This is a genomic window from Methylobacterium ajmalii, from assembly GCF_016613415.1.
Taxonomy (GTDB): domain Bacteria; phylum Pseudomonadota; class Alphaproteobacteria; order Rhizobiales; family Beijerinckiaceae; genus Methylobacterium; species Methylobacterium ajmalii.
The window spans coordinates 56,080-112,481 of sequence record NZ_JACWCT010000061.1 but is presented as its reverse complement, the minus strand read 5'-3'; the positions used below and the strand labels follow the sequence as shown (position 1 = coordinate 112,481).

The window sequence follows — 56,402 nt, the reverse complement described above, 5'->3', positions numbered from 1 at the left end:
CCTCCAGCGTCGCGAATAGGGAAACCCGTGTCGCGTATGTGGCGCACGGCCCCGTCGTCCGGCCGCACGATGCGGTACTCGACGGTGTGGGTCTCGCCGGAGAGCAGGCGCGGCATAGCCGCGTAGGCACGCTCCCGGTCTTCCGGGTGGACGAGCGAGGCCCAGCGCGCGAGGTCGCCCATCACCAGTTCGCGCCGGTCACCCCCGACGCGCTCGTAGGCCGGGCTCAGGTACTCAAGCCGGCCCCCATCCGGGTTCGCGATCCAGAGCACGTCGGCCGAGTTCTCCGCGAAGCTGCGGAACCGTTCCTCGCTCTCGACCAAGCCGGAGGCGGCGCGCACGCGCCCAGTCGTCTCCTGCGCGACGTTCAGGATGCCGGCGACCCGACCCTCCGCGTCGAGAATCGGATTAAGGCTGTAGGTAAACCAGGTGTCCTCGGGCATGCCGTTCCGGTCGAGGACGAGCCGCTGGTCCTGCACCTCCACGGCTTCGCCGCCGTCGAGAACTCGGGCGAACATCGGCCCGAGTTCGTGCCACGCCTCGGGAAAGACGTCCCGCGCCGGTCGACCCAGGGCGCCGGGATGCTTGCCGCCGACAAGCGCTCCCCATGAGAGGTTGTAGAGGATGAGGAGCTCCGGACCCCAGTAGACCGCCATCGGAGTGGCGGCCCGGAGCATCGTGCGAACCGTGACGGTCAGCTCCGCCGGCCACGCGGTGGCAGGACCAAGTGCGCTCGCGTCCCAGTCGTGCTCCCGCATCCGGACGGCCATCGCGCCGCCGCCGGGAAATGGGTTCGGAGAGGTTGCGGGCGGGCCTTGCATCCGGCGGGCGGGTCCGTGCGGGATCGGAATCGCTTATGTGCTCGAAACAGCGCGTCCGGTACAAGCCCGTCACCGAAACCGGTGCTGGCATGCCAGAGCGGATCCCCAGGAGCCTCGTCAGGAACGCTCGACGGCGGCGAGGCGCTCGACCTCGCGCACATAGCCGTCGGCGTCGAACTTCTTGAGGGTCGCCGCGCCAAGCGAGCGAACGTTGCCATAGACGGGGCGCGAACCCCAAGGCCGGTCGTGCAGGCCGAAGAGCCACGTCACGTTCGTGAAGGAGTTCGCGTCGCGTCCGTCGATGAAGAACTTGTTGTTCAGCCGCAGCGCCGTCTCGAACGCCTCCTCGGGCGAGGCCGACCACTCCAGGATCTTCTTGCCCCAGTACATGCGCATGTGGTTGTGCATGTACCCGGTCTCGCGCATCTCCATCATCGCCGCGTTCCAGTAGCGGTCGTGCGTCAAACCCTGCTCGAACTGCTCGGGCGTGTAGAGGTAGGGGCGCTCGTCGCCCCGGTGCGCATCGAGCGTCTTGCGGGCCCAGGCAGGGACGGCCTCGTAGCTATCGTAGTTCGGCTCGTAGAAGATGTGGTTCATCGCGAGCTCGCGCCGGACGACGAGCTCCTCCAGGTAAGCCGTCTTGTCGTCCTCGCCGCCAGTCGCGGCTGCCAGCACCTTGAGCGCGATGGCGACCGGCGAGATCTGGCCGTAGTGCAGGTAGGGGCTCATGTGCGAGGCCGCCCCCGCCTCGGATCGTCCGCGCACCTGGGCGTAGCGGTTGAAGCGGGCGTCCAGGTAGTGGCCCAGCGTCGCCTCAGCCCGCGCCGTGCCGCCCTTGAACCGCCGCACCGGCCGCACGCTCTGGTCGGCATTCAGGCCGGCCACCAGCTTCGGCACGTCAGAGAGGTCGAGCGTGCTCTCGAAGCGGAGGTGGTCCGCCCGGTGGGCGACCGGCCGCTCGTCCAGAGGCACGAGGTACTCGGGCAGGAGCCGGCGGAGCTTGGGCCGCAGGGTGCGGGCGGCGACCTCGTGCTTGGGAGAGGCAGTCTCGACGGGCACGACGACCTCGCCCTCGACCTGCATCACGCGGCACGGCGCCCGCTCTGCGAAGTCGGCGTAGAAGCGGCGCACCGGCTTCTGGTAGTTGCGGTCGCAGACGACCAGGGCGGCGTCCGCCGCGTAGAGCAAGGCCGTCTCGACCGGCGTCTGCCGTCGGGCGACAAAGGCGATGCCGCGCTTGGCCAGCTCCGGCCCGACCTCTGCCATCCCCTCTAGCAGGAAGGCCCAGTGGCGGGCGTTCGCTTCCGGGACGCCCTCGGCAAGCCCGTAGCAGACCAGCGCCGGAAGCCCGAGCCTGTTGGCTTCCTCGACGGCGTATTCCAGGGCCGGGTTGAAGTGGACGCGTTGGGACAGCCCCATCCAGTACAGGACGTAAGCGGCTCGCTCCCGCAAGGGCATGTCGTTGAGGGGCTTGATGCGGGTCGGCTGGATCATGCGCGGCAAGGTTCCGGGAGCGTGGTGCGGGGGGCGTCGGCCCGAGCCACATAGGGCGTTTCTCCCCGCAGTCCCCGCACGGACAAGCCGGTCCGGTAATCCACGGAGGAGACGAAACGACGCGCGTTGCCCACATGTTCTCGTGCGTTGATGGGCGCGGCAAGGGAGTAGGGCCGCGCAACGTGCGTGAGACGACAAGATGCCCAAAGCCGGAAGCCATGGTCCCGAGGAACGTGCGGCGGTGCTGGAGCGGCAGCGCCGGCTGAAAATGGCGAGGTCCGCCCACGCCTACGTCCGGGGCAACACCGTACGGTTCTACGAGTGGTTGGACGGTTTGGCACGTGGCACCCTGCCGGAGGGTCCGCCGGTCTGGATCTGCGGTGACTGCCACCTCGGCAACCTGGGCCCGCTCGCCGACGCCGACGGGCACGTCGACATACAGGTCCGCGACCTCGACCAGACGGTCGTCGGCAACCCGACGCACGACCTCGTCCGCCTCGGGCTGCCGCTGGCGAGCGCCGCGCGGGGCTCAGACCTGCCAGGCGTAGTCACGGCGCGAATGCTGGAAGAGATGGTCCGAGGTTACGCAAATGGGCTCGCTGGACCCGGCGGGGACGGGGTACCGCCGGAGCCTGACGTGGTGCGCACGGTGCGGCGTCAGGCGCTCGGTCGTCGCTGGAAGCACCTCGCCCGCGAACGCCTGAAGGACGTCGAGCCCTCCATCCCGCTCGGGCGCAAGTTCTGGGCGCTCGATGAGACGGAACGGGATGCCTTGGGCGACCTGTTCGAGGAGGAGCAGGTACGCGGACTGCTGCTGGCTCTGAATGGCCGCGGCGAGAACGCCGACATCCGCCTGATCGACGCGGCCTACTGGATGAAGGGCTGCTCCTCGCTCGGTTTCCTGCGCTACGCCGCCCTCGTGCGCATCGAGGACGGCGGCAAGCGCCGCCTGGCGCTCGTCGACCTCAAGGAGGCCGTCGAGCCCGCGGCGCCGGCGGCAACGGGCGCGAGGATGCCCGCCGACCCGGCCGAGCGGGTGGTCACCGGTGCCCGGGCGCTCTCGCCGAACCTGGGCGAGCGCATGCTGCCGGTCAGCCTGATCGGCAAGCCGGTAGTGATGCGCGAACTCGCCCCGCAGGACCTGAAGCTCGACGTCGACCAGTTCAGCCGCGAGGAGGCGGTTCGGGCGGCGCACTACCTCGCCCACGTCGTCGGCAAGGCACACGGGCGGCAGATGGACGAGGCCACCCGCGCGGGCTGGCGGGACGAGGTCATGCGAGGCACGGACGGCGGGGAGCAGGCGCCCTCGTGGCTCTGGTCGAGCGTGGTCGAGCTCGCCGGTCGCCACGAGGTCGGCTACCTGCAGCATTGCCGGCGCTACGCCACCGCGGAGGCCGCCTGAGGCGCGGCGGTCTTCGGGGCGTCGGGGCAATCGGGAAGGCTGAGATACCGGAATCGTCCCTTCTCGCTCTTGCCGGACTTCAACACTCCAAGCCCTTGCGCCGCGTCGCGTACACCCGCCGTCCAGCGGTCGCTAATGGACGAAGGCGAGAAGTCGAAGCTCTTGGCCGCGAGCTCCTCCGCACCCGCCTGGTAGACGAGGTGCAGCAGCGTCACCGCCGGCCCCGCGGGATCGAGCCGTTCCCGCAACGCGTACTCGCGCCTCAGCCCCGCTATCGCCCGGCGCGGCGGGCTGGCGAAGATGAGGTCGTTGGCCCGCTCCAGCACCGCGTCGAGGGATGCGGGACGCGGCGCCCTCAGGGAGAACAGGTCGGAGGCGATGCAGAGGAGGTCCCGCCCCGGCTCGGTCTCGAAGAGCGGGTTTAGGGGGAGGTTGTTGGTGTAGCCCGCGTCGCATAGGACGCGCCCGCCGATCTCGACCGGCGGGAAGGCCGGCAGGATGGCCGTGCTGGCGAGGATGTGCTCCGGCCGGACCTCCTGGCGGGCAGTGTCGAAGTAGACCTCCTCGCCGGTCTCGATGTCGACGCACCCGACCGTCAGGCGCGTACCGCCTCGGTTCAGCCGCTCGAAGTCGACGAGGCGTTCCAGCGTTCGCAGCAGGGGCTTGTTGTCGAACAGGGCCACGTCGTTCGGCACCCACGGCAGGGCCGACCATAGGCCCGGGAAACGGTGGCCGAAGATGGTCGGCCGCCCACCGGCCAGCGCCAGGATCGCATGCAACCCGTTGTAGACCTGGCGCGGCTTGAGCAACCCGGTCGGGCTCGGCCCCGTGGCCTGGGTCGCCTCGTCCCAGAACGTCCGGAGCTTGGCGGCCCGGTCCTCTGGAGCGTTGCCGGCGATAATGGCGGCCGTCACCGCGCCGATGGAGGCGCCCACGACCCATCCGGGCCTGAGCCCGTGGCCGTGCAGCGCCTCGTAGGTCCCGGCATGGTAGGCGCCGACGGCATTGCCGCCGGCGAAGACCAGGGCGAGGTCGCGTGTGTCGTCCACCATCCGTTCCTTCGCGCGTTGAGGCCGTACCCGGCCGTGACCCGGTTGGCGTCAGCCGTGCGGCTTGAAGACGACCTTGGTGCAGTTGTCCTTCTTGTCCCGGAACATATCGTACAGGGCCGGGCCGTCCTCCAGGTTGGTGGAGCGATGGCTGATGATGAAGGACGGGTCGATGTCGCCGTTCTGGATGCGCTCCATCAGCGGCTTCATGTAACGCACCATGTGGGTCTGCCCGGTCTTCAGGGTCAGGCCCTTGTTCATCAGGATGCCGAGGGCGACGGGACCGACCGGGCCCGCGAACACGCCCGGCATCGAGACGTTGCCGCCTGGCCTGCAGGCGAGGATGGCTTGGTTGAGCGCATAGGGCCGCTCAAGGCTGACGGTGTGCTCCATGATGGCCGAGGTGACCTTCTGGAGCATCGTGTCGGCTCCGTGGGACTCCATGCCGACCGCCTCGATGACCGAGTCCGGGCCGAGCCCCTTGGTCATCTCCATCAGCGTCTCCTGCACGTTCTCCTTGGACAGGTCGATGGTTTCCGCTCCGGCCTCACGGGCGAGCGCCAGGCGCTCGGGCACGCTGTCGATGGCGATGACGCGCTTGGCGCCCAGCAGGTAGCAGCACTTGACCGCGAGCACGCCGACCGGGCCGCAGCCCCAGATGGCGACCGTGTCCTCGGGACCGATGTCGCAGTGCTCGGCGGCCTGGTAGGCGGTCGGGAAGATGTCGCTCAGGAACAGCACCTGCTCGTCGGTGAGACCCTCGGGCACGACGATGGGCCCGACGTCGGCGTAGGGCACGCGCAGGTACTCGGCCTGGCCTCCCGCGTAGCCGCCAGTGATGTGCGAGAACCCGAAAAGGCCGGCCAGAGGATAGCCGTAGGTCTCGGCCTGCAGCTTGCCGTTCGGGTTGGTGCGCTCGCAGCAGCTCCAGTTGCCCCACTTGCACTGTCGGCACTCGCCGCAGCAGATGGTGAAGGGGACCACGATGCGGTCGCCGACCTTAAGCTTGTGGTTGTCCTTACCGACCTCGATGACCTCGCCCATGGTCTCGTGGCCGAGGACGTCGCCGCACTCCATCGTCGGCATGAACCCGCCCATCAGGTGCAGGTCGGAGCCACAGATCGCGCAGGCGGTCACCTTGATGATGACGTCGCGCCCGTGCTCGATCTTCGGGTCGGGCACGGTCTCACAGGTGATCTTGCCCCGGCTCTGCCACGTGAGTGCTTTCATGGACGGTCATCTCCGGTCGTCGGGTATCGGGTGGGAAAGAAGGTCGGCCGCGACCAGGTTCCGGGCGCGGCGAGGCGTTGGAGGTCAGCGGCGGCGCGGTCTTGACCGCGTGCCGAGGATCACGGCGGCCGTGGCGGCCAAGCCGGCGGCGAGCACGCTGGCCGTCGCGAGGGGATGCAGAGTCGCCCGGGTGTAGGCGCTGGTGCGCATGACGTAGACTGGCGGGTCGCCGCGGACTGCTCCGGCATGCCGTGGCGCATGAAGGGCGCCCTGGGGGTCCCTTGGTTCCTCGGCCCGCTTCTGAAGGGCGATGATGGCCGGGGCGAGCTCGTCGTAGGCGCCAGGCGCGAACTCCTTGCCCATCACGAACAGCTTGCCGCCGCCACCCACGAAGATGTCCCGCTGCGGATGCACGGCGGCGTGCAGGATGGCGTTGGCGACCTCCTCGGGCGGGTAGATCGGCGGCGGCAGGGTGGGCTGGCGGTCCATGTAGTTGCGCGCCCTATTCGGCAGCGGCGTGTCGATGGAGGCGGGCTTCACGAGGGTGACCGAGACCGGCGCCCTGTCTGCGATCATCTCCATGCGCAAGGTGTCGGTGAAGCCCTTCACCGCGTGCTTGGAGGCCGCGTAGAGGCCCTGGAACGGGAAGGCGAGGTCGGAGGCGATGCTGCCGACGTTGATCAGCGCGCCGCCTCGTCGGCGGAGGTGCTCCACGGCGACGAGCGAGCCGTTCACCGTGCCCCACAGGTTGGTCTGGATCAGGCGCTGATGGTCCTCGTAGGCGATCTCGCGCAAGGGGCCGTAGACGGTCAGGCCGGCGACGTTGACCCAGGTGTCGAATCCACCGAACGTCGCCACCGCCTTCTCGGCGATGGCCTGGACGTCCTCGCGCCGGCCGACATCGGCCACGACGTAGGCGGCCTTCGGTCCGAGCTCGGCGGCGATCCGGACGAGCACGTCCCTGCTGCGGGCGGCTAGCACCACGCGGGCGCCGCGCTCGGTGGCCATGCGGGCGGTCGCCAAGCCGATGCCGCTCGACGCGCCGGTGACGACGATGACCTGCTCGCGCAGCGGCTTGTGCGCCATGTTCAATCTGCTCCGTGCCAAGTCCCCGGTTCGGGGCACGGCATGGCTACGCGCCAGACGCGGAAGCGTTGCGACCGGCGTCGCTTTCGCCAAGGTCGCCGCCGTCGCGCCCGCCTTGGCGGCACCGCTCGATGCGGTAGTGGATCGGCTTGAAGCTGCCGTTGTTCGACTGGAGCGCCGAGCAGGCGGTGAGGCCGATGACGAGGTCGGCCTCGGCCTCGAAGGTGATGCGGTCGCCGGCCCGGCTGAGCGGCGGCTCGACCGTGATGACGCCCGTCCTGCCGTCGACGGGCACGTTCATGAAGCAGTTGAACGCCACCGGGATGCGGTCGGGCGCGACGCCGTATGGAGCGAGCGCCGCCGCGAGGTTGCCGAAACAGCCGCGGTGCGGGTCCGCGTCCCCGTAGATGATGCGGAAGGTATCGGCCGAGCACGGCGTCAGCAGGAAGTCGTGGCGGCCCACCGTGTCCTCGACGATGCGCAGCAGCACGTTCGAGCGGTTCGAGTAGAGCGGATCGCCGGTCGTCAGGTAGATCCGGCTCGCGTAGTCGAGGGTGCGGCCGGACGAGATCACCTCTTCGAGGTCGTGGCGGTTGAAGGCCAGGAGATCCGCCACCTGCTCGCCGTGCGGATCGATGACGGTCAGGCGGTCGCCCTTGTCGAGGGTGAAGGCCACGCCCGAGCGCGGCGCGATCTCGTGGGTGGCGGCGTCAACGCACATCGGCGCCTCCCGCATTCGTGCCACGTGGGCGGAAGGGGCAGCGCCATTCCTCGCCGACGACCCGGCCGCTGTATTGGCGCGCCTCCGACGTCTCGCCGTGCCGTGCCAGCATCGGGTTGACCGAACCGGCGAGCGCCTCGTCCCGCTGCAGGATGGAAGAGCGCAGCTTCTCATACCGGCCCGCCTCTCGGAGATGCTCAAACTGCGCATGCAGGTTGAACACCAGCACCGGCGAGGAGAACCGACGCGCCGGCCGGCTGGCGTTCGGGTGCAGGCCGACGACGAAGAACGCCTCGCCGGCGAAGCTCAGCGAGAAGTGCGGGTTGTCAGGCTCCCGCGCCACGCGGTCATCCCAGGGATGGCCGAGCCAGGCGTCCTTGTCGGCGAGCGACTGCACACGATCCCAGAGGTGCCGTTCGAAGCCCTCCTCGTCGAGGTCGCCCGGACCCTCGAAGATGACGGCGAAGCTCTGGAACAGGTCAGGTCGCTGCCGGTAGCGCGCGGCGAAGGCGATCAGCGCGGGGTAGATGCGCATGTCGTCCCACGCCGAGGTGATGTCGCGGGCGACCAGGACACGCATCTGGCCCTTGGACAAGGCCGATTTGGCGCCGACGCAGGGAAAGCCGGCATCGCGGATGAAGGCGCGGAAAGCCTCGGCCCTCGGGTGATTGGTATCGTCTCGGGGTAGTTGCATGGGAACTCGGCACGCAAGTCACGAAGGTGCACACGGAATCCGCACGGGGTGCCGCGGCTCCAGGCAACGACGTCAGTGCGGCCTCGTTCCACGCCGTGTTCGGGCAGGGTCACTTACCCACAACCACGAGCACTTCCCTTCTGAACCGGGCAAGCGCCTCGATGAAGTTACGCAATTCGGCAAGCCTCAGCCGCTCGTCCGTGACCTGCTCGTCCAGGCCGAGCCGCCAAGCAAGGTCCCGCCGCCCGGGCTCACGGTGCAGGGCATCGATTTGCGTGGCGAATGCCTCGACGTCCTCATCGCCTCGGGCGAGGCCCGCCTCCACTAGGCTCTCCGCCTGTCGGCGCAGGGCCCCAGCCACCTCGTCGAGGCCGATCTCGGGATGGTACTGCACACCCCAGAACACGCCGCCCTCGAAGCGGATCTCGGCGGCTTGCACGGCCGTGACCCGGTTGCCGGCCAGCAGCGTCGCCCCGGGCGGCAACGCCTCCACCTCGTCGGTGTGGATGGCCGGCGCGTCGTAGGAAGCGGGCCGGCCTGCCAGGAGCGGATGCGTACGTCCCGCCTCGGTCGGGGTGATCCGCCGAGCGAACCCGGCCTCCGGGCTGCGCGCGTTCGGGCGTACGCTGCCGCCGGCGGCGACCGTCGCGACCTGCAGCCCGGCGCAGGAGCCGAAGGCCGGGGTGCCGGCGGCGAACACCGCCCGCATGAAGTCGACCGTGCGCCGTGTCTCGGGCGTCTCCTCGTAGAGATGCAGCGGCGAGCCGGTGAGGAACACCGCGTCGTACTCGGTCAGGCTGGCTCCGGGCGGCAGCGCCGCGTCGGCGTCGGCCGGCTGGATGCGGTCGCAGGTGGCGCCTGGCGCGAGCCTGCGCAGGATGTCGAGGTAGGTCTCACCCGACGAATGGCCTACGCTGTCGCGTCTCGCCTTGCGCGCCTCCGGGGTCTCGCTTTCGGCCACCAGGAAGCGGAATACCGGTTGTGCTGAACTCACGAGGTCAATCTCCCTTCAGTGTCCGCGCGGCATCGGGAACCAAGGGCGCAGCGTGGCGACCCCTGCGGTGAAGCGGGCGTTCGAGATAGCGTTGAGGGTATTGGCCGGGGCCCCCGCGCCCTTCGCTTCCGCCTCGAAGGCAATCAGCCGGTCCAGCAGTGCGTCCGCCAAGGCCGGGGTAACCGACAAGGGTCCGTCGGTTAGCATCTCGTGCAGCTGCCGCATGTAAGGGCAACCCTGATCGTGCACGACCATCGTGACGCCTCCGCCTTCGATTGTCCCTCAGCCGCCTCCGGCCCGAAGAACGCCGGCGACAACCGCTGGCATGTGGAAGTGTTTGCACGAGCGCCTGCGGCATCCTGATCCGGACGACGTACCCACCGGGATGACCCAAGTAGGGTTGCCCTTCCCTCTCCGAGGCTCCCGCATGTGGTATCTGTACGGCTTCGCCATGCTCGCCGGGCTCGCGAACGCGATCCAGCCCGGCCCGAACTCGACCTTGGCGAAGTCCTCCACGCAGCCGTTCTTCGCCGGCCTCGTCGTTGTCGTCGTCAGCGGGTCCGCCTTGTTGGTCGCAGGCCTGGTCACCGGCCGGTTGAGCTTGCCGAGCCACGAGCAGGCGGCACAGGTCCCGTGGTGGGCCTGGTGCGGTGGCGTGCTCGGGGCCGTGATGACGCTGTCCCAGCTCTTCATCGCCCCGAAGCTCGGCGCGGCCCCGTTCCTGGGCACCCTGGTGACGGTTGGCGTCCTCGCCTCCATCGCGCTCGACCACTACGGCTTGTTCGGCTTCGAGGTGCACCACGCCAGCATCTGGCGTGTCCTGGGTGGCGTTCTGATGGTGGCAGGAGTGGCCTTGGTCGCCCTCTTCTGAGGCGGTGGCGCCGGTTCCATGTGCTGTCTCCCCTAGCCCAGTTGGCGCTCACGCTCGCTGGTCCCCCGGATCGCTGGATGCGACGACGACGCAGGGCGGCAACCTGGAAGGCAAGACAAAGTTAACCCGGCAGCCTCTTAGGTCGGGGCCGGGTTGGGAGGGGGCGTTGGGAGGCCAGGACACCGCGAGGAGGAAGCCGGATCCCCGGCTTCTGCAGGCCGCCGTCGAAGCCTCGGGCGAGGCCATCGTCATTACCTCTGCGGACCTTGACGAACCGGGACCATGCATCGAGTACGTGAATCCCGCCTTCACGCGCATGACCGGGTACGAAGCCGAGGAAGTCCTCGGCCTGTCACCGCGCATCTTGCAGGGCTCTGGGACCGAACGCGCGGTCCTCGACCGCATGCGGGCGGCCCTGATCGAGGGGAGCTCTTTCCAGGGCGAGGCGGTGAACTATCGCAAGGACGGTTCCCCATACGTCGTGGAGTGGTTGATCACCCCGGTTCGCGAACGGGACGGCCGTATCTCGCACTGGGTCTCGGTTCAGCGGGACGTCACCGAGCGGCGCCATGGCGAGGACCGCCAGGCGCTGATGGTGCGCGAGTTGCACCATCGGGTGAAGAACACGCTGGCCACCGTCCAGGCCGTGGTGAATGCAACGGCGCGTTCCTCGCTGACTGTCAACGAGTTCACCCAGGCGTTCACGGGCCGGATCGGCTCGCTGGCGCGAACGCACGCGCTGATCACCGAGGACCTCGCCCAGGCCGCCTCGTTCGAGGGTCTGCTGCGGGCCGAGCTCAACCCCTACGACGAAAGGGGGCGTCTGACCCTGGACGGACCGAAGATCGTGATGCCGTCGGAGCTCGCCGTGCCGGTCGGCATGGCCCTGCACGAGTTGACCACGAACGCCCTGAAGCACGGGTCGCTCGCCGACCCGAACGGCCGGGTGCAGGTCACCTGGTGGATCGAAGACGGACGTGCCGGCCGAGCGCTGCGCTGGGACTGGGCCGAGCACGACGGCCCCCCCGCCGCGCATCCCACCCGCGAGGGCTTCGGCCACCGCCTTCTCAATAAGGTACTGGCTACCCAGACCGGCGCCGAGGTGGACGTCGCCTTCGCGCCGGACGGGCTTCGGGTCTCCGTGCGAATGCCGCTTCCGAGCTCCGGCGCCTAGTCGCACCGCGACTTCCAAGCCTTGGCCTAAGCCGCTTTCGCTGGCGCGTCGACGATGAGGTCGAGGCGCGTCACCAACGCCCCGCCCTCGTCTCTCACTTCCAGGTGCCAGCTGGAGCCGAGCGCAATGACGGGCGCGTGTTCGTCGATGATCGCACCGGCAAGCCTGATGCCCTCGCGTCGCGCGTCGTCCGGCCCGCCGAGCACCGAGCCGACGTCGTCAGGCGAACTGCGCCCGTCGAACACGTTGAAGAAGTAGCGCGGCACGTCGGCCCCTTTGCGTATCACCGTTTCCCGGGGGCTTAACCTCTCGTCGCGCCGGACGCACGAACATGAGTGAACCTGCAGGGCGTCTCAGGCGTCGCGCCAGGGTCGCAGCGGGACGACATTGCCGCCCTCGGCGGCGGGACCGGCTGCCGTGCCGAGCACCTCGGCGACCTTACGGGCGAGCTGCTCCCGCTTGAACGGCTTGCCGATGAGGTGCACCCCGTCGTCGAGGCGTCCGTGGTGGACGATGCTGTTCTCGGTGTAGCCGGACATGAACAACACCCGCACGTCCGGCCGCACGGATCGCACGCGCTCGGCCACCTCGCGGCCCCGTACCTTGCCGGGCAGCACCACGTCGGTCAGCAGCAAGTCGACGGACGCGGCGTTGGTACCGAATACCCGCAACGCCTCCTCGCCGTCCGCGGCCTCCAGCACCCGGTACCCGAGGTCGGCGAGGATCGCGCAGGCGATCTCGCGCACCGTCGCCTCGTCCTCCACCACCAGCACCGTCCCCGAACCGCGCGGCAGGTCGACGGGTGCGGCGGTGCGTTGCACGGCGGACGCGGTCCCGACGGCGCGAGGCAGGTAGAGCTTCACCGCCGTGCCCTCGCCAGGCTCCGAGTAGACCTTCACGTGTCCGCCCGACTGCTTCACGAAGCCGAACACCATCGCGAGGCCGAGCCCGGTGCCCTTGCCGTCCGGCTTGGTCGTGAAGAACGGCTCGAACACGCGCTTGACCACCTCGGGCGTCATGCCGTGCCCGGTGTCCGACACCGCGACCATCGTGTAGTCCCCGGGCGTCACCTCGGCATGGTCCCGGGCATACGCCGCGTCCAGCACCACGTTTCCGAGCTCGATGGTGAGGCGCCCGCCGCCCGGCATGGCATCGCGCGCGTTCAGGGCGAGGTTCAGGACCGCGCTCTCAAGCTGCGCCGGGTCGGCCATCGCCGGCCACAGGCCCGCGGTCTCGACGTAGCGCACCTCGATGTGCTCGCCGAGCGTGCGCCGGAGAAGGGGTACCAGGTCCGGCATGGTCGCGGCGAGGTCGATGGCCGCGGGCGCCAGCGGCTGCTTGCGCGCGAATGCGAGGAGTTGGCCGGTGAGCGTCGCCCCGCGCTGGGCCGCCCAGGAAGCCCGCTCGATGCGCTGCTGCAGCTTGGCGTCGCCGTCGAGCTTGGCACGGACGAATTCCAGGTTCCCGAGGATGACCTGCAGCAGGTTGTTGAAATCATGCGCGATGCCGCCGGTCAGCTGACCGATGGCCTGCATCTTCTGGGCCTCGCGCAGCACGCCCTCGGCCTGGGCACGCTTGGTCATGTCCGAGATTGTGAGCACGAAGCCGCCATCCGGCATCGGGGTACGGCGGATCTCCAGGTAGTGCCCGTCCGCGTTCTCGCGCTCGTAGGTGACCGCCTCGCGGGGATTCCGGCTGCCGTGACAGACCTGGTCCTCGGTCTCCAGGGCGGGACGGCCCGGCTCGGCCGTGTGCTCGGCGAAGGCGCCGTAGGCGGTGCCGGGGCGGACCATGGCCTTGGGCAGGTCGAGCAGGACCTGGAAGCACTCGTTCGAGTTCCTGAGCTTGCGGTCGGGCCCGAACACCGCGACGCCCTGGCTCAGGCTGTCGATGGTGGTGCGCAGGCGCAAGGCTAGGTCGCGCTGCTCCGCCTCGATCCGTTGGGAACGCGACCACGCCTGGTTCAGGAGCCTCGCCGCCCAGAGCAGGATCAGGGCCGCGAACGCCGCCCCGGCGATCACCAACGAGCGCACCCATGCCGCCCGGCTCTCGTTCTGGGCGAGACGTTCGTCGAGAAGCCGCTGCTCGTCGGCGAGCACGCCTGACAGGATGCCCTCCGCCTCGCGCATGTGGCCGCGGCCCTCGTCGGTGTTGACGATGCGCAGCGCCGTCCCGAACCCGCCGTCGCGGCGCGCCTGCACCGTCTGGGCGAGCTCTTCCAGCTTGTGCTGGACGGCCGGCGCGAGCGCGCGCACGCGCTCCTGCTGGGCAGGGTTGTCGGCGGTAAGCTTCTGGAGCTCGCCCTGGAGCAGTCCGAGGCGGTCGCGCGCGGCGTTGTAGGGGCCGAGGTAATCGTCGCGCCCGGTGAGCAGGTATCCCCGCTGACCGCGTTCGGCGTCCCTGAGCGCGATGGCGAGGTCCTTGGCGACGGCGAGCACCCGGTAGCTATGCTGCGACCACTCCCGGGCATCGCGCGAAGCGTTCAGGCGCTCCCAGGTCACTCCGCCGACCAGGGCGAGGATGGCCACGAGCACGCCGAAGACCAGCATGTTGGCGCGCGCGACGAGGTAGCGTGTCATAGTGGCGGTTCGGGGACGGCGGTGGGCGGAGGCGAAGGCTTCCGTCCGGCCTGCCCTCGCATGCGATTACGGGATTGTTGGGGCCGCGTCCCGGTGTCAAGCCGCCTCGCCGAGGGGGTGGGGCGCGCAGGCGCGACCGGCGACGCAGGTCCTGTTCCGGCCCGCGGCCTTCGCCCGGTAGAGCGCCGCGTCCGCGGCCTCGTACTGCGCCCCGGCGCGCTCGAACGCCCTGCCCGTCTCCGTCGCGAGGCCGATGCTGACCGTCACCGTGCCGGCCTCGATGCGGGCGGCCTCGACCGACAGGCCCGCAACGGTCTCGTGCACCTTGTCCGCGATGCGCAAGGCTCCGGCCTCGTCGGTGTCGGGCAGGAGCACCACGAACTCCTCGCCGCCGACCCGCGCGACGAGGTCGTCCGGCCGGTGAACGCTCGCCGACAGGCAGCGCGCCAGCCCCTTCAGCACCGCGTCGCCCACGGCATGGCCGTGGCGGTCGTTATAGCGCTTGAAGTGGTCGGCATCGACGACGAGGACGGACAACGGCTTGCCCGTGCGGTTGGCGCTCTTCCAGGCGTGCTCGAACGTCCCTTCGAACCGCCGCCGGTTAGGCAGCCCGGTCAGGGCGTCCGTGAGCGACAGCCGCGCGAGCTCGGCCTGCATTTCGGCGCGGCGGCGGAGCTCCCGCCCGAACAGGAGCGACAGGCAAGCGGTCAGGCCGCAGAGGACCAGGACCACCGCGCTGATGACGGCGGCCTTGGCGCGCCAGCCGGCCTCGATGTCGGCGGTCGCCAGCGCGACGTTGAGTACCAGCGGCAGGTCGCCGACCCGGGTGAAGGCGTAGTGCCGCTCGACCCCGTCGCGAACGGATGCGGCGACGAAGCTGCCGCGCACTTCGCGCACGAAGCGCTCCAAGATGGCCGTGCCCGCGATGCTGACACCGATGTCGGCCTCATCGTACGGGTGGCGCATCAGCCGCGTACCGTCGCGCAGGAAGAGGTTTATCGCGCCTTCGGGCCCGAGGCCGATCCGGTCGAAGAGGCGGCTGAAATAGGCGAGCTGCAGGGTGCCGAGCACGATGCCGCCGAACGATCCGTCCGGCTTGGTCAGGCGACGGCTGAGGACGATCATGCGGGCACCGGTCAGCCGCGAGACCAGGGGCTTGCTGATGTGCAAGCCGAGGTCGGCGAGTGCCTTGTGGCCCTGGAAGTAGTCGCGGTCGGCGTAGTTCGCCTTACGCGCCGGCACCGCGTTCGCGTCGATGACGCTGTCGCCGTTCTCGTCGGTGACGAGCATCACGCCGATGTCCCGGGCGGTGGCCGCGCGGTCGAACAGGACGAGCTGGCGCATCTCCGGGCTCAGCGCGTCCACGCCCGGGACCCGCAGGTTATCGACCACCGCCTGAAGGGAGAGGTCGATGAGCTCGACGTTGCGGGCGATGTCGCGCTCGATGACCTGCAGCAGGTTCTGCGAGGTCTGCTCGGCCTTGTCCCAGGCGTCCCGCCTGAGGTCGAGCAGCATCAGCGCGGAGACCAGGAGCATGCCCAGGGGCGCGAGCACGCCCAAGGCGATCCAGGTGCGGGTGGAGCCGAGCCAGCGCGCGAGGCGGGGCGGCAGGACCATCGTCGGACACTCCCAGGCAAACTTGTCTTTGCCTGGTTTATGTCACGCCAAACCTTACCGCACCTTTCGAAGAAAGTCGTCCCTGGCCTCTTAACCGTATGGTGGCAAACTTGCGGTTAAAGCGATTCCGACAATCAGAGGGGTCTCGAAAAGCGGGATCGGGCGACCGGCTAAGGCACAAACCTTCGAAGCGAACGTCATTCCCGCCGGGCGATGCGCCGTTTGCAGCGGTGTCGGCGTTGTCGTGGTCTTAGGATGCGCGACCGCAATCGGGACGCAGTCATCACGAGAGCACGTTTGGGACTTCGTAGCCGTATGCCGGCAACACAATGCCGCTCCTCGCGTTATTGCACGCATCGACCCTCATGGAAGCCTCCATGTCGAACCCGTTCTATGCCGCGTTCCTGCTTGCCCTGGAGGCTCAGAAGGTCGTCGAGCTGCGCCTGGTGCGCATTGCCTGGGGCGGTGCCGAGGCACAGGCCGAGATGGTCTCGATGGTCGGTGAGAAGGTGGTGGCCGCGATGGAGGCCGCCAACACCCTGATGACCGGTGGATCCCACGATGACGTCATCACCCGCTACCGGGATCTGGTCGCCGCCAACGTCCGACGCCTGACGGCCTGAACCTGCTGGCGCGCAAGAGCTTCCGCGGCACGGGCTTGCCAATGTCCGTGGCGCTGCCGCATTCCCTTTGAGTTGCACCAGCTCCGGACGCAGGCTCAAGAGCGCGAGCCGGTGGCATGGTGCAGGCTGCCGGCGCGAAATGTCGTCGCATCCGTAAGGCCACTTCGTGCCCTCGTCGTCCCGACGCACGGCCTCAGGCCGGCGTCCGTTTCCGCTGACGGGCCAGCACGCCGCGCAGCGCCCGCGCGACCTGCTCGGCCGAGTAGGGCTTCCGCACGAGCTCGAAACCGTGCGCGTCGTCACGCGCCAGCACATCGCTGTAACCGGTGGTCAGGATCACCGGCAGGTCCGGATGGCTGGCCCGCAGCCGCCGCGCGAGCTCGACACCCCCGATGCCGGGCATCACCACGTCCGAGAACACGGCGTCGAACCGCGACGGCACCCTTCCCAACTCGTCGAGCGCCGCTTCCGCGTTGTGCGCCCAGACCGTCGTGTGGCCGAGATCCTCCAGGAGTTGCGTGCAGAAGCGCCCGACGTCGAGGTTGTCCTCCACCACCAGCACGGGCAGGGCGCGTCCCGCGTCCTGCTCGCTGGCTTCCTCGTCACCGTCCTCCTCGCTTTCCGCGGGTGGGCCGACATGGGGCAGGTACAGCGTGAAGGTCGTCCCGCGTCCCACCTCGCTCGCCACGTCGACGTCGCCGCCCGACTGCTTGGCGAAGCCGATGACCTGGCTCAGGCCCAACCCGGTGCCCTTGCCGACTTCCTTGGTCGTGAAGAACGGCTCGAAGATGCGGGCCAGGAACTCCGACGCGATCCCTGCACCCTCGTCCGAGACCCGTACGACGGCGAAGGGCCCGGGCGCACCGGCATGGCCCCGGATGGAAGGCAGTCCCTCGCCGCAGGTGAGCCGGAGCGTCAGCGTGCCCTCGCCGTCCATGGCGTCGCGGGCGTTCACGGCGAGGTTCACCAACGCGGTCTCGAACTGGCTCGTATCCGCCCGCTCGTGGCAGGGTCCGTTGGGCACCTCCGTCAGGATGCGGATGCGCGCGCCGGTCACCGCGTTCAGCATCTCGGCGGTGGCCCGCACGCGCTCGCCGAGTTCGAACACCTCCGGCTTGAGAGCCTGCCGGCGAGCGAAGGCAAGGAGCTGGCTCGTCAGCTTGGCGGCGCGGTCGACCGTGTCGGCCACCGCCTCCAGGTAGCGGGCACGACGCTCCTCCGGCAGGGTCGGCCGACGCAGGAACTCGACCGAGGAGCGGATGATGGTCAGCAGGTTGTTGAAATCATGCGCGACGCCACCTGTGAGTTGACCCACCGCCTCCATCTTCTGAGCATGGCGCAACGCCTCCTCGGCCCGCGCGAGTTGCTCCTGCCCGCGCACCCGTTCGGTGGCGTCGACGGCGTACTGGAAGGCACCAATCCGCCGTCCCTGCGTGTCCCGCAGCGTCGTGAACCGGATCTCGTAGCAGGACCGCGACCGACCGGGGCTGCCGAACTCCTCGACAATCACGAACTCCTCGCCGGCGAGCGCCCGCTCCCAGACTGAGCGAACCAGTTCCTGCTGCTCGGGAACGCCGTCCAGGAGGCCGAGGAGGTCGTCGCCGACCTTGGGCCGGGCCCCGTACATAGCCTCAAAACCGTCGGCGAAGGCGCGGTTCAAGGCCACCACGCGATAATCGGGGTCGAGTGCCGCAACCAGGGCGTCGGTCGTCTCGAACACGTCGGCCCAGAGCTTGCGCTGCGCGAGTGCCTCACCGACCCGGCGTTCGAGCGTCGCGTTCATCTCGCGCAGCCGCTCCTCCGCGACCTTGCGGTCGTGGATGTCCTCGACCACTCCGTACCAGCGAACGATGTCGCCATCCTCGTTCCGGCGCGGCCGGGCACGGGCGCGCATCCAGCGGTACTCCCCGACGCCTGCGACGCGGATGCGGTAATCGACATCCACCGGCTCGCCGGAGCTCAGCGAGGCCGCGAAAGCGGTCATGGTCCCTGGCAGGTCATCGAGGTGCAGCGCCTTGGCCCAGCCCGACCCGTCCGGCTCGCCCGCGGCTTGCCCGGTGAGTTCGAGCCAGCGGTTCGAGTACGAGGTGATGTTGCCGTGCGGGTCGCAAGTCCAAGGCACCTGCGGGTTGAGTTCAACCGTGTGCCGGAAGTGGTCCTCGCTCTCGCGCAAGGCGGCCTCGCCGAGCACGCGGTCCGTGGTCTCGGTGATGACGCAGAACAGGCCGCCGATGCCGCCGGCATCGTCGAGGACCGGCGAGTAGGTGAAGGACCACCAGCTCCGCTCGGGTTCTCCCTCGCGCGAGAGGTCGAGCATGACGTCCGTCAGCTTCTGGCTCTCGCCGGCCATCGTGGCATCGACCAGAGGCTCGATCTCGCCCCAGATGCTCGCCCAGACCTCGCGGAAAGGCCGGCCGAGGGCGGTGTGCAGTCGATAGCCGAGGATCGGCCGGTAAGCGTCGTTGTAGAAGCATAGCAGGTCCGGGCCCCAGGCGAGGAACATCGCGGTAGGACAGGACAGCATCAGCGACAGGGTGGAGCGCAAGGCCGTCGGCCAGGCGTCCGGAGGCCCGAGCGATGTCTTCGACCAATCGCGGGCACGGATCTCCGCGCCGGTCACGCCACCGGACGGCAGGAACGGGAACGCGTCAGCCATGCCGCCCGAAACCCTTCGCCGCGTCGCTCGTAGCCCTCCGACGGCCCCGGCCCGCCGGGGATGTCGCGCAACGGGAAGTCCTGCTTGGCATGGCGGTCGCGTCACCTGTCGCTTCGGCGTGGCAGGGCGCCCTGGCCCGCCACGCTCGGTCGGTCCGGGCCCTAGATAGTGCAGGTTGGCGCGCACGACCGCTCCCTTGGATGGCTGCGTCGTCGCGGCTGCCTGGATGGCGAACGGCCGGCGAGCACGATATCGGCGACACGCGGGCACCAAAGCGTGTCCGTTGCCGTTGTGCAGATGCCCCAGGGCCCAACGTGAGCCCTGCGCCCCGGTGAGCCATGACGGATCAGCCTGCCCCGACGCCTCCTTCCGCTCGCCCCGAGCGGACCTCGCCGACCTTGTGGACCGCGTGCCTGGGCGTGGCCCTCGTCGGTCTGGTCGCCTTACCGAAGCGGCGCGGAGGTTCCTTGCCGATTGCGTCCGGCGGTCCGGGGAAAGAGGACCGGAAGCTCGGTACCGAGGATGCGCCCGTCTCGCACGAGGGCGCCGCGGCCGAGCGCCTGGCCGAGGCCGAGCCGGAGCGCGGGCGCAAGGCGGACACGCCCTCCGAGATCCCCGCCAAGGGCTGGAAGGACATCGCGCTCCGTCTCTACCGGGAGTTCGGCAACGACCGCATCCTGCTGGTCGCTGCGGGCGTGACCTTCTACGCCATCCTGGCCCTGTTCCCAGCCATCGCGGCGCTCGTCTCCATCTACGGCGCGGTCGCCGACCCGAGCACCATCAACCATCACCTGAACGACCTGCGCGGCATCCTGCCGGACGGGGCCATCGACATCGTCGGCGGTCAAGTGAAGCGTCTGGTCGACAAGGGCGACAAGGCGCTGGGCCTGACTGCCATCGTCAGCATCCTGATCTCGCTCTGGAGCGCCAACGGCGGGATGAAGGCGGTCTTCGACGCGCTCAACATCGCCTACGAGGAGGAGGAGAAGCGCTCGTTCGTGATGCTCAACCTGCAGTCGCTGGCATTCACCGTCGGGGCGCTGCTGTTCGTTGGGCTTGCCCTCACCGGCATCGTGGTCGTGCCGGCCGCGTTGCAGGTGCTCGGGCTCGACCAGAAGGCCTGGTACATCGCGCTCCTTCGGTTCCCCGTCCTGCTCGTCCTCGTCATCGGTAGCCTGGCGGTGCTGTACCGCTTCGGCCCGAGCCGCCGGAAACCCCGGTGGCGCTGGGTGACATGGGGCAGCGCGGTGGCCGGCTCCCTGTGGCTGGCCGCGTCGGGGCTGTTCTCCTGGTACGTGGCGAACTTCGGCAGCTACAACGAGACCTACGGCTCGCTCGGCGCCGCCATCGGCTTCATGACTTGGATCTGGCTGTCCACGACGGTGGTGCTGCTCGGGGCCGAGCTCAACGCCGAGATGGAACACCAGACCGCGCGCGACACGACGGTCGGCGGCGACAAGCCTCTCGGCGCCCGTCAGGCCCGCATGGCCGACACCGTGGCGGCATCCTCCTGACCGCCGGCAATATCGGCGACCGCGTGCGCCCCGGTCCGGCAGACGCCGGTTGCCTAACAACTTGGGTCGGCCTACGCCTCGCCTCATATGACGGGCAAGCGGCACCCACCTCCGTCGGGCCCCCGCCTTCTCCTCGAACACTCCGCGTAACCCTGTCTTGAACGCTTCCTCTCCGCTCATGCCCGGCGAGCCGACCCCGGCCTTCTGCCGTGCGATCTTCGGCAGCGCCGTCGACTTCGCCATCATCACCACCGACCACGAAGGGCGTGTCACCGCCTGGAACCCAGGCGCCGAACGCATCCTGGGCTGGCCGGCCGAGGAGATGGTCGGGCAGCCGGCCGCGACCTTCTTCACCCCCGAGGACCGTGCTGCCGGGCGGCCCGAGACGGAGATGCGCTGCGCCTCCGAAACCGGACGCGCGGCGGACGAACGCTGGCACCTGCGCAAGGACGGCTCCCGCTTCTGGGCCAGCGGCGAGATGATGCCCCTGCGCTCACCGGACGGCACCGGGATGGGCTTCCTCAAGATCCTGCGCGACCGCACCGACGCCACGGCGACCGAAGGGGAGACCCGCCGCGTCCGCGACGGGCTCCAGGTTGTCACCGACGCCCTGCCGGTGCTGATCTCGTTCATCGACCAGGATCACGTCTACCGGTTCGTGAACCGGTACTACGAGGCGTGGTTCGGGCGGCCGGCGAGCGAGATCCTGGATCGGCCGGTGCGAGAGGTCGTCGGCGAGGAGGTGTACCAGGCCCGCCTCCCCCTCATCTCGCGGGCGCTCGCTGGTGAGGACGTCACGTTCGACGCGCTGATGCCGTACCAGGACGGCATCCCTCGGCAATCGGAGATCCGCTACATCCCGCGCCGGTCCGCCGACGGCACCGTCGCCGGCATCTTCGTCATGGTCACGGACATCGCGGAGCGCCACCGCGCCAGGGCCGACCTGCAGGAGGCGGAGGATCGGCTCCGCCTAGCCCTGGAGGGGGCCGGGACCGGCATCTACGACTACGACCTCGTCACCGGCGCGCTCACGTGGGACGCGCGCACCCGAACCCTGTTCGGGCTGTCGCCCGACGATCCCGTCTCCTACGAGGGCGCCTTCCTGCCTGGCGTGCACCCTGACGACCGGGAGCGGGCGGACAAAGCCGTGCAGGCAGCCATCGGCATGGCCGACGGTTTCGAGCTAGAGTACCGCGTCATCGGCCGGCGCGATGGCGTGGAGCGCACGCTGGCCGCGAGGGGCAACACGGTTTTCCGGGACGGCCGACCCGTGCGCTTCGTCGGCACCGTCCGTGATATCACGGAGACCAGAACCGCCGAAACTCGCGCGCGGCGTCTTGCGGCTCTCGTCGAGCAGTCGAGCGACTTCATCGGGTTGGCCGATCTCGACGGCAACGCGGAGTTCGTCAACGAGGGTGGTCGTCGGCTCGTCGGTTTGGCCGGCCTGGAAGAAGCCCGCGGCTACATCCTGCTCGACTACTTCGAGCCGGCAGACCGACCAACGGTGCTAGGGAAGGTCCTTCCCACCGCGCGTGAGGGCGGCTTCTGGGAAGGCGACCTCGCGTTCCGCAACTTCTCGACCGGCGCCGCGGTCCCCGTCCACTACACCATCTTCCCGGTCCGCGACGCGGAGGGTGCGGTCACCGGCTACGGTACTGTCACCCGCGACCTTACGGAACGCCGCAGGCTGGAATCCTTCCGGGACGCCTTGATCGCCATCGGCGACCGCCTTCAGGAATGCCGCGACACGGCCGAGATGGCGGCAGTAGGCGCCGAGATCATGGCCCGCACGCTAGGTCTCGACCGGGCCGGGTACGGCACGGTCGACGAGGCGCTGGAGTACGTCGATATCGAGCGGGACTGGACGGCCCCGGGCGTGGTCAGCCTCGCCGGGCGGCACCGCTTCGCCGATTACGGTGAGGTCCGCTCCGGCCTGGCGGAAGGCCGCGAGGTCGTCATCCCGGACGTGACGGTCGATCCGCGCACCGCGGGCAACCCGGGACCGCTCCTGGCCATAGGCGTACGTGCCTTGATCAACGTGCCGGTGATGGAGCACGGGCGCATCGTGGCGCTCTTCTTCCTGCACGACCGGCAGCCGCGTGACTGGCGCACCGATAAGCTCGACTTCGTGCGCGACGTCGCCGAGCGCACCCGGGCCGCCATCGAGCGCTTCCGCGCAGAGGCGAGCCGACGCGAGAGCGAGGAGCAGTTCCGGGTCTTCGCGCAGGCCATGCCGAACCACGTCTGGGCCGCCGACGCGAACGGTGACCTCTACTGGTTCAACGTGCAGGTCAACGCTTACGCTGGCACCGTGCCGGGCGAGCTCGACGGGACGGCATGGGCGTCCATCGTACACCCGGATGACGTCGAGGCCGCAGGCCGGGCCTGGGCGGCGGCGCTTGCCGACGGCACCCTCTACGAGACTGAATTCCGCATCCGTCGCGCCGACGCGACCTATCGTTGGTTCCTCGTTCGGGCCGAGCCGATCCGCGGTCCCGGCGGCGCGGTGGTCCGGTGGATCGGCACGAACACCGACATCGAGGACCGCAAACGTGCCACGGCCCAGCTGGAGTGCCTCAACGCGTCCCTGGAGCAGCAGGTCGAGGAGCGCACGCGCGACCGCGACCGCATGTGGCGCCTCTCGACCGACGTGATGCTGGTGGCCCGCTTCGACGCCACCATCGTAGCGGTCAACCCGGCCTGGACCGCGCTGTTCGGCTGGAGCGGGGACGAGCTCGTCGGGCGCTCCTTCATGGACCTCGTCCACCCGGATGACGCGGCCTCGACCGCCGCGGCCGCCGGCGACCTTTCGGCCGGCTCGGTCATTCCCCGCTTCGAGAACCGCTACCGGCACAAGGACGGCTCCTACCGGTGGCTTTCCTGGACGGCGGTGCCGGACGCGGACTTCATCCACGCTGTCGGCCGGGACGTCACGGCCGAGAAGGAGGCCGCGCAGGCGCTCGCACGGACCGAGGAGGCGCTGCGCCAATCGCAGAAGATGGAAGCGGTCGGGCAGCTCACCGGCGGCCTGGCGCACGATTTCAACAACCTGCTCACCGGCATTTCCGGCAGCCTGGAACTCCTGCAGACCCGGATGAGCCAGGGCCGGCTCACCGACCTCGACCGCTACATCAACGCAGCCCAGGGCGCCTCGAAGCGAGCGGCCGCCCTCACCCACCGCCTGCTCGCCTTCTCGCGGCGCCAGACCCTCGACCCGAAGCCCACCGACGTGAATGCCCTCATCCACGGCATGCAGGAGTTGATCCGCCGGACGGTGGGCCCGACCATCCACATCGAGGTGGTCGGCGCGGCCGGCCTCTGGCCGGCACTCGTCAATCCGCCGCAGCTTGAGAACGCGCTGCTCAACCTCTGCATCAACGCGCGGGACGCCATGCCGGACGGCGGCCGCATCACCATCGAGACCGCCAACAAGTGGCTCGACGACCGCGCCGCGCGCGAGCGCGATCTACCGCAGGGGCAGTACCTGTCCTTGTGCGTGACCGATACAGGAACTGGCATGACGCCGGACGTCATTGCGCGCGCCTTCGACCCGTTCTTCACCACGAAGCCGATCGGTCAGGGTACCGGTCTCGGCCTATCGATGATCTACGGCTTCGCGCGGCAATCGGGCGGGCAGGTGCGCATCTACTCTGAGGTCGGTCAAGGCACGACCATGTGCATCTACCTCCCGCGCCACTACGGCGACGCAGAGGGCGCCGAAAGCATGCCGGACCTCGCCTCGGCTCCGCGTGCCGAGCAGGGCGAGACGGTACTCATCGTGGACGACGAGCCGAGCATCCGCATGCTGGTGACGGAGGTTCTGGAAGACCTGGGCTACACCGCCATCGAGGCGGCGGACGCGGCCGCCGGGTTGAAGGTCCTGCAATCGGACGTGCGCATCGACCTGCTCGTCACCGACGTCGGCCTGCCGGGCGGCATGAACGGGCGCCAGATGGCCGATGCCGGCCGCGTGAGCCGACCGGGATTGAAGGCGCTGTTCATCACCGGCTACGCCGAGAACGCCGCGGTCGGGAACGGCCACCTGGAGCCGGGCATGCAAGTGCTGACCAAGCCTTTCGTGATGGAGGCGCTGGCCTCCCGCATCAAGGACCTCATCGCGGCGCCCTGACGAACCCATGGGGGCGACCGCATGGGGGATCCCCCGCCTTCTCGCCATCCGGCGCGGGCATAGGCTGCACCGCGCCCCGCTTTCACGCTATCGGAACGGGTTCAAGCGTTGCCTGAGCGAAGTGAATGGGCGACGCATGGCCCGTAACCCCAGACGCCCCGTGCGCGTCGGTTCCGCGCGAGGCCAAGTAGCGCCGGCCCATCGATGAGCGTACCTGCAGCCACCTTGGACACCGTCGTCGACCCGAACCGGCTCGCGGCTCTGGCCACCTACGGGATCCTCAACACTGCGCCGGAGAAGGGCTTCGACGACATCGTCCTGCTCGCCCGCAACATCTGCGAGACCCCGGTGGCCCTGGTCAGCCTCGTCGCCGGCGACCAGCAGTGGTTCAAGGCACGCCTCGGCTTCCCGGAATGCGGGACGGACCTGAACGCGTCCGTCTGCGTCCACGCGCTCGTCGAGCCGGACCTGCTCGTCATCCCCGACCTGACCCGCGACCCTCGCACCCTGACAAACCCGCTGGTCACCGGCGGGCCCGGCATCCGGTTCTACGCAGGCGCACCTTTGCGCACGCCGGACGGCAAGGCGCTGGGGAGCCTCTGCGTGATCGACGTCGCTCCCCGGCCGTCCGGGCTTACGCCTAGCCAAGCCGAATCCCTTCGTGCGCTAGCCGGGCAGGTCATGGCGCAGATGGAGCTGCGTCGCGCGTTGGCCGAACAGCGCCGCCTGCTCGGGCAGAGCGAGGAGCTGATCCGCACCCAAGCCGCCCTGTCCGGGGCCAAAGGCGATCTGGGCGTCATGCTGGACGCCTTGGTCACGGGTGCGATTGAAGCCGTGCCGCATGCCGAGGGCGCCGTCATCGAGACGTTGGACGGCGAGGAGCTTGTCTATCGCGCCACCACGGGCGTACTCGTTCCCCATGCTGGGCTGCGGGTGCCGCTGCGAGGCAGCCTCGCGGGGGCGTGCCTGCTCTCCGGCGAGCCCGCGCTGGTACCCGACGTGCTGGAGGATGCCCGGGTCAAGCGGGACCTCGTCGAGTCCCTTCGCCTGCGCTCCTGCGTGATCGTGCCGGTCCGCCGTGGCAGGGAGGCGGTCGGCGTGCTCAAGCTGCAGTCGAGCCGACGCCGAGCCTTCACTGCCACCGACCTCAAGCTCGCGCAAGTGCTCGCCGGCACCGTGTCGGCGGGGTTGGCCGAGTTGGGTGAGGTCGCCGCCCGGCGCGAGGCCGAGGACCATTTGCGGCTCGCACAGGAGGCCGGCGGCGTGGGCGTGTTCGCCGTCGGGCGCGACGGTGTCCTGCACGCCACGCCCGAGTTCTGCCGCCTCTACGGCTTGCCACCGCGCGACAGCTACCCGTCTGCAGCCTTCGAGCGGCTGGTTATCCGGGAGGACGCGCACCTCGTCTCGACCGCGACTTTCCGCACGAACGGGCAGGCGCCGCGCGACGTCGAGTACCGCATCCGCCGACCCGACACGGGGGAGGTGCGCTGGATCGCCCGCAAGGCGAGCTCGAACGCGACGAGGCCGGCAAGCCCCTCCGCTTCGTCGGCGTCGCGCGCGACATCACCAAGCAGCGGGCCGACCGGGACGCGCTGGCCGAGAGCGAGTGGTTCAAGACGGTGCTGTTGGAGCTCGGCGACCGCCTGCGCGACCTCACCGAAGTGGCCGAGGTGACGCGGGTGGCGGCCGAGGTCGCAGGCACTGCGCTGAACGCCAGCCGCGCCGGTTTCGGCCGCCTCGACGCGACGGGCAACACGTGAGCATCGAGCCGGACTGGACGGCGCCGGGACAGGTCAGCGTGGCCGGCGACCACCGCTTCGCCGACTACGGTGAGCTTCATCACGGCCTCATGCGGGGCGAGCCGCTGGTGATTCACGACGTCGCCGCAGACCCGCGCACCGCCTCCTTCATGCCAGCGCTTCGGCCCATCGACGTGGCCGCCTTCGTCGATACCCCGCTCCGCGAGCGCGGCAGCACGGTGGCTCTGTTCTTCGTGCACGACCGCGTGCCCCGGACCTGGACCGCGCAGGAACTTGAGTTCATGCGCGTGGTGGCCGACCGCGTCGAGGTCGGCGTCGCGCGGCTGCGGGCCGAGGAGCGGCAACGCCTGCTCAACCACGAGCTTTCGCACCGCATGAAGAACCTGTTCTCGATGGTGCAGGTCGTGGTGGCGCAAACGCTGCGCGGTGCCGCCGACGTCGATGACGCGCGCGAGGTACTCTCCCAGCGATTAATCGCGCTCGGCAAGGCGCACGACATCCTGCTCGGAGGCGCCGCCGAGCGCGCCCCCCTCGCGGCCGTCGTCCGGGAGGGCATCGGCGTCCTGGAGGGGGCATCGGAGCGTGTGCGGGTCGCAGATCCCGAAATCGAGGTCGGCGCGAAAGCGGCTCTATGGCTCGCGCTGATGCTGCACGAGATGACTACCAATGCAATGAAGTACGGCGCGCTCTCGGTCCCGGACGGCCGGGTGGAGATGTCTTGGTCCATCCGGGAGGGTGACGACGGTCCTCTCCTGAGGCTCGCCTGGCGCGAGCGCGGCGGGCCCCCGGTGCGTCCCCCCGCCCGTAAGGGCTTCGGAACGCGGCTGATCGAGCGCGGGTTGACCGGCCAAGTTGGGGGCGTCCTATCCTTGGACTACCCCCCCGAGGGCGTGACCTGCGTCGTCGAGGCGCCCCTCCGCAACTTCCAGGACGAGGGCTGAGGGCGCGTCGGCGTCCCAGTGGCGTGCCGCCAAGCTGAAACTGCGTGCCCTATTCGGCGGTTGCACCGCTTCGTCCCCGAGCCCTGGTCCCGCCCTATGTCCTCGCCGCCTGCTCCCCTCCCCTGCATCCTCTTCGTGGAGGACGAACACCTCATCCGCATGATCGCCGTCGCGATGCTGGAGGATGCCGGCTACGCCGTCGTTGAGGCGTCCACGGCTGACGCAGCCTTGTCGGTGCTGGAGCAACGCCGCGGCGTCGACGTCGTCTTTACCGACATCGACGTGCCGGGATCGATGGATGGGCTCGCGCTGACGGGACGCGTCGCCGAGCGCTGGCCACGTATCCGGCTCGTCGTGACCTCGGGCCGGGCTTGGCTCCGTGAGGCCAAGGTTCCCGACGATGGGCGATTCTTCCCCAAGCCCTACCGGTCGCCGCAGCTGCTGGAAGCCATCGGCGCCGCGGCATGAGCGGGCGCGTGATTTGAGGTTCAAGAGCCAGAGTCAAAACCCAATCAACTTGGCCATGTCTGGGCCGCTTTCGATCCCACTCGGATGTTCCGGTGGTGCTTGCGCAATCCACGCTCCTGACCCATTGCAGACGGTCGGAATGCCCGCTTCCAGGCAGTTCAATGGACCCGGTTCGGCAACTTCTGGCCAGTAGTGGCCTGTCTGCTCTGGGGAGGGCTTGCCAAAAAGAGCAGACAAAGCCCTACCGAACCAACCCAGTCGTAAAGCTCAATTTGCGTCGGCCTCAAAAATGGACACCGGCACGCCGCCAGTCACCGTCGCCCTGCGGCCTCCAAGCGGGTCCGGTCAACGATCGCGACAGCGCCTCGCCGAAGTTCGATCAGGCCCGCTTCGGCCCATTGTGCCAGGATGCGGCTCACCACCTCGCGCACACTGCCGACATCGTCCGCGAGCTTTTGATGGGTCACCGCGGCGACGCCTCGCGGATCGGCTTCAGCGAGGAGGCGTTGCGCGAGGCGCTGCTTCAGCGGTGCGAACGCGACCTCGTCGATCAGCGTGAACAGGCCGGACATCAATCGCGTGTAGTCATCCATGACGAAGCTGCGGAACGCCGCGCTGTCGCTCATCAGGTGCTGGAACGTGCCGACCGGCAGGGCCGCCAGTTCGGTCCGCTCCTCGGCCACGCTCTGCGCGGGAAAGGTGCCGCCAGACAGGAGGCACTGGGTGGTCAGAGCGCAGGTGCCACCCGGGCCAACCTTGTAGATCAGCACCTCGCGTCCGCCCTCCGAGATCCGGAAGATCCGCGTGCGTCCCTCCAGGCACATCAGGTAGTTGGCACACTCGCCATTCAGTTCGTAGGCGATGGCGCCTGCATCCAGCACCGGGAAATGCACGGTTCCTCGAGCGATCTGAAGGTGCGCCGGGCTGAGAGCTTGAAGAAGCGGAAACCGGTCGATCCATCGCTCGACCTTCTGGGCATCCGTCATGGCTGGCGTGGTCCCCCGGCCATGACGACGGGTTGATCGTCCGGCGCGCGTTGCGTTTTTCTCCCGCCGCGCCGGATTTGTGTGACCTGGGTCACCGACCGGGTGCAGCGTCCCAGCATAGCATCGTGACACAACGAACACGATAAGGGCGCTCGCCAAGCGCGGCGCCCACCGGGAGGAAACCGATGCGCCGCCTCGCCCTCAGCTTCACGCTCGCCGTCTTCGCCGCCGGCCCTGCCGCGGCCGAACAGGACCTGCTGCTCGGGGCAGACATGTCCTCACCCGCCATGACGAAGGCCGAGATGAGCCGCGCCGATGTCGAGGCGATGATCCAGGCTGCGGACGGGAAGCCCATCGACCTGCACGACAAGGCTCTGTCGGGTCTCGATCTCTCCGGGCTGAACCTCCGGGGCGTCAACTTACGCACTGCGCGCCTGAACAAGGCCAATCTGCGCGGCGCCGACCTCAGCGGCGCAAACCTCGAACAGGCATGGCTCCTGAAGGCAGACCTGTCCGGCGCCAAGCTCGCAGACGCGAAGATGTTCGGTATCACCGCCCGCGACGCCAACCTCAGCGGCGCCGACCTCAGCCGGTCCATGCCCATTGGAGACTTCAAAGGCGCCAACATGAGCGGCGCGACGCTGGTCGATCTCAAGGGCGGAGCCGACATCAAGAACCAGTCCATGGGCTTGATGCGGGTGGTGTTCACCTCGGTGAACCTGTCGGGCGCGAACCTCAGGGGAGCCAACCTCGGCCGGTCACGCCTGGAGTATGCGAATCTCAAGGATGCCGATCTCACCGGCGTGGTGCTGATGGGTTCGGACTTGTCCGGGGCCAATTTGACCGGTGCTACGGTCACGGGCGCGGATTTCAAGAACGTCGACGTCAGCGGTGCCCGGCTGATCGACCTCAAGGGTCAGTCCGAGGCCAAGGACTGGGCGGAGAGGGTGAACATCGACCGTGCCGTCACTCAGGCATCCAATTGACTTGCCCGTTCACCGACCTGACGGCCCGCCGCTGACCTCAACGGCTTCTATCTCATGAGACCCGGTCAGCGGGGAGCTGCAACGTTCCCTGATATAGGCGAAGCCGCAAACTCGGGTTGCCCATTCGACAAGGCTGGCTTCAGTCGGAAGCACGACGTTCGTCGTCGCCAGCCAATTCATCGCATTACGTGATCAAAACGATCGATACGTTCCGTTGGAGCGAACGAATGGACGCGGTCATGGTCGTGGCAGATCCACTCCACGAGGTGCACGCACCATGCCCGCAGCAGCCTTTCTCCGATCACGCGCGCTTGCCCTGTCTTCCATCCTGCCCGGCCTGACCCTTTGCCTCGTGGTGACGGGCGTCGCCCTCGGGCTGGAGAGGGTCGAGGAACACGTCTTCGGCCGTGCATGGCTGGAGGCTCTGGTCCTCGCCATCGTGCTGGGCACGGCCGTCCGCACGGCCTGGAACCCCGGTCGGCACTTCGCTCGCGGGATCGCGTTCGGCGCCAAGACCATCCTGGAAATCGCCGTCGTCCTGCTCGGCGCCTCGCTCAGCCTCGGGACGCTGCTCGCGGCCGGGCCGGGGCTTCTCGTCGGCATCGCGGTGGTGGTGGCCCTCGCCATCGCGGCGAGCTACGGCATCGGCCGGGCTCTCGGGTTGTCCCCGCGCCTGGCCATCCTCGTCGCCTGCGGCAACTCGATCTGCGGAAACTCGGCGATCGCGGCGACGGCCCCGGTGATCGACGCGGACGGCGAGGACGTCGCCTCGTCCATCGCCTTCACCGCCGTGCTCGGCGTTCTCGTCGTTCTCGGCTTGCCCCTGCTCGTGCCGCTGCTCGGACTCTCACCGATGCAGTACGGCGTGCTCGCGGGGCTCACGGTCTACGCGGTGCCGCAGGTGCTCGCCGCAACCGCGCCGGTGGCCGCCCTCAGCGTTCAGGTCGGCACCTTGGTCAAGCTGGTCCGCGTGTTGATGCTCGGGCCGGTGGTCCTGGCTCTCTCGCTCGGGATCGGCCGGCTGCGCACGGGGACGGGCGTGACCGTGCCGCCCCCCAAGGCCGGCGAGCGCCCTGCCTCGGGCCGAATGGGGCTGCAGCGGCTGGTGCCGTGGTTCATCCTCGCCTTCCTGGCCCTGGCGGGTCTGCGCTCGGCGGGACTCGTTCCCGAAGCGGCCCTGCACCCCATGGCCGCGACGGCGAACGCGCTGACCATCGTGTCGATGGCGGCCCTCGGCCTCGGCGTCGACGTGCGCAGCGTCGCCAAGGCGGGACCGCGCGTCACCCTGGCGGTCGTCGCTTCGCTCGCCGCCCTGACGGCCGTGAGCCTCGGGCTGATCCGCCTGCTCGGCATCGCCTGATGTGAGCGCGCCACCCAGCGCCGCCGAACGCGTTGAACCTTGACCTGTCCCGTGAAGGAGCCACGATGTCGAGCTTAGCCGAACGCATGGCGCGCCTGATCGTCCACGGCGAACGGCCCTACAACGCCGAGCCGCCGCTGGACCGGCTGCGGATGCGCTACCGGACCGCCGCTGAGGATTTTTACGTTCGCTCTCACGGCGACCTGCCGGAGATCGACCCCGCCACATGGCGTCTGTCCATCGACGGCGCGGGTGTCGGCCCCCTCGATCTGTCGCTGGCGGAGCTGCGCACGCGGTTTCCCGAGGCGACCGTCACGGCCACGATGCAATGCGCCGGCAACCGCCGCGCCGACATGCGGGTGGTGGCCCCGGTCTCGGGCGATCCCTGGGACGGCGGCGCCATCGGGACGGCGGACTGGACCGGAATCCGCCTCGGCGACGTCCTGCGGGCGGCAGGGGTGACGCCGGAAGCGGATCTCCATGTGGCCTTCGAGAGCCACGACCTGGTCGAGGGCCAGCCCTACGGCGTCTCCATTCCCCTCGCCAAGGCGCTCGCCGACGAGACGCTGCTGGCCTTCGCCATGAACGGGGCACCGCTGTTGCCCGAACACGGCTTCCCCGTGCGGGCCGTCGTGCCGGGCTTCGCGGGCGTGCGCAGCCCGAAATGGCTGAAGCGCATCACGGTGCAGGACCACCCCTCGACCAACCCGATGCAGGCCGACGACTACAAGCTGTTCCCGCCGGACGTGACGGCCGAGACCGCCGATCCGGCGAAAGGCCACACCATCGAGACGATGCCGCTCAACGCCGCGATCTGCGAGCCCGCGCGCGGAGCTCGGCTCAAGGCGGGCGAGACTACCGTCCGCGGGTACGCCATCGCGGGAGACCGGGCGGTCGTGCGCGTCGATGTCTCGGGCGACGGCGGCCGGTCCTGGCATCAAGCCAGGCTAGAACACGAGGCCGGCGCCCCCTTCGCCTGGACGTTCTGGGAGATCGTGCTGGACCTTCCGTCCGGCGAGCGCGACCTCGCGGTGCGCGCCTGGGACAGCGCCGGGCAGACCCAGCCGGCGCGGCCGGACGAGACGTGGAACTTCAAGGGCTATCTCAGCGCCTCCTGGCACCGTGTGCGGGTCGAGGTTGCCTGAGTGACCGCCCTCATCAGGGGGCGGCACGGATCAGGTCGAGCAGCGCGTCGGCGGCGCGACCGCGGTAGCGCTCCTTGTGGCGCAGGACACGGAAGGTCCGCGTCGGCAGGGCGAAGGGCACGGCGACGAGTACGCCGGTTCGCAGCGAGGGTCCGACCACCGCTTCGGACAGAACGCTCGCCCCGGCCCCCGCCACGACGGCGGCGAGGACCGCCTCGTTCGACGGCAGTTCGAGGGCAACCGTGAGTGCGTCCGGCGCGATGCCCAAAGCATCGATCGCCGCCTCGAAGGCGGAGCGCGTGCCCGATCCGGGTTCGCGCAGCACCCAGGAGACCGAAGCGAGGTCCGATCGTCCCGGCCGCGCGCGTGCGGCCAACGGGTGATCGGGGGCGATGACGAGGATCAGCCGATCCTCGGCGATCGGGGCGCTCGCGAGGCTGCCGTCATCGATCGCGCCTTCCACGAAGGCGAGTTCCGCCGTCCCGGCCCGGACCGCCTCGGCGGCCTCGGCGGTGTTGCCGATGCCGAGCCGCAGGACGATGTCCGGATAGGCCGCCCGAAAGGCGACGAGGTGCCGGGGGAGCCAGTGGCCGGCGATGGTCTGGCTCGCCTGGACGGACAGCGTGCCGCGCCGCAAGCCGCTGAGGTCCGCGAGTACGAGTTCGGCCGCCTGGGCGCGGGCGAGCACCGCGCGAGCCTCGGCGAGAAAGACGCCGCCCGCCTCGGTCAGTTCGATGCCCCGGCCGACCCGGTGGAACAGCTTGACGGCGTGCCGGCTCTCCAGAGCGCTGATGGCGGCGCTGACCGCCGACTGGACGAGGTTCAGCGCCTCGGCCGCCCGCGTGACGTGCTGGCGCTCGGCGACCGCCACGAAGATGCGCAACTGGTCGAGAGTCATGGCGTCTCGGGCTCGGCGGGGGCCTTGGCCGGCGTGGCCCGGCAGGGTTCGGATACGAGCGTCACCGCGCGCCCTCGCGCTTGCCCGAGACCTGCGCATCGACCGCCTCGGCGACCCGGAGCAGCCGCGCTTCGTCCGTGCGGGCCGTCACCACGTAGGACATCCCGGCGTCGATCCATGAGAAGGCGGCCACGTCGTCGGCGCGGGCGTAGCGGAACACGCCGCGCCCGCCGGTCGTCCCGGCCCGGCTGTAGAGGGTCAGGCGGGTGCCCCGGTCGTCGTCGTACATCAGCATCGCCGCCGGCTCGTCTCCGGCGGGGAGCAGGCGCCCGCCCATCAACCGGAAGCCCTGCGCCCGCAGGTCCGGCACGGTGACGGGCCGGCCCAGGCGCGCGCTGAGCCATCGCACGAGGTCGGTCGAGCCGTCGGCGCGGACCTCGACCGGATGGGCGGCCTCGACCACGTAGGTGCGGAAGGCGGAGACGGCCGCCTGCGTCATCGGTTCGGCCGGGGCCGGACCCGGCACGGAGCCGCGCCCGACCCACCCGGCCGCGCCGCCGAGGGCGAGCAGGAGCGCCGCCGCCGCCGCGTTCGGCCACCAACGCGGGAGGCGCCTCCGGCGTGGGCCCGCGAGATTCGCGATGCGCAGGTGGGCGGGGATCGGCTCATCCGCCACGGACGCGAGGCGCGCCCGCAGGCGGTCCCGCATCTCCCGGTCGGCGGCGACCCGGGCGGCCGCCTCCGGGTGCGCGACGAGCCACGCCTCGACGGCGGCGCGGCGGCCCGGATCGAGCCGTCCGTCCACGAAGGCGTGCAGGTCGTCCTCGCCGACGGGACGCGGGTCGGACGCGGTCATTTCACCCTCCGCAGATGCCCGGTGACGATCGTGGGGGCCTGATCGAGGAACGCGCGCATCCGGCCGCGGGCCCGGCTGAGGCGCGACATCACGGTGCCGATCGGGACCGCGAGCACGGTGGCGACCTCGGCATAGGACATGTCCTCGACCGCGACGAGGAGCAGGACGGATCGCTGTTCCTCGGGTAGCGCGGCGATCCCGTCGAGCACGTCCCGCGCCCCCATGGCCGCCTCGGGATCGACCCCGGCCTCCGCGACCTCCGCCAGCGCCTCCGGGCCGACCTCGATGCCCCGGCGGCGGCGCACGCCTTCGAGGTAGCGGTTGCGCAGGATCGCGAACAGCCACGCCCGCAGGTCGCCATCGCGGCGCTGCGGCCAAGCGCGGATCGCCCGTTCCAGCGTGTCCTGAACGAGGTCGTCGGCCGCCTCGCGCTGGCGCAGCAGCGCGTTCGCGTAACGCCGCAAGGCCGGAATTTGCGGTTCGATCAGGACGGCGAGGTCGTCCAAGGGCGGTCTCCGGATCGCGGCGACGGCGATGCCCGCGCCGCCGTTCGGACGAGAGATGCCGGAAGCAGCCGAACTATTCCAAGCCCCGCCCCGGCGGACCGATCACGCATCCGTGACCGATGGGCCGGAGGCAGCGGGGAATATCCCGGCCCGGCCGGCATCTCTCCCCGCGTGACCTCGACACTTCGGGAGAGACCATGCGCGGAGCACCGACGGCGATCCTCATCACCCTACTGATGGCTGGGGGCGTCCTGGGCGGCGGCATGATGATGCGCGCCGGGCATGCGGAGACTGCCCCTGGCGGCTTCGATGCGATGATGGCCCAATCGATGGCGCGGATGCACGCCGACATGGCGGTGGCGCCGTCCGGCGACCCCGACCGGGACTTCGCCGCCATGATGATCCCGCACCATCAGGGCGCGATCGAGATGGCGAAGGCCGAACTCGCCTACGGCCGCGACCCGGTCCTGCGTCGGCTCGCGCAGGGCATCATCGTCGAGCAGGCGCAGGAGATCGAGGTCATGCGCCGCGCCCTCGCCGAGCGACCGGTCGCGCGGACCCAACCGACGCAGCCGCCGGCCCGCCACCATCACTGAGCGGATTGCCGTCCCCCGTCCCGACCATCAGCGCGAAGAGACCTTCACGATGCGACACCTCATTCCGGCGACCCTGCTGCTCGCCCTCCTGGGCGGGACCGCGCTTGCGGGCCAGGCGCCGGGGCCCGCCTCGACGCCGGACGTGCCCGTCGGCCCCCGCGACCGGTTCTACACCTCGGATCAGTTCTCCAACACGGTCTCGGTGATCGACCCAGCCGCCAACACGCTCCTCGGCGTGATCCGTCTCGGCGACACGACGCCCGCGAACCTAAGCCCGCTCTATCGCGGCCAGCTCCTGGTCCACGGCATGGGCTTCTCGCCCGACCGCAAGACCCTGCTCGCCGTCTCGATCGGCTCGAACTCGGTCAGCTTCATCGACACCGCGACCAACACGGTGCGCCGCACGACCTATGTCGGCCGCTCGCCGCACGAGGCGTTCTTCACGCCGGACGGGCACGAGGTCTGGGTCAGCGTGCGCGGCGAGGATTACGTCGCCATTCTCGACGCCGGGACGGGCCGGGAGACGGGCCGGATCACGGTGCCGAACGGGCCGGGCATGACGATCTTCTCGCCCGACGGGCGTTACGGCTACGTCTGCTCCAGCTTCAGCCCCGAGACGGTCGCCATCGACGTGAAGAGCCGGGAGATCGTCGGGCGGATCAAGCAGGAGAGCCCGTTCTGCCCCGACATCGCGGCGACGCCCGACGGCCAGCAGGTGTGGTTCACCCTCAAGGACGTCGGCCGCGTCCAGGTGTTCGAGGCCACGCCGCCGTTCAAGGCGCTCAAGACCATCGAGACGGGGCCGATCACCAACCACGTCAACATCGCGCGCACGAAGGCCGGGCAGTTCGCCTACGTGACGGTCGGCGGCCTGAACCAAGTGAAGGTGTTCCGCACCGACGACTTCTCGCAGGTCGCGACGATTCCCACCGGCGCGCTCCCGCACGGCCTCTGGCCCTCGGGCGACGGTTCGCGGATCTATGTCGGCCTGGAGAATGCCGATGCGGTCGCGGTGATCGACACCGGCAGCAACGCGGTGATCGCCACGATCCCGATCGGCCAGGGGCCGCAGGGGGTGGCCTACGTCCCGGAGGCGGTGCCGGAGGGAGCGGGCGCGCCGAACCTCCAGCCGCTGGGCGCGGCGGGCCAATCGAGCACGCTGACGCTGGCCGGGCCGGACGGCAAGGCGGCCACGCAGGTCACGCTGTTCGACCAAGGCGTGCTGCAGACCCTGCAGGCGGCGGTGACGGGGCTCACGCCGAAGAAGCCCTACGTGCTGGCCCTCTCGGCCGATCCGAAGGGCGCCGGGCCGCTGGAGCCGCTGGCCGCCTTCATGACGAACCCGGCGGGCGCGGCCATCGTCAACGCCGTCGGTCCGATCCGGCAGGTGACGCAGAACGCCAACGAAGCCACGCGGCGCAGCCTCGTCATCGTCGAGGGCAAGCCCGGCGAGACCGGCGCGACGGTCCAGACCCAGGCGCCGCGCTGACGAGACGAGGGGGCGGTCGCCGGACCGCCCCCCTGTCGCGCGCCGCGCCTCAGTAGGTGTCGGCGAGGTAGGCGGCGATGGCCTTGGCCTGCGCCTCGTCGATCGGCGCGTGGTAGACCTTGACCATCTTGGTCACCTCGGACTCCCAGAAGGCCGCGCCTTTGCCCGGCGGCTGCATCGCGATGTAGTCCACCGAATGGCAGGACAGGCAGTTCGCCTGGGCCGCCTCGAAGCCCTCCGCGTGCGTGCCGGCCTTCGGCGTCCGCAGCTCCGCGGTCGGCTCCGGCACCGCGTAGGATTTCGGGGCGGCGAGCGCCGCGCCGGCCGCGAGGGCGAGGGCCGCCGCCAGGGCGAGGGTGATGCGGGTCATCGTCGTCACTCCCTCAGGCCGCGCGCACGCGGGTGGTCTCGACCACGTTGCGCAGGTACCCGGCCGGGTTCCAGCGCGGCTCCATCGGCTGGCTCGCCCCGTCGTTGGCGGTCGCCCGCACCCGGATCGCGTGCGCCCCCGGCGACAGCTCCGCGTCGAGGGTCCAGGGCCGGAAGGCGTAGGGGCCGAGATCCTGCCCGAGCCGCGCCTCCGTCCAGGTCTTGCCGTCGTCGGTCGAGACCGCCACCGACCTGATCCCGGAGCCGCCATCGAAGGCGATGCCGCGAAGGGGCGTGCGCCCGGCCTTCACCTCCGCCCCGTCGGTCAGGTTGGTCAGGAAGGAGCGCACCGTGAAGCGGTTGATCGGCACCGTCTTGTCCGCCGCCTTGCCGGGTTCGGTGCAGGCGCAGTCGTTGTCGGGGATGCGATAGGCCTTTTGCATCCAGAAGCCGTCGAAGGGTTTGTCGAGCACGCGGATGCTCTCCAAATGCTTGACCCAGTAGGTGCCGTAGAAGCCCGGCACGACGAGGCGCAGGGGATAGCCGTTAAGCCAGGGCAGGTCCTGCCCGTTCATGCCCCAGGCCAGCATCGCCTGCCCATCGCGGGCGTGGTCGAGCTTGAGCGACTTGGCGAAGTCCGGCGTCTCCGGGATCACCGGGCCGTCGAGGCCGGTGAAGGCGACCTCCACGGCGCCCGCCTTCACCCCGGCCTTGTCGAGCACGGCCTTCAGCGGCACGCCGGTCCAGCGGGCGCAGCCCATGGCGCCGTTGGCGAGCTGCCCGCCGGCCATGCGCGGTTCAAAGAAGCCGCGGGAATTGCCCGAGCACTGGTTGACCGCGACGATCTCGGTCGTCGGCATCGCCTTCAGGTCGGCGAGCGAGAGCGCGACCTCCCGCTCGACATGGCCCTTGATCGCGACGCGGTAGGTCTCGGGATCGATCTCGGTCGGGATGTCGGCGAGATGGTAGCGCACGAAGAACGCGTCGTTGGGCGTGATGGCGCCCTCGTCGAACACCGAGAACGGGGTCTCCAGCTGCGGCGGGCGCGCGGTCATCTGAAGCAGCGGGCGCTTGCCCGGATAGGCCACCAGGGGCCGCTCGCCGTTGCCGAAGGGCAGCGTGGCGGTGTCGCCCGCGAGCGCCCGCAACGACGCGAAGCTGCTGCCGCCCAGGCCCGCCAGGGCGGTGAGGCCCGCCCGCCTGATGAGATCGCGTCTGTCGAGCATCCGATTCCTCCCCGATCCGCGCGAGGCTCCGGCGACCGGGCCCGCGACGTGCGGAGGAGGAGACGCACGTCGCCCCCGGTTTATTCGCGGCGGGTCGAAATAAATCCCGCGGCGCGCGCCGGGTCAGCCGGTGCAGGGGCGCTCCGAGAGGCCGGTGGCCCGGTCCAGGGCGAGCCGCAGGCGGTCCGTCTTGTTCGGTTCGGTGAGCAGCACGGCTGCCTCGGCCAGCAGGGCGAACCGCTCGGTCGGCACCATCTCGGACAGGAGGACGTAGCGGCGCCCCTCGCTATCCCAGCGCGCCATACGCAGGCCGCCGCTCCCTTGCGCGATCTCCAGACCGGCCTGTCCGCGCGACGGGCCGCTCCAGATGGCGAGCCGGCAGCCGTGACGCCCCTCGTAACCGGCGAGGCGACCGACCGAACCATCGTCCGGGGACAGGTAGACCAAGCGGAAGCCGGCCGCCCCGAGATCGAGGGGGAAGCCAGGGGGGCCGCCCGCGAGCCGTACGTCGTTCGCGGGTGAGCCCGCCGCGCTCCAGGCCGTGAAGGCCGCGCGCGCGGAGTCGGCCGGCGCGCGAGACGACAGGGCGAGCCAGCCGGTGCCGACGAGGACGACCAGGGCCGCGGTGCACGCCCATCCGATGTAGGCGCGGGCGATCGGCGCGCGCCGGGGCGGCACGGCCGCCGCCGTTACCGCTTGCTTCACCCCCTGCTTCAGCCGGGTCAGGGTCGCGACCCGCGCGGCCAGGATCGGGTCCCGTGCCAGCGTCTCCGCGACAGCGCGCCGGTCCTGCGCGTCGAGTTCCCCATCGACGTAGGCATTTAGGGTCTCCCAGCGCATCACCGCCCCTCGCTCCCATCGGACGGCCCGGCGATCCGGTGCAGCATGATCCGCCTCGCCCGGTGCAGACGGCTCATGACCGTGCCGACGGGAATGCCGAGCCGTTCGGCGGTCTCCCGGTAGCTTAGGCCTTCGACGTCCACGCAGGTCACGACCGTCCGGCAGGGCGCATCGAGGGCGGCGAAAGCCTGGCGCACGGCGATGGCCTCGATCAGGCGGTCGTCGAACCCTTCGTCGGGCCAATCCACGAGATCGTCCTCGCGGCGGGTCCGGGTCCGGCGGATGCGGTCGATCCAGGCGTGGCGCACGATCCGGAACAGATAGGCGCGGGCCGCCCGGGGTTCGCTCGGCGTCGTCCCCGTCGAGAGCGCCTTGAGGGCGCTCTGCTGCATCAGGTCGCGCGCGGCGTCAGGCTCCCGCGTCAGCGTCAGGGCGTAGCGGAACAGGCGCGGCCACGCTTCGACGAGGTGCTGGCCGATGGATCGCATCCTGACGTATCGTCCCCCGTGCTCCGTATCATAACGACGCATGAGGAGACAGCAGCGCCATCCGTGTCGATGATTTTGGATGGTGGGAGGCCTGATATTGCCGCTGGGCCACTCGAAGCGGTGCGCAACGTTCTGCCACGCTCTCAAACGTCGCCCGGTCATGTTTTACAGTGTGTGGCAGCCGAGCCTCCGCGCCGTAGAGCCGGCAGAAGGCGGAGATCACCGGCCAGCCGGCGGTCCTCGGGCGCGGGCGGGCTACCGAGCGCCGAGCAGCGGCAGCCAGGCCGCCAGCGCCAGCAGCGTGACCAGCAGCACGGGCGGGGTGATGACCAGCCCGACTTTCATGTACTGGCCCCAGGTGATCCTTTGGCCCTTGCTATCCAGGACGTGCAGCCAGAGCAGGGTGGCAAGGCTGCCGATGGGCGTGAACTTCGGACCGAGGTCGCACCCGATCACGTTGGCGTAGACCATCAGCTCGCGGGTCAGCGGCGACAGGTCCGGGGCCTGCTGGATCGAGAGCGCCCCGATCAGCACGCTCGGCATGTTGTTCATGACGGACGACAGGATCGCGGCGGCGAAACCGGTGCCGACGGTGGCGACCCACGGTCCATGCCCGGCAAGCCAGACCAGCCCCTTCGCCAACTCGTCGGTCAGGCCGGCGTTCCGGAGGCCGTAGACCACCAGGTACATGCCGAGGCTGAACAGGACGATCTGCCAGGGGGCGCCGGTCAGCACCTTGCGGATCGGGATGATCCCGCTTCGGTTGGCGAGCAGCAGGAGCACCGCCGCGCCGGCACAGGTGACGGCCGACACCGGCACCCCGAACGGTGCGGTGACGAAGTAGGCGAGCAGCAGCACGCCGAGCAGCGGGAACGCCGCCCGGAACACCAGCGGCTCGCGGATCGCGTCGTTCGGGCGTTCGAGCGCATCCACGGGATAGGCCGCCGGCACGTCGCGCCGGAAGTAGGCCCACAGCACCAGCAGGGTCGCCGCCAGGGAGACGAGGTTCACCGGCACCATCACGGCGGCGTACCGGCCGAAGGTCACGTCGAAGAAGTTGGCCGAGACGATGTTGACGAGGTTGGAGATCACCAGCGGAAGGGAGGTCGAATCCGCCACGAACCCGCAGGCGACGATGAAGGCGAGCGCCGCCGCCGGCTTGAAGTCGAGGCGGAGCAGGATCGCCAGCACGATCGGGGTCAGCAGCAGCGCCGCGCCGTCGTTGGCGAACACGGCCGCAATGGCCGCGCCGAGGAGCACGATGAGCGGGAACAGCCGCCGGCCGCGCCCCCCGCCCCAGCGAGCGATGTGCAGTGCGGCCCAGTGGAAGAACCCGGCCTCGTCCAGCAGCAGCGAGATGATGATGAGCGCCACGAACGTGAAGGTGGCGTCCCAGACGATGTGCCAGACCACCGGGATGTCACCCGGATGGATCACGCCCGTGGCGAGGGCGACCCCCGCACCGGCGAGCGCGCTCCACCCGATCCCGAGGCCCTTGGGCTGCCAGATGACGAACACGAGGGTGACGAGAAAGATGGCGAGCGCGAGCATCGGGGCGTTTTCTTCTCGTTGGTCGGCGTGAGGCTCAGGCGGTGGCGACCCGGCGGCCGTGCTCGTCCACGACCCGCTCGCCGTCTTCCTTGACGAACTCGCCCTGCTGCGCCGGTAGGAGGTCCAGCACGGCCTCGGACGGCCGGCACAGGCGCACGCCCTTAGGCGTGACGACGAGCGGGCGGTTGAGGAGGATCGGGTGCGCCTCGATCGCATCGAGCAGTTGCGCGTCGGTCAGCGCCGGATCGCCGAGGTTCAGTTCGGCGAACGGGGTGCCCTTATCCCGCAGCACGTCGCGGACGCTCAGGCCGGTACGGAGCAGGAGTTGCACCAGCAGCGCCCGTGTCGGCGGGGTTTTGACGTACTCAATCACGTGCGGCTCGATGCCGGCGTTGCGGATCATCGCCAGGGTGTTGCGCGAGGTGCCGCACGCGGGGTTGTGATAGATCACGATATCGAACGGCTCAGGCATGGGCGGTCTCTCCGGCAGGGGGGCAGCAGGTGGCCAGCGCGGCCATCGCCGGGGCGCAGACCTCCGGGCGGCCCTGGCAGCAGTCGCGCATGAGGAAGGCGATCAGGTCGGACAGCACCGGGTAGGCGGCGCTGTAGATGATCGAGCGGCCCTCGCGCCGTGAGGCGACCAGCCCGGCGTGGCTCAGTTCCTTGAGGTGATGGGACACGGTGGCGGCGGAGACGCCGACCGCCTCAGCCAGCACGCCGGAGGCCAGCCCGTCCGGGCCGGCGGTCACGAGCGCCCGCACCAAGCGCAGGCGGTGTTCCTGAGCGAGGGCCGCGAACGCAGCGAGGGCTTGCGGTTCATCCATTTTCGTTACAATCTTCAAATTACATTTTGAATGTACAAGAAAGCCGGCCCTTGGACAAGCCTGTACAGCCCTTCACGGATGGCCTGCCGAACCTGAGCCCGGCGCATTTCGTGGTGCCGACCCGCGACGGCGTGGGGACGGCCGCGCCGTTCACGCACGCCCCCCGCTTCCTGATCCTTTACGGCTCGCTGCGGGAGCGCTCGTTCAGCCGGTTCCTCGCCTACGAGGCCGCCCGGCTCCTCGAAGCCATGGGTGGTGAGGTGCGGATCTACGATGCCCACGGTCTGCCCCTGCCCGACGACACCACTGCCGATCACCCGAAGGTGCAGGAGCTGCGCAACCTCTCGATCTGGTCCGAGGGCCAAGTGTGGGTGTCACCGGAGCGGCACGGCAACATGACCGGCGTGATGAAGAGCCAGGTCGACTGGCTTCCACTCTCCGAGGGCTCTGTCCGGCCGACCCAGGGGCGCACCCTCGCCGTGATGCAGGTCTCGGGCGGCTCGCAGAGCTTCAACGCGGTGAATAGCCTACGCCTGCTCGGCCGCTGGATGCGGATGATCACCATCCCAAACCAGTCGTCGGTGCCGATGGCTTACAAGGAGTTCGACGACGCCGGTCGGATGAAGCCGGGGCCGCTCTACGAGCGCGTCGTGGACGTGTGCGAGGAGCTGATGAAGTTCACGCTCCTGACCCGCGAGCGGGCCGACTACCTGGTCAACCGCTACAGCGAGCGGAAGGAGCGCGCGCCAGAACGGTTGAATAGCATTGCTGCCGACGTGGGGTTCGCGAAGCGATAGATTGTCCGCTCCCATGCTCGCGCTGACGTTCCCGTGTAATGGTCTGAAGGCCCAAATAGGGTCGACGCCGGAAGGTTGCATACTTGCAGGTGTCGTCCGCTTCCGGGCAGTGCGCCGATGTCCGCTCATGGCGCAATGCCGACCAACGGGTATGCGAACTGTTGGCCTTCGACGGGCCTTAACACGGGCAAGCTGATTGGGTTTAGCCCTAAGAGTGCCTCAAGGCCGGGCGCGAACGCGTCCGGCCAGTTCTGCCAGTCTCTTGGTCAGCGACCAGAATGCGGCGAACAGGTGGGGGCGCATCGGGTCGCCGGGGATCAGGAGCGTCTCCTCGCAATCGTTGGCGACCCGGAGCTTGCGCACCTTCTGCCGCATCTCCTCGACTGCGAGCGACATCAGGGCCTCGGCATCCTCGCCCACCGGCGCCAGGTCGTCGGCGCGCGCACCCGCCTCGGCCCGCGCCCGGTTCGAGGCGACTTGCAGTACCAAGGCCTCGGTGGCCTCCATCTCGGCATCGCTCAGGGACGTGCGGAGCTGCGGTGGATCCTCCTTGAAGTCCGCCGGGCCGAGGGGCCGTGATCGCGGCCCATTCTCGTCGGGGTCGGCGGGGGCCGGTGGGAGAATGGAGGCCGCGGTCTCCTCGACGGCCCGCTTCAAGGCCTCGGCGCGCAACGCCTCCTTCTCGCGGCGCTGCGACGGGTCGATGTTGGCCTCCTAAAAGCCGTCGGCCAGGGCGGCGTTGATGGTCCCTTCGGGCAGGACCGCGGCCGCGATGCAGCCCGAGCGGGCGCGGGGCTGCGCCCGAGGCCTGCCGCACAGTGGATGAGCAGCCGCCCATGGGCATCGACGAAGCCGAGGATTGCTGGACGTGTGAGTGGGCGTGCAGGACGAGGTGTCTGCCCGCGTGGGCTACCCCGGGGCATGGGGCCTGCCGCCCTCCGCATCGTGGAAGCACAGGTGCAGGTGCGGGCCGGTCCAGGGGATCTCAGCGGGGCGGCTCGGGCTGTGGGCTAAGACGACTGCATCCGGCCTCCAGCGCAAAATTGCGCCGGGCCCGGCGTCGAGGGAGGCTACGGCGAGGCGTATCGTCCTGCTGGAAAAGGAGGGGCGGGCAGGCATCGCCTCCCGCCCCGAGGTGGCCGAGAACGGTTGCAGCACCGCTCCCCCCAAGGGGGCCGTCGCGTCCTGCAACGAACAACCCCTGCCTCGCTCAGTGCGAGGCGCCGCCCTCCTTGAGCCTGGCGAGGATTGAGGCCTTCGCGCTCTCCGCCGGAATGCCCTTCTTGCGCAGGCGGACGAACGCCAGCTTGGCGACCGACCCCAGGCTGAACGGGGTGTCGAGGGATGGCCGGCCTTCGCGGGCTGCGGCCTCGCGCGCGATCCTGCTGACGCGCAACATCGCATCGACGAGGGCGGCGTCGGTGTCGGCCGCGAGCCGGGCCCGCTCGCGGTGCTCCCGGCTGCGGCGTGCCGCGTCGCGCCGAAGGCGGGCGGCGCGGGCCTGCGGGGTCTCGGCGGGCTCGGGCGGTCCGTCGAGCTCCTCCCGCTCGTCGTCGAACAGGAGGTCGGCCGCGGTCACGTCGTCGGCGTCGGTGTCGAAGCGGATCTGAAGCACGGCCCATCCCCTGGCTGCGAGGGGATGGTGCCCTGGGCCGATGCGAGGCGCCAGGCCCGTCGCGCCGCTTCCTGCGAACCTGCAACAGCCCGACGGGGTAGAGGCGTGTAAACTTGCAACGCTGCTCGTGTAAACCTGCAACGGGAGTTGGCAGGTCGAAGGAGGTTGCGGCGATCGTTTCTCTAGGGAGGAGGGGGTAGCGGGGGCGGTTTCAGGACGGGAGCCCGGCTACAATACTAATAGACACCGACACCGGTTGTCGGCCCGGAGGGCCGTCAGGGCCTCCTCCAAGCCCTTCCCGGCCCGGAGGCCCTATGTTCTTAGTATTGGGGCGCGGGATCCGGCCCTTCGGCACCCCTCCGCGCTCTTGAAATAGGCCTGTCCGGGCGTACACTCTCGTTGCAGCTTTACAAACGGGCGCCCGATGGCCACCGCATCGTACTCGACCCTCCCACCGGCCCGTCGCCGGGCGCCCTTCGTCCCCTCGATCCGCGGGGACCTTGAGGCAGCCCTGGCGTCGCCCGAGGCGTTCCTGGCGACGGCCCCATCCGTGCCGCGGTCCGTGGCATGGCTGCGGGATCGGACGCTCGCCCACGCCGACGGCGTCACCGCCCGCGACCACGCGCTGTTCGAGACCCTGCTCGCCACCACCAGCGCCGGCATCGAGACCGAGGACACTATCCTCGCCGCCCGGCTGTGCCCGGTCGAGTATGCCTTGACCGTCCTTTCCGGAGGCGGCAGCCCGGCGCAGCCCCGCGAACTCGTCGCCAGCCTCGCCCGCCTGTTCGGCCGCGCGCCCGACCCGCTGAAGCGCGACGACTCGTTCTCGTTCCACGTCCCAGCCTGGACGGTTCCGCTCCAGCAGCCCGGCTCACGCTACGCCCACCTCGACCTCGCCGTCCTCGCGCTGTTCCGCCGGCGGTCCAGTCCGCTCCTATACCGGGACGTCCTCGCCCACATCGCGGCGGAGAAGCTGCGCTACGAGCCGGGGCGGGCCCCCTTCGCGCTGTCCTATGCGCCCCAGGAGCTCGCCGACGTCCTCGGCGTTGCCGGGGCCGGGCCCCTCCACGTCGGGCAGCTGCGCCTGCGCCACCTCGACCCAGCGGTTGAGGAGATCCGCAAGCACGTGCGCTCGTTCGAGATCGTCGACGTCGCCATCCATCACGAGGCGCGCCGCCGGGCCGGGGCGCTCGTCAGGGGCGAGGACGGCAAGCGCCTGGACGGGCGGGCCGTCACCGCGATCGTGCTGACGATCCGCCTCCTGCCGCCGGAGCGCCTTGAGACCGTCCGGACACGGTCGCTCGCCGACGACGACTTCGCGTTCCTGAAGGAGCGCATGGATGCGCCCGGCTACGCGATCCGCCCCGAGACGCTCGTGCGCCTCGGCAGCGCGCTGCCGTCGACAAGCCTGCCTCGCAAGAAGCGGGGCGGTGCCCACCCGCTGCTCTCCAGCGAGATGCAGAGCCGCTACCTCTACTGGCTCGCCGGCATCGACGAGGCCCTCACCGGCGAGGCGATCACACCAGCGTTCGAGACCGCCCCGCTGCGGGGGCAGCGCCTCCTCGATGCGATCGCCCAGGACGGGGCTGACAAGGCGTTCTGGGCGTTCTCGATGGCCGAGGCCGAGGCGCCCGACCTCGCGCCGGCCCTCTACGACAAGCCGCGGCTGCGCCTGGCGATCGAGGCCGCCCGCAAGGCGAGGGTGGACGCCGCGCGGAAGGATGCGGCGAAGGAGCGGCGCCAGGCCGTGCGACAGGCACGGGCGGATGGCGCAATGCCAGCGCCTGTCCCAAAACGGGACAACACCGATTCGCACGAGAAACCCGTGGCCCCGCCCGCTGCCCCCGCACCTGCTGCACCCTCGCCCCCCGAGCCCGCACGGCCGGATCCGGATGCCGTCGTCCGGGCCCTGGCGATCCTCTCGACGCCCGAGGCCAAGCGCGAGGCGAAAGACCTCTCATGGTACTGGCAGTACGCCCTCGACTTTCCGCTCACGCAGGCGGGTAGGTTAGCCCGCTTGTTCCTGAGGACGGAGTTCGCGGCCAAGTTCCCGCTCCTCCACGAGGCCGATAGCCTGCTGGGCGGCCCGTATGTGCGGAACATCAGGCTGCTGGGGAGGGTTTTCGGCGTCACGAAGGACAATCTCGCCGGGGACGAGAAGCCCATTCCACATCCTTGCATCGACCAGGATCTCGCCGACGGCGTGGTTCTAGTGATGGGCAAGTCGTTCGCATTCGCGGTCGAGGGAGGCAGACTAGGAGGCATCGTGGAGAGGTTGGGCGAGGACCGGAACCGGATGGTGGCGCAGGCGAACAAGGCCTTGGCCGAGTGGAAGGATCGCCAAAAGAAGCTGGCACGTGCGGCGGCCCGTCCGAGGCCCGAGCCCCCCATTCCGCCCATCCACTGCGAAGTCCGCATGAACGCCCTCGGGGTTTACGAGCGCGTGGATGGAGCTTGAGCGGCTCGCCGGCGTCGCCCTGCGCCTTCCCGGCATAGGCTGAAAATCTAGCCCGAGCTGAGGCCGGGCCCCCCGGCCTTCCCCTTCCAAATGATACCGAAGGCGGATTGGGTATGAATTCGATGAACGCAAGCGAGCGCCGTGCCGAGGCGCCGGAGCGCCGCCTCGCGCGAAGGCGCTCCGAAGCCAAGGAGAGCGCTATGCAGACGGTGCTCGCCGAACCAGGGCAAGGGCAACAGCGCCCCTCCGACGCTCACCCCGATGGCCGAGATCGCCGCGCTCGGCGAGCTGCTCTACCGGGATCGCTGGACGACGTCGCTCGCCCTCGATCTGGGGGTTCAACCCGCGGGAAGTTCGCCGCTGGAAGGCGGGGACGGACGCGTCCGACGAGCAGGACCTGCGGGTCGCCCGCATGACGGCGCGCCGGCGCGCGAAGGCCATCCTCCTCGTGGGGCCCGGCGGCAACTAGCGGACCTTCCGGATCACGGGCGAGCCCCCGCGCGCGGGGCAGGCGTCCAGCCACAGCTGCCAGTAAGGGGCGAGCCCGCGCCACGCGAGGACGAAGCGCCCCGGGATCGGGGCGTCCCGGACGTGCCCCTCCAGGAAGCCGTCCTCCAGCTTGGACACCCCCCGATAGGTCGCCATATCGGGGGGCCGGCCCTTCGGGTCGCTCTCGTCGAGGCACGTCAGCGTCCAGCGGACGGTATCCCCTTCGCGCCACCACCTCATGAAGGCCGTCTTGCCCTCGCCGATGTCGAGCCGGGCGACAACGTCCCGGCGAACGCCCCGCCATCCATTTGGCCCGCTGCCGCGTAGACGGTCACGTCGAGGCCAGCCTCCTCAACGGCTGCCCTTGCGAACGCGGTCTTCCCGAGGCCAGCGGGCCCGACGAGGATCCGGGGCGCGAACCGCGCGAACGGAGCGCTAACGAGATCCCCGGCATAGGCGTCGATCGCCTCGCCGGCCCACGGTGCGTGCCGTCACGGATCGGTCGGGCCTGCTCACCGCGGTCGGGCGGGTCGTCCACGCCGGGCGGCAACAGGCGGTCGCCGGGCGCGCCTGAACGACGAGGCGGGCCGCCTCTGCGCGACCGCCAGCACCACCTGCCTGATCTTCGACCTGCCCGGCCCACCACCCGCCGGCACGGCCTGACCGTTCGAGGGTACGCCTGAACGGAGCCCGCTTGAGGGCATGCCCTTCCATCCGGCCGAGCGTCAGGGCTGCGCCGCGGGCAGCTCCTCGCTCCTTTGCCACTCGAGCCGGGTGACCCGCCCCGCGATCAGCCACCCCGCCTCGCCGCGCACGTAGCGGTCCGCGTAGGTGACGCCGCTGGTGGTCATCACCCGCCTGCCGTCCTGCATGCCCACCAAAACGGTCAGGCAGTAGGCCGTCCCGGTCGCCCGGCCCCCTTCGATCTCGACCGTCTGCTGGCCGTTCTGGTGGTAGACGGTCTCGAACCGCGACAGGTAGCCCTCGAAGGCGGCGGCCAGTTGCTCCCGGCCCTTGAGCGCGGACACGCGCTGGTCGCCGACGTAGCTGTCGACCGTGGCGTCCTCGGTGAACAGCAGCACCTGGCTCCGGATGTCCTTGCGGTCGGCGAGGATGGAGAAGGTGTCGACAAGGGCCTTCAGGTCGGCCCTGTCCTCAAGGCGCCGCAGCCTGGCTTCGGTCTTTTCGTCGTGCATGGTCATGGCCTCCTCGTCTTGGTCTGGCGGATGGCGCCTTCCGGCGGCATCCCGGGATTCGTCTCAGAGGCCGACCATGGCCTGGAGCTGCGGCGGGTAGCGGTCACCCTCGACCCGGATCTTTGCCGCGGCGCGCTCGATCCCGGCGAGGTCGTCCGCCGTCAGGGTCAGGTCGGCCGCGGCGACGTTCTCCTCCAGGCGGTGGAGCTTGGTCGTGCCGGGGATGGGCACGATCCAAGGCTTGCGCGCGAGCAGCCACGCCAGTGCGACCTGGGCGGGTGTGCCGCCCTTCTCGCCGGCGATGCGCTTGAGCAGGTCGACGAGCGCCTGGTTCTTGCCGATGGCCTCGGGGGTGAAGCGCGGCAGCATCGCTCGGAAGCCGCCCTCGCCGAGCTTGGTGTCCTTGCCCATCGCGCCGGTAAGAAAGCCCTTGCCGAGCGGGCTGTAGGCCACCAGCCCGATGCCGAGCTCCTCGCAGGCTTCCAGGATGCCGTTGGTCTCGGGCCCGCGCGTCCAGAGACTGTACTCGTTCTGCAGGGCCGTGACCGGCTGGACCGCGTGCGCCCGGCGCACGGTCTGCGCCCCCGGCTCGGACAGGCCGAAGTGCCGGACCTTGCCGGCCGCGATCAGGTCCCTCACCGCCCCCGCGACGTCCTCGATGGGCACGATCGGGTCGACGCGGTGCTGGTAGAACAGGTCGATGACCTCGATGCCGAGGCGCTTCAGCGAGGCGTCGGCTACCTCCTTGATGTGCTCGGTCCGGCGGTTCAGCCCCGACATGCGGCCGGTGGCCGGGTTCATCGCGAACCCGAACTTGGTCGCGATGACGACCCGGTCGCGGTGGGGGCGGAGCGCCTCGCCGACGATCCTCTCGTTCGTGAAGGGCCCGTAGACCTCGGCTGTGTCGAAGAAGGTGACCCCGCGTTCCACCGCCTGGCGGATGAGGGCGACGCTGTCGGTGTCGTCGAGGGCGTGGCCGTAGCTGAAGTTCAGGCCCATACAGCCGAAGCCGATGGCCGAGACCGTCAGGTCGCTCCTGCCGAGTGTGCGCGTGTGCATGGCGTTCTCTCGATGCGAGGGGTTGCGGAAAGGGGCGTCGGTCAGCGGTCGATGAAGCCGAGGCTCGCTTCCGACAGCCGGTCGCCCCGGACGGGGTTCTCGGCGAAAGTACGCTCCAGCTCGGCCTCGTCGTCGGGTCCGAGGCGCAGGTCGGCGGCGGCGAGGTTCTCCTCCAAGCGGGCGAGCTTGGTGGTGCCCGGAATCGGGACGATCCAGGGCTTGCGGGCGAGCAACCATGCCAGCGCCACCTGCGCGGGCGTCGCGCTCTTGCGGTCCGCGACGCGGCGCAGGCCCTCGACCAGGTCCTGGTTCGCCACCGAGGCCTCGGGCGAGAAGCGCGGGAAGCGCCCGCGGGCGTCCGCCTTCGGGTCGATGGTCGTCGCGTCGACCCGGCCCCTGAGGAACCCCTGGCCGAGCGGGCTCCAGGGCACGAAGCCGATCCCGAGTTCCTCGCAGGTCGGCAGCACCTCGGCCTCGGGCTCGCGGGTCCAGAACGAGTGTTCGCTCTGCAGGACCGCGACCGGCTGCACGGCATGCGCCCGCCGGATCGTGCGGGGGCTCGCCTCGGACAGGCCGAAGTGCAGCACCTTGCCCTCGGCGACCAGGTTGCGGACCGTGCCGGCGACGTCCTCAATGGGCACGTTCGGGTCTACCGCCCGCTGATCTCGCCTCTTGCTTCGTCCGCACCTTCTCGGAGATCCCAGACCGCGCCTTCGGCCGTGCCGAGGCCGTCCAGATCATCGCCAACGCCAAGCTCCTCGACCGCGACAAGACGGCCTGTGGCGAGCGCGCCGTCACATAGATCGACGGCGTCCGCGCCGCCTACGGGAGACACTGACGTGGACACCGTTCTCACCAGCCTCATGGGCGACGCGAAGCCGATGGCCTCCCCCTTTGAGCGACCAATGCCAGAAGGACTTGTAAAAAATCACGTCTCGAGACGGTTGACCTCCTTCATCAATCTGTGACATATAACTTCACAACAGGAGTTTGAAGCCGAGAGCGGCTGCAATCCCCGCATTTTTCGGCTCGTTTGCGGCTGCTCGAATGGGCCGCTGCTACCTTGGGTGCTTGAAGCTAAGAGCATAGAGATGATTATGCATTCTCTGCCTCTTAGCAGTGGAGAGTAGTATTGCCCGTCAGTCTGGAAAAAGACTCCCCGCTGTCGCGCGAGGAGGTCTCTGAAATTGCTTCGTATCTCTATGGGCCAGGAAAGAAATGGTATTCCGATCTAGCACGAGATCTTACTAGAATTAGAGGTACCGATGCTGCAATTAGTGCTGCCGCAGTTCATCAATGGATGAACGCTGATAATCGGGCTCCGCCTTGGTGGGCGACAGTTTTAATATATCGACTTCTTGCGGAAAAGCGTTCCGAGTTGATGCTCCGTGCGGCACGGTTGCAATCTTGGATAGTTGAGATCGAAGACAATCGTATCAGTCCAAACTCTAGGAGAATGCTTATGGAAAACGATAGCTAGATGAATTTATATCGCGAATATCCTATCGAGGTTGAGAGTCGTGCACTGTGTGATGGAGAATGCATATGTTGCCGAAAGTAATTGTATCGATTGAACTGCGTCGGAATCATATCTCAATCTGCGGTACTCCGCTTAAATATGCGTGGAGTGAAGATTTAAAATTTCTGATATCTAATGAATCAAGAAAATTACCTGCTGTGATTGATCCAGAAAATCTTTCTATGATATACGTGCTAGAGGAAAACCGTCGGTTTATTGTAGAATCTGTGCATAAATCTACCGCCGAAATGTTTGAATTTACGTTTCAAGAAAGGATTTTCGGAGGGATTTCTCTTAAACTATTTAGAAAATCCAGACGCTCAAAAAAATATAATGATGAACAGATCTGGATAGATGCAGAGATAGCACCGTCTCCAAAAGTTAGTCTTCTAAAGGATGATGAGGTTCAGGCATACTTAATTAAAGAAATTATTATTTCACCAAGGCTATTGCCAGGCCGGATAGATATCGATACTCACCGTAATTGACTATATTAACTTGCAAAGTATTTTGTCTATTTAGCACAGACGCTTGCTATCGACAGCGGCATAACCGATTGATTTAAGGCCAATCAAAGGTAGTACTTGATCCGTCTTGCAACGCGGTCGGCGTTTGACCGCGAGAGACTATCTGACTGATTGCCGCGACCACACCGGGCACTGGCCGCGCCTTCAATTGCGAGGATCCAACCGAGGCGCTCTCCGCCACCGAGCGGATGGCCGACGCATCCTGATTTTTCGACCTAGCCGCCTACCGACGGCACGTCACCGCGCTTAACGACCTCTAGGGGACCAGGGGCCGGGGATCGCCCCGGTCTACCTGACGAGCCGCCCCCGCGGGACGGCTCGTCAGGTAGACCCCCCCCGCCTCACTCGGGCACCGTCATCGGAGATCGCCATCATGGATGAAATCATCACCGTCAAGCGCACGAGCCCGACGCTGTTCAATGCCTTCACCAAGGACTACAGCGTGGTGGTCCGCGAAGGCATAACATACATCAACGGCATGCCCGGCAGCTACGTGCGCGCGTGGAGCGCGGACGGTAGCGCTCGCCAGGTGTTCGGATCCTGGACAGGCAGCTACGGCGGCGCCCTGCATAGGTCAGTCGACGCCGTGCAGCCCGAGGACAAAGCGTGCTGGATCGCCCGCGATCTGCGGATCCCCTTCCTCGACAAGACGGCGTCGAGGCTTGGCGCGTTGAGCAGGAGGCCCGCACGGTTCGCGGCGATCTCTACCTCGTCACCGCACACCAAGTGTGGGGAGACTGGTGGGACGAAGTCGAAGGCAACGAGATACCACGCGTCGAATTGCACCGACTGGGTATTAAGCTCGGCTAACGCTACGTCAGTGAAGCCTACTACGTCTTTATGGAGGATGCGCGCCATGGCGTCCTACCTGCCCGGTACACGCTTTGGCAGGACGGGGAGGCTAAGGCGACGGTAGACCGCCCTTCGAGGAACCGTGACGCCGTCGATGCGCTCGTGGCTGCCTTCCAGGCCGCCGTCTCAGCCTCGATCAAGGCCTCCTCGATCGCCGCCGCCTGAACCCCGCCTCGGGGCCGGCGCCGCAAACTGCGGCTCACCACCGGCCTCGAACGGGCCTCAGTCGAACGTCGATCGAGCGTCCCACCCACCCCGAACCGGAGCCGCCCACCGTGACGATACCCACCACCGCTCAGGCCGATTTGAACGACCCGGAAAACCTCGCGGTTGCAGCGATTCTGGCGCTGGATCTCGATGCGTTAATCGGCCATGGCAACGAAGCGATCGCCGCCGCTCTTGCGCCGCACGTCGCCGCGGCTCCCGCCCCGCGCGAGCGGAGCGGGAGCCATAGGGTGACTGCGGCCGAAGTGGCCGTCCGCGCAGCCCGCAGGTTCGTCGAAGGCGTAGAGAACCCAGCCGGGTGCGACCCTTCAATTGTAGCTGACGACCAGCTAAACTGCCTTCGCAAGATGCAAAGCATCCATCGTAAGAGCGCGGTTCTCGAAAGCTTGGGTTCGTTCCCGGGGTACGAGATCCGGGTCGCCGGTTGGGGTCTCACGGGCGTCAGAATCCAGATCTGGTCCGAGGCGCTCACCGACGCCAAGTCCCCGATCTTAACGCTCGAAGATGGTGCAACGTGCCGCGAAGTGAAGATCGCTATAGCTGCCTGGGAGACCGGTCGAAACAGCGGCTTCCGCGAGGGAGCCCGTCACGTTCGGCAGGGAGTCAGATCTCTGCTCGAACTCGACTGAGCCTGACGCCCGCTCTGGGGGACCCGCCCGTGCGTGTTCCCCGGCTCCCTCGCACGGGTGTCATCCTAATCTTCTAGGCACCTGAGGGTGCGGAGGAACGTCGAAAGCCACATCCTGGGGCCGGGTCGGCATGAACGCTTGGCTATACCGACCCGGGTATGAAGGGCGCGTCGGGGAAGCGGCCTCAGCTCCCTCGCCCGGGTGCCCTGTGTCCTGCCGGGCCAGGGGCTGCGAAGCCGTCAGCGGAACGCCGACGGCCGGTCGCCCTCAGTCCACGGCCCGGCACCCGCAATCCGCCAGCGGGCGCCCAGGCCGCGGCCGCACTCGATGAGCCGTTCCGTCCGGAGGCGGCTCTGCACCAGGACGGTCCGCGTCGGCGGGATGCCCCAGCGCGCCGCCTCCATGAGGAGGTCGTCCCCCGTCAGCCCGGCCGCGCCGGCGGCGGTCAGCGCCTCCACGATGGCGAGGCCGGCCTCGGCTTCCAGCGCGTCGCCGCCCCGGCCGCCCGTGGCCGGGACCGCCGCCCCCGGTTCGAGGACGTACGGGGCGAGCGACCAGAAGCCGATGCGGGCGTCCTTGATCAGGACGCCGAGCTTCCTCAGGCGGGTCTTGACCCTCTCGGCGGCGTCCCGGGTGTACCCGGCATCCACGACGAGGCGGTTGAGGGCGGCGTCGGGCAGCCGGTGGCAAGGCGCCTCCCAAAGGGCGTCGACGATCAACTGCGCCGTGTGGGCCCTCATCCGGGGAGCCTGCCGACGCGGGGCGGACACGGCTTCGGACGGCCGGTCCTCGGCGAAGGCACGACGGTTGAGCGCGGGGCGTCTGAGACCGAGGCGGCGGCCGGTAAGGCCGCCTTGAGCGAGGCGCGCCGAACCAGGAGCGGGACCAGCCTTCCCTCGATGTGATCCAAGAGCGAGGCGTACTCCGCCGCGATCTGGGTCTCCAGGTCGATGGCCCGTTTCTCGTTCCACATGTCCCGCCTCCTCGCCAGCCCTCCAAGGGAGCCATACCGAAGGGCGAAAGGGAACCCGGTAGCGGAAGAAAACCCTGTCCGGACAACGACCTGGGCGGCATGGTTGCGAAGCCGGGCGCCCAGGCGACCGACCTGGACGGGGCGTATGGGGACCTGGCCCCGCCGCGTGGCCCGGCGGCCCGTCCGAGAGCGGGGAGCGCCGCCCGGGGCGTCGCGGCCTTGACCAGCACGCAGGCCGCCCAGGTCGGCCTCGGACCACCGCCCAGGTCGCCGGCCGCCCGCCGGTTATCCACAAGGAACGCGACGCCGTTCAGCCGCACGCGCGTCCGAACGCCTCGGTGCCATGCCGGACGAGCGCGAGCGCGGCCTCGGCGTCGCCGCGCCGGAGCACCTTGAAGTCCTTGCCGGCAAGCTGATTGTAGTGGCCGAAGAATGCCTCGACCTCGTCCAGCATGCCCGGGCGCAGGTCGTCGAGCGCGTGGATGTGAGCGTGGGTGCGGGCCTTCACCGCCACCCCGACCAGCCGGTCGTTGCGCTCCCAGGTCCCGTCGCGCTCGCGCTGCTCCGCCTCGATGACGCCGACCAGCCGCGCCTCCAGCACGCAGCCCGGGAAAGCCGGCGCGTCGAGGAGGAGCAGGACGTCGAGCGGGTCGCCGTCGGCGCCCTTCGTCGAGGGGATCATGCCGAAGTCGTACGGGAAGCTCGTGCCCTCGGGCAGGACCATCTTGAACTGGAAGGCGCCGAGAGCGTCCGAGAAGGCGTACTTGTTCGGGCTGCCCTTGGGCGTCTCGACGACGACGTGCACGTGGCAGTCGTCGGAGAAGGTCGGCAGGCGGCTCAGCGGCGGGGCGGTCTGGGGCAAGTGCGGGCACTCCGGTGCGGTGCCGGCAACCGGCGACCGCCGATCCGTGAACTCGGGCGGAGTACAGGGGATCCACCTGAGTCGTCCGGTCGGGCGCCGGCGCGACTCGCGGGAAAGCGCGTAACGGGTACCGGCACGCGTGACCCGTTCCTCCCGGAACGACCCGACGAGGTGGAACGCCGGTTCCGCGGCGACCGATTCTTAACGCCCACGCCGCATGATCGTCGCGTCGGGCGAGGGCGGCGGTATGGTGACGGAGAACGGGGTCTAGGCGGTGGCCGACCGGATAAGGGCGCGCGGCAAGCCCAAGGGCGGCGCCAAGGAGCGCGTCTCGGTCCGGACCGTGCGCAAGGAACTAGGCGGCGGCTCGCACGAGGGCATCGGCCCGTCGCTCTCCCGGTGGAAGGCGAGGCGCGACTACCAGCCGGTGGTCGAGGAGGCCGGCCTGCCCCTGGCGCTGCAGGGGGTGCTGGCGCGGTTCGCCGCGCAGGTGCTTGAGCGGGCGCGCATCGAGATGGCCCGGGAGCGCCTCGCTGAGGCCGACCTGGCTGCCAGGGAGCGCGAGGCGAACGAGCGGATCCGCGACGAGGCGCTGGCGCATGCCGACCTGCTGGAGGCGCGTGTCGCGGCGCTCCAGGCCGAGGTCGACCGCCTCAGGGCCGGCGCGCCGGTGAGCAACCCGGAACCCGTGCCCGCACCGGCGCCGCTCGATCCGCCAAGCACGGAGGCCGCATTCATCGGCATCCTCATGGGCCAATCCCTTGCCCGCACGGCCGATGCCTTCTGGGACGAGGTGCGGCAGGCGGTCGAGGCGGAGATGTGCCGGCAGGGCTCCTGGCCGTGCACGCCCTGCACGGGCCGCTCCCCGCGGCGCTGAAGGACAGGAGAGCGCGGATCGGGATGCCGCTCACGCCCGCCTGGCTGCGCTACCACCTGCTACAGCGGGCCGAGGCAGGGGAGGGCGTCGCCGAGGTGAGGGTCGCTTCGTGCTCATGGAACCCGTGACGCCGCAGCGGCAGGCATCGAGACCATCGCCCAGTAAGATGGCACCGGACGACCCGGTCACGCCGCGGCTGACCCCCCGCAAGTTCTGGCTGCTCTTCATGGCCACCGTTCACGACACTCTTTCGGCGAACGGCCCGCTCACCGTCAGGAACATCATGGCCAAGCTGCCGGACGGCTGGATGGGGGCCACCGCGCGGTACGGCAAGGCCGCACCGGGGAAGACGATTTGGGCCGGGAGGCTACGGCAGAAGTT

At 69.2% G+C, this 56,402-nt stretch carries 53 protein-coding genes (2 of these 53 only partly in view); 21 read left to right on the top strand and 32 right to left on the bottom strand.

The features are described from left to right. Both HPY23_RS11675 and HPY23_RS11670 read right to left on the bottom strand, forming a co-directional pair. A protein-coding gene (locus HPY23_RS11675) for a PAS domain S-box protein (RefSeq protein WP_420813155.1) crosses the window boundary here: on the bottom strand, positions 1–656 show its 5' portion. Its footprint begins 1,600 nt before the window's first position; the window shows 656 of its 2,256 coding nt (coding positions 1–656); its start codon is at positions 654–656; the stop codon falls past the left edge of the window. 282 nt (positions 657–938) lie between these two features. Continuing rightward, on the bottom strand, positions 939–2,315 hold the full coding sequence (locus tag HPY23_RS11670) for a deoxyribodipyrimidine photo-lyase (RefSeq protein ID WP_099954424.1): 1,377 nt from the start codon (positions 2,313–2,315) through the stop codon (positions 939–941). 199 nt (positions 2,316–2,514) lie between these two features. On the opposite strand from HPY23_RS11670, the gene HPY23_RS11665 reads away from it, so the two are divergent. Beyond that, positions 2,515–3,717 (top strand): DUF2252 family protein, encoded by a 1,203-nt coding sequence (locus HPY23_RS11665; RefSeq protein WP_099954423.1) that lies wholly within the window; start codon positions 2,515–2,517, stop codon positions 3,715–3,717. Here the strand turns inward: HPY23_RS11665 and HPY23_RS11660 are convergent. From HPY23_RS11660 to HPY23_RS11630, 7 genes are all read right to left on the bottom strand, one after another. Beyond that, on the bottom strand, positions 3,693–4,769 hold the full coding sequence (locus HPY23_RS11660; RefSeq protein ID WP_099954422.1) for a patatin-like phospholipase family protein: 1,077 nt from the start codon (positions 4,767–4,769) through the stop codon (positions 3,693–3,695). The two genes, HPY23_RS11665 and HPY23_RS11660, sit on opposite strands and share 25 nt — an antisense overlap. Positions 4,770–4,817: 48 nt before the next feature. Next, positions 4,818–5,996: a zinc-dependent alcohol dehydrogenase gene (locus HPY23_RS11655; RefSeq protein ID WP_099954421.1), complete on the bottom strand. Its 1,179-nt coding sequence runs from the start codon at positions 5,994–5,996 to the stop codon at positions 4,818–4,820. An 84-nt stretch (positions 5,997–6,080) separates the two neighbouring features. After that, positions 6,081–7,082, bottom strand: coding sequence for an SDR family oxidoreductase (locus tag HPY23_RS11650; RefSeq protein WP_099954420.1), 1,002 nt, complete (start codon positions 7,080–7,082; stop codon positions 6,081–6,083). A 46-nt stretch (positions 7,083–7,128) separates the two neighbouring features. After that, complete coding sequence (locus HPY23_RS11645) at positions 7,129–7,803, bottom strand: DUF1989 domain-containing protein (protein ID WP_236012602.1); 675 nt, start codon at positions 7,801–7,803, stop codon at positions 7,129–7,131. Beyond that, positions 7,793–8,497 (bottom strand): guanitoxin biosynthesis heme-dependent pre-guanitoxin N-hydroxylase GntA, encoded by a 705-nt coding sequence (gntA, locus tag HPY23_RS11640; protein ID WP_099954419.1) that lies wholly within the window; start codon positions 8,495–8,497, stop codon positions 7,793–7,795. The genes HPY23_RS11645 and gntA overlap by 11 nt, the downstream gene beginning before the upstream one ends. 109 nt (positions 8,498–8,606) lie before the next feature. Beyond that, positions 8,607–9,491 (bottom strand): type 1 glutamine amidotransferase, encoded by an 885-nt coding sequence (locus HPY23_RS11635; protein ID WP_099954418.1) that lies wholly within the window; start codon positions 9,489–9,491, stop codon positions 8,607–8,609. 15 nt (positions 9,492–9,506) lie between these two features. Next, the gene (locus HPY23_RS11630) at positions 9,507–9,746 is read right to left on the bottom strand and encodes a hypothetical protein (RefSeq protein ID WP_099954417.1); all 240 of its coding nucleotides are present in this window, start codon (positions 9,744–9,746) and stop codon (positions 9,507–9,509) included. 172 nt (positions 9,747–9,918) lie between these two features. Between HPY23_RS11630 and HPY23_RS11625 the strand changes: the two genes are divergently transcribed. Then, on the top strand, positions 9,919–10,362 hold the full coding sequence (locus HPY23_RS11625) for a DMT family transporter (RefSeq protein WP_099954416.1): 444 nt from the start codon (positions 9,919–9,921) through the stop codon (positions 10,360–10,362). A gap of 166 nt (positions 10,363–10,528) precedes the next feature. Continuing rightward, a complete protein-coding gene (locus HPY23_RS11620; RefSeq protein ID WP_099954415.1) occupies positions 10,529–11,536 on the top strand; it encodes an HWE histidine kinase domain-containing protein in 1,008 nt (335 codons plus the stop codon). A 26-nt stretch (positions 11,537–11,562) separates the two neighbouring features. On the opposite strand, the gene HPY23_RS11615 is transcribed toward HPY23_RS11620, so the two are convergent. The 3 genes from HPY23_RS11615 to HPY23_RS11605 form a co-directional block, all read right to left on the bottom strand. Continuing rightward, positions 11,563–11,802 carry a DUF6894 family protein gene (locus tag HPY23_RS11615; protein WP_123834338.1) on the bottom strand — a complete coding sequence of 80 codons (240 nt, stop codon included), beginning with the start codon at positions 11,800–11,802 and terminating at the stop codon, positions 11,563–11,565. 87 nt (positions 11,803–11,889) lie between these two features. Then, positions 11,890–14,115, bottom strand: coding sequence for a CHASE3 domain-containing protein (locus HPY23_RS11610; protein ID WP_099954413.1), 2,226 nt, complete (start codon positions 14,113–14,115; stop codon positions 11,890–11,892). Between the two features lie 96 nt (positions 14,116–14,211). After that, entirely contained in the window at positions 14,212–15,732 is a 1,521-nt protein-coding gene (locus HPY23_RS11605; RefSeq protein ID WP_099954412.1) for a sensor domain-containing diguanylate cyclase, read from the bottom strand. A 377-nt stretch (positions 15,733–16,109) separates the two neighbouring features. Here HPY23_RS11605 and HPY23_RS11600 point away from each other — a divergent pair, with 377 nt between their 5' ends. Then, a complete protein-coding gene (locus HPY23_RS11600; RefSeq protein ID WP_099954411.1) occupies positions 16,110–16,355 on the top strand; it encodes a hypothetical protein in 246 nt (81 codons plus the stop codon). A 193-nt stretch (positions 16,356–16,548) separates the two neighbouring features. On the opposite strand, the gene HPY23_RS11595 is transcribed toward HPY23_RS11600, so the two are convergent. Beyond that, positions 16,549–19,011, bottom strand: a complete 2,463-nt coding sequence (locus HPY23_RS11595) for a PAS domain-containing protein (protein ID WP_099954410.1) — start codon at positions 19,009–19,011, stop codon at positions 16,549–16,551. 338 nt (positions 19,012–19,349) lie between these two features. On the opposite strand from HPY23_RS11595, the gene HPY23_RS11590 reads away from it, so the two are divergent. The 5 genes from HPY23_RS11590 (at position 19,350) to HPY23_RS11570 (ending at position 27,823) form a co-directional block, all read left to right on the top strand. Next, positions 19,350–20,525: a YihY/virulence factor BrkB family protein gene (locus tag HPY23_RS11590; RefSeq protein WP_099954409.1), complete on the top strand. Its 1,176-nt coding sequence runs from the start codon at positions 19,350–19,352 to the stop codon at positions 20,523–20,525. Positions 20,526–20,703: 178 nt separating this feature from the next. Then, a complete protein-coding gene (locus HPY23_RS11585; protein ID WP_099954408.1) occupies positions 20,704–24,654 on the top strand; it encodes a PAS domain S-box protein in 3,951 nt (1,316 codons plus the stop codon). Between the two features lie 225 nt (positions 24,655–24,879). Continuing rightward, positions 24,880–26,328: a GAF domain-containing protein gene (locus HPY23_RS33845; RefSeq protein ID WP_329618770.1), complete on the top strand. Its 1,449-nt coding sequence runs from the start codon at positions 24,880–24,882 to the stop codon at positions 26,326–26,328. A gap of 82 nt (positions 26,329–26,410) precedes the next feature. Beyond that, positions 26,411–27,355: a sensor histidine kinase gene (locus HPY23_RS11575; RefSeq protein WP_164712380.1), complete on the top strand. Its 945-nt coding sequence runs from the start codon at positions 26,411–26,413 to the stop codon at positions 27,353–27,355. A gap of 96 nt (positions 27,356–27,451) precedes the next feature. Next, positions 27,452–27,823: a response regulator gene (locus HPY23_RS11570; RefSeq protein WP_099954406.1), complete on the top strand. Its 372-nt coding sequence runs from the start codon at positions 27,452–27,454 to the stop codon at positions 27,821–27,823. Between the two features lie 311 nt (positions 27,824–28,134). Here the strand turns inward: HPY23_RS11570 and HPY23_RS11565 are convergent, their stop codons facing one another. After that, positions 28,135–28,809 (bottom strand): Crp/Fnr family transcriptional regulator, encoded by a 675-nt coding sequence (locus HPY23_RS11565; protein ID WP_200601681.1) that lies wholly within the window; start codon positions 28,807–28,809, stop codon positions 28,135–28,137. Positions 28,810–28,994: 185 nt separating this feature from the next. Here HPY23_RS11565 and HPY23_RS11560 point away from each other — a divergent pair, with 185 nt between their 5' ends. The 3 genes from HPY23_RS11560 (at position 28,995) to HPY23_RS11550 (ending at position 32,300) form a co-directional block, all read left to right on the top strand. Beyond that, positions 28,995–29,795, top strand: coding sequence for a pentapeptide repeat-containing protein (locus HPY23_RS11560; RefSeq protein WP_200601680.1), 801 nt, complete (start codon positions 28,995–28,997; stop codon positions 29,793–29,795). Positions 29,796–30,072: 277 nt separating this feature from the next. After that, positions 30,073–31,155 carry a YeiH family protein gene (locus HPY23_RS11555; RefSeq protein WP_200601679.1) on the top strand — a complete coding sequence of 361 codons (1,083 nt, stop codon included), beginning with the start codon at positions 30,073–30,075 and terminating at the stop codon, positions 31,153–31,155. 65 nt (positions 31,156–31,220) lie between these two features. Beyond that, positions 31,221–32,300 (top strand): molybdopterin-dependent oxidoreductase, encoded by a 1,080-nt coding sequence (locus HPY23_RS11550; RefSeq protein ID WP_200601678.1) that lies wholly within the window; start codon positions 31,221–31,223, stop codon positions 32,298–32,300. A 13-nt stretch (positions 32,301–32,313) separates the two neighbouring features. Here HPY23_RS11550 and HPY23_RS11545 read toward each other — a convergent pair whose 3' ends face one another. The 3 genes from HPY23_RS11545 to HPY23_RS11535 all read right to left on the bottom strand — a co-directional run bounded on the left by HPY23_RS11545 (position 32,314) and on the right by HPY23_RS11535 (position 34,560). Beyond that, on the bottom strand, positions 32,314–33,198 hold the full coding sequence (locus tag HPY23_RS11545; RefSeq protein ID WP_200601677.1) for a LysR substrate-binding domain-containing protein: 885 nt from the start codon (positions 33,196–33,198) through the stop codon (positions 32,314–32,316). 61 nt (positions 33,199–33,259) lie between these two features. Next, positions 33,260–34,054, bottom strand: a complete 795-nt coding sequence (locus HPY23_RS11540) for an anti-sigma factor family protein (RefSeq protein WP_200601676.1) — start codon at positions 34,052–34,054, stop codon at positions 33,260–33,262. Beyond that, on the bottom strand, positions 34,051–34,560 hold the full coding sequence (locus HPY23_RS11535; RefSeq protein ID WP_200601675.1) for a sigma-70 family RNA polymerase sigma factor: 510 nt from the start codon (positions 34,558–34,560) through the stop codon (positions 34,051–34,053). Before HPY23_RS11535 ends, HPY23_RS11540 begins: the two co-directional genes overlap by 4 nt. A gap of 197 nt (positions 34,561–34,757) precedes the next feature. Between HPY23_RS11535 and copM the strand changes: the two genes are divergently transcribed. Then, a complete protein-coding gene (gene copM, locus HPY23_RS11530; RefSeq protein ID WP_200601674.1) occupies positions 34,758–35,156 on the top strand; it encodes a CopM family metallochaperone in 399 nt (132 codons plus the stop codon). Between the two features lie 49 nt (positions 35,157–35,205). Then, on the top strand, positions 35,206–36,645 hold the full coding sequence (locus HPY23_RS11525) for a YncE family protein (RefSeq protein ID WP_200601673.1): 1,440 nt from the start codon (positions 35,206–35,208) through the stop codon (positions 36,643–36,645). A gap of 49 nt (positions 36,646–36,694) precedes the next feature. Here HPY23_RS11525 and sorB read toward each other — a convergent pair whose 3' ends face one another. The 7 genes from sorB to HPY23_RS11490 form a co-directional block, all read right to left on the bottom strand. Further along, positions 36,695–37,015, bottom strand: a complete 321-nt coding sequence (gene sorB / locus HPY23_RS11520) for a SorB family sulfite dehydrogenase c-type cytochrome subunit (RefSeq protein ID WP_200601672.1) — start codon at positions 37,013–37,015, stop codon at positions 36,695–36,697. 13 nt (positions 37,016–37,028) lie between these two features. After that, entirely contained in the window at positions 37,029–38,240 is a 1,212-nt protein-coding gene (gene sorA / locus HPY23_RS11515) for a SorA family sulfite dehydrogenase catalytic subunit (protein WP_200601671.1), read from the bottom strand. Between the two features lie 123 nt (positions 38,241–38,363). After that, on the bottom strand, positions 38,364–39,080 hold the full coding sequence (locus HPY23_RS11510) for an anti-sigma factor family protein (RefSeq protein WP_200601669.1): 717 nt from the start codon (positions 39,078–39,080) through the stop codon (positions 38,364–38,366). Further along, positions 39,080–39,568, bottom strand: coding sequence for an RNA polymerase sigma factor (locus tag HPY23_RS11505; RefSeq protein ID WP_200601667.1), 489 nt, complete (start codon positions 39,566–39,568; stop codon positions 39,080–39,082). Before HPY23_RS11505 ends, HPY23_RS11510 begins: the two co-directional genes overlap by 1 nt. 255 nt (positions 39,569–39,823) lie before the next feature. Further along, positions 39,824–41,119 (bottom strand): arsenic transporter, encoded by a 1,296-nt coding sequence (locus tag HPY23_RS11500; RefSeq protein WP_200601665.1) that lies wholly within the window; start codon positions 41,117–41,119, stop codon positions 39,824–39,826. 34 nt (positions 41,120–41,153) lie between these two features. After that, positions 41,154–41,591 carry an arsenate reductase (glutaredoxin) gene (gene arsC / locus HPY23_RS11495; RefSeq protein WP_200601664.1) on the bottom strand — a complete coding sequence of 146 codons (438 nt, stop codon included), beginning with the start codon at positions 41,589–41,591 and terminating at the stop codon, positions 41,154–41,156. After that, positions 41,584–41,943 carry an ArsR/SmtB family transcription factor gene (locus tag HPY23_RS11490; protein ID WP_200601662.1) on the bottom strand — a complete coding sequence of 120 codons (360 nt, stop codon included), beginning with the start codon at positions 41,941–41,943 and terminating at the stop codon, positions 41,584–41,586. Before HPY23_RS11490 ends, arsC begins: the two co-directional genes overlap by 8 nt. A gap of 50 nt (positions 41,944–41,993) precedes the next feature. Here HPY23_RS11490 and arsH point away from each other — a divergent pair, with 50 nt between their 5' ends. Further along, positions 41,994–42,740: an arsenical resistance protein ArsH gene (gene arsH, locus HPY23_RS11485; RefSeq protein ID WP_200601660.1), complete on the top strand. Its 747-nt coding sequence runs from the start codon at positions 41,994–41,996 to the stop codon at positions 42,738–42,740. 219 nt (positions 42,741–42,959) lie between these two features. On the opposite strand, the gene HPY23_RS11480 is transcribed toward arsH, so the two are convergent. Both HPY23_RS11480 and HPY23_RS11475 read right to left on the bottom strand, forming a co-directional pair. Beyond that, positions 42,960–43,412, bottom strand: a complete 453-nt coding sequence (locus HPY23_RS11480; protein ID WP_123834336.1) for a hypothetical protein — start codon at positions 43,410–43,412, stop codon at positions 42,960–42,962. Between the two features lie 538 nt (positions 43,413–43,950). After that, on the bottom strand, positions 43,951–44,355 hold the full coding sequence (locus tag HPY23_RS11475) for a hypothetical protein (RefSeq protein ID WP_099954397.1): 405 nt from the start codon (positions 44,353–44,355) through the stop codon (positions 43,951–43,953). 550 nt (positions 44,356–44,905) lie between these two features. Here HPY23_RS11475 and HPY23_RS11470 point away from each other — a divergent pair. Next, a complete protein-coding gene (locus HPY23_RS11470) occupies positions 44,906–46,813 on the top strand; it encodes a hypothetical protein (protein WP_200601656.1) in 1,908 nt (635 codons plus the stop codon). A gap of 465 nt (positions 46,814–47,278) precedes the next feature. Here HPY23_RS11470 and HPY23_RS11465 read toward each other — a convergent pair whose 3' ends face one another. The 4 genes from HPY23_RS11465 to HPY23_RS11450 all read right to left on the bottom strand — a co-directional run bounded on the left by HPY23_RS11465 (position 47,279) and on the right by HPY23_RS11450 (position 50,198). Beyond that, positions 47,279–47,542: a hypothetical protein gene (locus tag HPY23_RS11465; RefSeq protein ID WP_099954395.1), complete on the bottom strand. Its 264-nt coding sequence runs from the start codon at positions 47,540–47,542 to the stop codon at positions 47,279–47,281. Positions 47,543–48,027: 485 nt separating this feature from the next. Continuing rightward, complete coding sequence (locus tag HPY23_RS11460; RefSeq protein ID WP_236012599.1) at positions 48,028–48,504, bottom strand: nuclear transport factor 2 family protein; 477 nt, start codon at positions 48,502–48,504, stop codon at positions 48,028–48,030. 57 nt (positions 48,505–48,561) lie between these two features. Then, positions 48,562–49,557, bottom strand: coding sequence for an aldo/keto reductase (locus HPY23_RS11455; RefSeq protein WP_099954394.1), 996 nt, complete (start codon positions 49,555–49,557; stop codon positions 48,562–48,564). Between the two features lie 41 nt (positions 49,558–49,598). Then, positions 49,599–50,198 carry an aldo/keto reductase gene (locus HPY23_RS11450; protein ID WP_413231068.1) on the bottom strand — a complete coding sequence of 200 codons (600 nt, stop codon included), beginning with the start codon at positions 50,196–50,198 and terminating at the stop codon, positions 49,599–49,601. A gap of 904 nt (positions 50,199–51,102) precedes the next feature. On the opposite strand from HPY23_RS11450, the gene HPY23_RS11445 reads away from it, so the two are divergent. From HPY23_RS11445 to HPY23_RS11435, 3 genes are all read left to right on the top strand, one after another. Beyond that, positions 51,103–51,564 carry a hypothetical protein gene (locus tag HPY23_RS11445; protein ID WP_123834334.1) on the top strand — a complete coding sequence of 154 codons (462 nt, stop codon included), beginning with the start codon at positions 51,103–51,105 and terminating at the stop codon, positions 51,562–51,564. Positions 51,565–51,976: 412 nt separating this feature from the next. Further along, positions 51,977–52,519 (top strand): hypothetical protein, encoded by a 543-nt coding sequence (locus HPY23_RS11440; RefSeq protein ID WP_099954392.1) that lies wholly within the window; start codon positions 51,977–51,979, stop codon positions 52,517–52,519. Positions 52,520–52,730: 211 nt separating this feature from the next. Further along, the gene (locus HPY23_RS11435) at positions 52,731–53,309 is read left to right on the top strand and encodes a hypothetical protein (RefSeq protein WP_099954391.1); all 579 of its coding nucleotides are present in this window, start codon (positions 52,731–52,733) and stop codon (positions 53,307–53,309) included. Positions 53,310–53,548: 239 nt separating this feature from the next. Here the strand turns inward: HPY23_RS11435 and HPY23_RS11430 are convergent, their stop codons facing one another. Together HPY23_RS11430 and HPY23_RS11425 are read right to left on the bottom strand one after the other, a co-directional pair. Then, complete coding sequence (locus tag HPY23_RS11430) at positions 53,549–54,049, bottom strand: hypothetical protein (protein WP_099954390.1); 501 nt, start codon at positions 54,047–54,049, stop codon at positions 53,549–53,551. Between the two features lie 543 nt (positions 54,050–54,592). Next, positions 54,593–55,144 carry an inorganic diphosphatase gene (locus HPY23_RS11425; RefSeq protein WP_099954388.1) on the bottom strand — a complete coding sequence of 184 codons (552 nt, stop codon included), beginning with the start codon at positions 55,142–55,144 and terminating at the stop codon, positions 54,593–54,595. Between the two features lie 274 nt (positions 55,145–55,418). On the opposite strand from HPY23_RS11425, the gene HPY23_RS11420 reads away from it, so the two are divergent. Both HPY23_RS11420 and HPY23_RS11415 read left to right on the top strand, forming a co-directional pair. Next, positions 55,419–56,021 carry a DNA-binding protein gene (locus HPY23_RS11420; protein ID WP_099954387.1) on the top strand — a complete coding sequence of 201 codons (603 nt, stop codon included), beginning with the start codon at positions 55,419–55,421 and terminating at the stop codon, positions 56,019–56,021. 166 nt (positions 56,022–56,187) lie between these two features. Further along, positions 56,188–56,402, top strand: partial view of a hypothetical protein gene (locus tag HPY23_RS11415; protein ID WP_099954386.1) — the 5' portion only. It continues 112 nt past the right edge of the window; the window shows 215 of its 327 coding nt (coding positions 1–215); its start codon is at positions 56,188–56,190; its stop codon lies beyond the right edge, outside the window.

Coding starts and splice junctions, on each gene's coding strand:
- HPY23_RS11670 (WP_099954424.1), bottom strand. CDS start 2,315: ATGATCCAGCCGACCCGCATCAAGCCCCTCAACGACATGCCCTTGCGG.
- HPY23_RS11665 (WP_099954423.1), top strand. CDS start 2,515: ATGCCCAAAGCCGGAAGCCATGGTCCCGAGGAACGTGCGGCGGTGCTG.
- HPY23_RS11660 (WP_099954422.1), bottom strand. CDS start 4,769: ATGGTGGACGACACACGCGACCTCGCCCTGGTCTTCGCCGGCGGCAAT.
- HPY23_RS11655 (WP_099954421.1), bottom strand. CDS start 5,996: ATGAAAGCACTCACGTGGCAGAGCCGGGGCAAGATCACCTGTGAGACC.
- HPY23_RS11650 (WP_099954420.1), bottom strand. CDS start 7,082: ATGGCGCACAAGCCGCTGCGCGAGCAGGTCATCGTCGTCACCGGCGCG.
- HPY23_RS11645 (WP_236012602.1), bottom strand. CDS start 7,803: ATGTGCGTTGACGCCGCCACCCACGAGATCGCGCCGCGCTCGGGCGTG.
- gntA (WP_099954419.1), bottom strand. CDS start 8,497: ATGCAACTACCCCGAGACGATACCAATCACCCGAGGGCCGAGGCTTTC.
- HPY23_RS11630 (WP_099954417.1), bottom strand. CDS start 9,746: ATGGTCGTGCACGATCAGGGTTGCCCTTACATGCGGCAGCTGCACGAG.
- HPY23_RS11625 (WP_099954416.1), top strand. CDS start 9,919: ATGTGGTATCTGTACGGCTTCGCCATGCTCGCCGGGCTCGCGAACGCG.
- HPY23_RS11610 (WP_099954413.1), bottom strand. CDS start 14,115: ATGACACGCTACCTCGTCGCGCGCGCCAACATGCTGGTCTTCGGCGTG.
- HPY23_RS11605 (WP_099954412.1), bottom strand. CDS start 15,732: ATGGTCCTGCCGCCCCGCCTCGCGCGCTGGCTCGGCTCCACCCGCACC.
- HPY23_RS11600 (WP_099954411.1), top strand. CDS start 16,110: ATGTCGAACCCGTTCTATGCCGCGTTCCTGCTTGCCCTGGAGGCTCAG.
- HPY23_RS11595 (WP_099954410.1), bottom strand. CDS start 19,011: ATGGCTGACGCGTTCCCGTTCCTGCCGTCCGGTGGCGTGACCGGCGCG.
- HPY23_RS11590 (WP_099954409.1), top strand. CDS start 19,350: ATGACGGATCAGCCTGCCCCGACGCCTCCTTCCGCTCGCCCCGAGCGG.
- HPY23_RS11585 (WP_099954408.1), top strand. CDS start 20,704: ATGCCCGGCGAGCCGACCCCGGCCTTCTGCCGTGCGATCTTCGGCAGC.
- HPY23_RS11570 (WP_099954406.1), top strand. CDS start 27,452: ATGTCCTCGCCGCCTGCTCCCCTCCCCTGCATCCTCTTCGTGGAGGAC.
- HPY23_RS11565 (WP_200601681.1), bottom strand. CDS start 28,809: ATGACGGATGCCCAGAAGGTCGAGCGATGGATCGACCGGTTTCCGCTT.
- HPY23_RS11560 (WP_200601680.1), top strand. CDS start 28,995: ATGCGCCGCCTCGCCCTCAGCTTCACGCTCGCCGTCTTCGCCGCCGGC.
- HPY23_RS11555 (WP_200601679.1), top strand. CDS start 30,073: ATGCCCGCAGCAGCCTTTCTCCGATCACGCGCGCTTGCCCTGTCTTCC.
- HPY23_RS11550 (WP_200601678.1), top strand. CDS start 31,221: ATGTCGAGCTTAGCCGAACGCATGGCGCGCCTGATCGTCCACGGCGAA.
- HPY23_RS11545 (WP_200601677.1), bottom strand. CDS start 33,198: ATGACTCTCGACCAGTTGCGCATCTTCGTGGCGGTCGCCGAGCGCCAG.
- HPY23_RS11540 (WP_200601676.1), bottom strand. CDS start 34,054: ATGACCGCGTCCGACCCGCGTCCCGTCGGCGAGGACGACCTGCACGCC.
- copM (WP_200601674.1), top strand. CDS start 34,758: ATGCGCGGAGCACCGACGGCGATCCTCATCACCCTACTGATGGCTGGG.
- HPY23_RS11525 (WP_200601673.1), top strand. CDS start 35,206: ATGCGACACCTCATTCCGGCGACCCTGCTGCTCGCCCTCCTGGGCGGG.
- sorB (WP_200601672.1), bottom strand. CDS start 37,015: ATGACCCGCATCACCCTCGCCCTGGCGGCGGCCCTCGCCCTCGCGGCC.
- sorA (WP_200601671.1), bottom strand. CDS start 38,240: ATGCTCGACAGACGCGATCTCATCAGGCGGGCGGGCCTCACCGCCCTG.
- HPY23_RS11510 (WP_200601669.1), bottom strand. CDS start 39,080: ATGCGCTGGGAGACCCTAAATGCCTACGTCGATGGGGAACTCGACGCG.
- HPY23_RS11505 (WP_200601667.1), bottom strand. CDS start 39,568: ATGCGATCCATCGGCCAGCACCTCGTCGAAGCGTGGCCGCGCCTGTTC.
- HPY23_RS11500 (WP_200601665.1), bottom strand. CDS start 41,119: ATGCTCGCGCTCGCCATCTTTCTCGTCACCCTCGTGTTCGTCATCTGG.
- arsC (WP_200601664.1), bottom strand. CDS start 41,591: ATGCCTGAGCCGTTCGATATCGTGATCTATCACAACCCCGCGTGCGGC.
- HPY23_RS11490 (WP_200601662.1), bottom strand. CDS start 41,943: ATGGATGAACCGCAAGCCCTCGCTGCGTTCGCGGCCCTCGCTCAGGAA.
- HPY23_RS11465 (WP_099954395.1), bottom strand. CDS start 47,542: ATGAGGTGGTGGCGCGAAGGGGATACCGTCCGCTGGACGCTGACGTGC.
- HPY23_RS11460 (WP_236012599.1), bottom strand. CDS start 48,504: ATGACCATGCACGACGAAAAGACCGAAGCCAGGCTGCGGCGCCTTGAG.
- HPY23_RS11455 (WP_099954394.1), bottom strand. CDS start 49,557: ATGCACACGCGCACACTCGGCAGGAGCGACCTGACGGTCTCGGCCATC.
- HPY23_RS11445 (WP_123834334.1), top strand. CDS start 51,103: ATGTTGCCGAAAGTAATTGTATCGATTGAACTGCGTCGGAATCATATC.
- HPY23_RS11440 (WP_099954392.1), top strand. CDS start 51,977: ATGGATGAAATCATCACCGTCAAGCGCACGAGCCCGACGCTGTTCAAT.
- HPY23_RS11430 (WP_099954390.1), bottom strand. CDS start 54,049: ATGAGGGCCCACACGGCGCAGTTGATCGTCGACGCCCTTTGGGAGGCG.